The organism is Pseudomonas mucoides, assembly GCF_015461845.1.
GTDB classification, from domain to species: Bacteria; Pseudomonadota; Gammaproteobacteria; order Pseudomonadales; family Pseudomonadaceae; genus Aquipseudomonas; species Aquipseudomonas mucoides.
The window spans coordinates 57672-115342 of the sequence record NZ_JACOPW010000002.1 but is presented as its reverse complement, the minus strand read 5'-3'; the positions used below and the strand labels follow the sequence as shown (position 1 = coordinate 115342).

General features: G+C 60.3%; 42 protein-coding genes (2 of these 42 cut by a window edge). 29 read left to right on the top strand and 13 right to left on the bottom strand.

Translation table 11 applies throughout. The features are described from left to right. Positions 1-1618, bottom strand: the 5' portion of a protein-coding gene (gene pvdQ / locus H8F22_RS09185; protein ID WP_194939996.1) for a bifunctional acylase PvdQ. It extends 728 nt beyond the left edge of the window; only the first 1618 of its 2346 coding nucleotides appear in the window; it begins with the start codon at positions 1616-1618; its stop codon lies beyond the left edge, outside the window. 226 nt (positions 1619-1844) lie between these two features. On the opposite strand from pvdQ, the gene H8F22_RS09180 reads away from it, so the two are divergent. Then, a complete protein-coding gene (locus tag H8F22_RS09180; protein ID WP_027923491.1) occupies positions 1845-2246 on the top strand; it encodes a fe2+ zn2+ uptake regulation protein in 402 nt (133 codons plus the stop codon). On the opposite strand, the gene H8F22_RS09175 is transcribed toward H8F22_RS09180, so the two are convergent. After that, the gene (locus H8F22_RS09175) at positions 2236-2424 is read right to left on the bottom strand and encodes a hypothetical protein (RefSeq protein ID WP_027923490.1); all 189 of its coding nucleotides are present in this window, start codon (positions 2422-2424) and stop codon (positions 2236-2238) included. The genes H8F22_RS09180 and H8F22_RS09175 overlap by 11 nt on opposite strands. 558 nt (positions 2425-2982) lie before the next feature. Between H8F22_RS09175 and H8F22_RS09170 the strand changes: the two genes are divergently transcribed. Genes H8F22_RS09170 through H8F22_RS09150 form a run of 5 tightly spaced genes read left to right on the top strand, consistent with a single transcriptional unit; the run spans position 2983 to position 10070 of the window. Then, positions 2983-4224 (top strand): MdfA family multidrug efflux MFS transporter, encoded by a 1242-nt coding sequence (locus H8F22_RS09170; RefSeq protein ID WP_027923488.1) that lies wholly within the window; start codon positions 2983-2985, stop codon positions 4222-4224. A 21-nt stretch (positions 4225-4245) separates the two neighbouring features. Beyond that, positions 4246-5376 carry a LuxE/PaaK family acyltransferase gene (locus H8F22_RS09165; protein ID WP_194939995.1) on the top strand — a complete coding sequence of 377 codons (1131 nt, stop codon included), beginning with the start codon at positions 4246-4248 and terminating at the stop codon, positions 5374-5376. Between the two features lies 1 nt (position 5377). Then, positions 5378-7792: an aldehyde dehydrogenase family protein gene (locus tag H8F22_RS09160; protein ID WP_194939994.1), complete on the top strand. Its 2415-nt coding sequence runs from the start codon at positions 5378-5380 to the stop codon at positions 7790-7792. A 53-nt stretch (positions 7793-7845) separates the two neighbouring features. After that, positions 7846-9135, top strand: a complete 1290-nt coding sequence (locus H8F22_RS09155; protein WP_194939993.1) for a phenylacetate--CoA ligase family protein — start codon at positions 7846-7848, stop codon at positions 9133-9135. Then, positions 9135-10070, top strand: coding sequence for a GNAT family N-acetyltransferase (locus tag H8F22_RS09150; RefSeq protein WP_027923484.1), 936 nt, complete (start codon positions 9135-9137; stop codon positions 10068-10070). The genes H8F22_RS09155 and H8F22_RS09150 overlap by 1 nt, the downstream gene beginning before the upstream one ends. Here the strand turns inward: H8F22_RS09150 and H8F22_RS09145 are convergent. Then, positions 10059-10985: a LysR family transcriptional regulator gene (locus H8F22_RS09145; RefSeq protein WP_194939992.1), complete on the bottom strand. Its 927-nt coding sequence runs from the start codon at positions 10983-10985 to the stop codon at positions 10059-10061. The two genes, H8F22_RS09150 and H8F22_RS09145, sit on opposite strands and share 12 nt — an antisense overlap. A 118-nt stretch (positions 10986-11103) precedes the next feature. On the opposite strand from H8F22_RS09145, the gene H8F22_RS09140 reads away from it, so the two are divergent. Beyond that, positions 11104-12099: an aldo/keto reductase gene (locus H8F22_RS09140; protein WP_027923482.1), complete on the top strand. Its 996-nt coding sequence runs from the start codon at positions 11104-11106 to the stop codon at positions 12097-12099. A gap of 44 nt (positions 12100-12143) precedes the next feature. Here H8F22_RS09140 and H8F22_RS09135 read toward each other — a convergent pair whose 3' ends face one another. Continuing rightward, on the bottom strand, positions 12144-12674 hold the full coding sequence (locus H8F22_RS09135; RefSeq protein ID WP_027923481.1) for a hypothetical protein: 531 nt from the start codon (positions 12672-12674) through the stop codon (positions 12144-12146). A 383-nt stretch (positions 12675-13057) separates the two neighbouring features. Here H8F22_RS09135 and H8F22_RS09130 point away from each other — a divergent pair, with 383 nt between their 5' ends. The 18 genes from H8F22_RS09130 (at position 13058) to H8F22_RS09045 (ending at position 35825) form a co-directional block, all read left to right on the top strand. After that, entirely contained in the window at positions 13058-15049 is a 1992-nt protein-coding gene (locus H8F22_RS09130) for a methyl-accepting chemotaxis protein (RefSeq protein ID WP_027923480.1), read from the top strand. Positions 15050-15281: 232 nt separating this feature from the next. Further along, positions 15282-15728, top strand: coding sequence for a DUF411 domain-containing protein (locus H8F22_RS09125; protein ID WP_027923479.1), 447 nt, complete (start codon positions 15282-15284; stop codon positions 15726-15728). After that, complete coding sequence (locus H8F22_RS09120) at positions 15728-16162, top strand: YqaA family protein (RefSeq protein ID WP_194939991.1); 435 nt, start codon at positions 15728-15730, stop codon at positions 16160-16162. Before H8F22_RS09125 ends, H8F22_RS09120 begins: the two co-directional genes overlap by 1 nt. An 85-nt stretch (positions 16163-16247) precedes the next feature. Next, positions 16248-17273, top strand: coding sequence for an alpha/beta fold hydrolase (locus tag H8F22_RS09115; protein WP_027923477.1), 1026 nt, complete (start codon positions 16248-16250; stop codon positions 17271-17273). 13 nt (positions 17274-17286) lie between these two features. Beyond that, positions 17287-18240 (top strand): D-2-hydroxyacid dehydrogenase family protein, encoded by a 954-nt coding sequence (locus H8F22_RS09110; protein WP_194939990.1) that lies wholly within the window; start codon positions 17287-17289, stop codon positions 18238-18240. A gap of 568 nt (positions 18241-18808) precedes the next feature. Further along, the gene (gene glgA, locus H8F22_RS09105; protein WP_027923475.1) at positions 18809-20395 is read left to right on the top strand and encodes a glycogen synthase GlgA; all 1587 of its coding nucleotides are present in this window, start codon (positions 18809-18811) and stop codon (positions 20393-20395) included. A gap of 13 nt (positions 20396-20408) precedes the next feature. Next, positions 20409-22205: a malto-oligosyltrehalose trehalohydrolase gene (gene treZ, locus H8F22_RS09100; protein ID WP_194939989.1), complete on the top strand. Its 1797-nt coding sequence runs from the start codon at positions 20409-20411 to the stop codon at positions 22203-22205. Continuing rightward, positions 22202-24280 (top strand): 4-alpha-glucanotransferase, encoded by a 2079-nt coding sequence (malQ, locus tag H8F22_RS09095; protein WP_027923473.1) that lies wholly within the window; start codon positions 22202-22204, stop codon positions 24278-24280. The genes treZ and malQ overlap by 4 nt, the downstream gene beginning before the upstream one ends. Further along, positions 24277-27054, top strand: coding sequence for a malto-oligosyltrehalose synthase (locus H8F22_RS09090; protein ID WP_194939988.1), 2778 nt, complete (start codon positions 24277-24279; stop codon positions 27052-27054). Before malQ ends, H8F22_RS09090 begins: the two co-directional genes overlap by 4 nt. Before the next feature lie 21 nt (positions 27055-27075). Then, the gene (locus tag H8F22_RS09085; protein WP_194939987.1) at positions 27076-27408 is read left to right on the top strand and encodes a DUF2934 domain-containing protein; all 333 of its coding nucleotides are present in this window, start codon (positions 27076-27078) and stop codon (positions 27406-27408) included. A gap of 103 nt (positions 27409-27511) precedes the next feature. Further along, positions 27512-29671 carry a glycogen debranching protein GlgX gene (glgX, locus tag H8F22_RS09080; RefSeq protein ID WP_027923470.1) on the top strand — a complete coding sequence of 720 codons (2160 nt, stop codon included), beginning with the start codon at positions 27512-27514 and terminating at the stop codon, positions 29669-29671. Between the two features lies 1 nt (position 29672). Then, positions 29673-30653: an acyl-CoA dehydrogenase family protein gene (locus tag H8F22_RS09075; protein ID WP_059180924.1), complete on the top strand. Its 981-nt coding sequence runs from the start codon at positions 29673-29675 to the stop codon at positions 30651-30653. After that, positions 30650-31408 carry a PIG-L deacetylase family protein gene (locus H8F22_RS09070; RefSeq protein ID WP_027923468.1) on the top strand — a complete coding sequence of 253 codons (759 nt, stop codon included), beginning with the start codon at positions 30650-30652 and terminating at the stop codon, positions 31406-31408. Before H8F22_RS09075 ends, H8F22_RS09070 begins: the two co-directional genes overlap by 4 nt. Further along, positions 31405-32004 carry an SAM-dependent methyltransferase gene (locus H8F22_RS09065; protein ID WP_027923467.1) on the top strand — a complete coding sequence of 200 codons (600 nt, stop codon included), beginning with the start codon at positions 31405-31407 and terminating at the stop codon, positions 32002-32004. Before H8F22_RS09070 ends, H8F22_RS09065 begins: the two co-directional genes overlap by 4 nt. Next, positions 32001-32660: a glycosyltransferase gene (locus H8F22_RS09060; RefSeq protein ID WP_027923466.1), complete on the top strand. Its 660-nt coding sequence runs from the start codon at positions 32001-32003 to the stop codon at positions 32658-32660. Before H8F22_RS09065 ends, H8F22_RS09060 begins: the two co-directional genes overlap by 4 nt. Positions 32661-32785: 125 nt before the next feature. After that, entirely contained in the window at positions 32786-33544 is a 759-nt protein-coding gene (locus H8F22_RS09055) for a PIG-L deacetylase family protein (protein ID WP_059180926.1), read from the top strand. A gap of 102 nt (positions 33545-33646) precedes the next feature. Further along, the gene (locus tag H8F22_RS09050) at positions 33647-34435 is read left to right on the top strand and encodes an endonuclease/exonuclease/phosphatase family protein (RefSeq protein WP_027923464.1); all 789 of its coding nucleotides are present in this window, start codon (positions 33647-33649) and stop codon (positions 34433-34435) included. 316 nt (positions 34436-34751) lie between these two features. After that, positions 34752-35825 carry an autotransporter domain-containing protein gene (locus tag H8F22_RS09045; protein ID WP_027923463.1) on the top strand — a complete coding sequence of 358 codons (1074 nt, stop codon included), beginning with the start codon at positions 34752-34754 and terminating at the stop codon, positions 35823-35825. 126 nt (positions 35826-35951) lie between these two features. Here the strand turns inward: H8F22_RS09045 and glgB are convergent, their stop codons facing one another. The 3 genes from glgB to H8F22_RS09030 form a co-directional block, all read right to left on the bottom strand. Next, positions 35952-38183, bottom strand: coding sequence for a 1,4-alpha-glucan branching protein GlgB (gene glgB, locus H8F22_RS09040; protein WP_027923462.1), 2232 nt, complete (start codon positions 38181-38183; stop codon positions 35952-35954). 2 nt (positions 38184-38185) lie between these two features. Then, the gene (treS, locus tag H8F22_RS09035) at positions 38186-41527 is read right to left on the bottom strand and encodes a maltose alpha-D-glucosyltransferase (protein ID WP_027923461.1); all 3342 of its coding nucleotides are present in this window, start codon (positions 41525-41527) and stop codon (positions 38186-38188) included. 157 nt (positions 41528-41684) lie between these two features. After that, entirely contained in the window at positions 41685-43679 is a 1995-nt protein-coding gene (locus H8F22_RS09030; RefSeq protein ID WP_027923460.1) for an alpha-1,4-glucan--maltose-1-phosphate maltosyltransferase, read from the bottom strand. Positions 43680-43876: 197 nt separating this feature from the next. Here H8F22_RS09030 and H8F22_RS09025 point away from each other — a divergent pair, with 197 nt between their 5' ends. Further along, positions 43877-44041: a hypothetical protein gene (locus H8F22_RS09025; protein WP_172825905.1), complete on the top strand. Its 165-nt coding sequence runs from the start codon at positions 43877-43879 to the stop codon at positions 44039-44041. A 10-nt stretch (positions 44042-44051) separates the two neighbouring features. Here H8F22_RS09025 and H8F22_RS09020 read toward each other — a convergent pair whose 3' ends face one another. After that, positions 44052-44552: an MgtC/SapB family protein gene (locus tag H8F22_RS09020; protein ID WP_027923459.1), complete on the bottom strand. Its 501-nt coding sequence runs from the start codon at positions 44550-44552 to the stop codon at positions 44052-44054. 121 nt (positions 44553-44673) lie between these two features. On the opposite strand from H8F22_RS09020, the gene H8F22_RS09015 reads away from it, so the two are divergent. The 3 genes from H8F22_RS09015 (at position 44674) to mapR (ending at position 48031) form a co-directional block, all read left to right on the top strand. Continuing rightward, positions 44674-44907, top strand: a complete 234-nt coding sequence (locus H8F22_RS09015; protein WP_027923458.1) for a DUF3203 family protein — start codon at positions 44674-44676, stop codon at positions 44905-44907. 195 nt (positions 44908-45102) lie between these two features. Then, a complete protein-coding gene (gene ccoG / locus H8F22_RS09010) occupies positions 45103-46533 on the top strand; it encodes a cytochrome c oxidase accessory protein CcoG (RefSeq protein ID WP_059180929.1) in 1431 nt (476 codons plus the stop codon). A gap of 88 nt (positions 46534-46621) precedes the next feature. Continuing rightward, positions 46622-48031 (top strand): GntR family transcriptional regulator MpaR, encoded by a 1410-nt coding sequence (mapR, locus tag H8F22_RS09005; protein ID WP_027923456.1) that lies wholly within the window; start codon positions 46622-46624, stop codon positions 48029-48031. A gap of 130 nt (positions 48032-48161) precedes the next feature. Here the strand turns inward: mapR and H8F22_RS09000 are convergent, their stop codons facing one another. From H8F22_RS09000 to H8F22_RS08980, 5 genes are all read right to left on the bottom strand, one after another. Next, the gene (locus H8F22_RS09000; protein ID WP_027923455.1) at positions 48162-48908 is read right to left on the bottom strand and encodes an SDR family oxidoreductase; all 747 of its coding nucleotides are present in this window, start codon (positions 48906-48908) and stop codon (positions 48162-48164) included. 298 nt (positions 48909-49206) lie between these two features. Then, positions 49207-51288, bottom strand: a complete 2082-nt coding sequence (locus H8F22_RS08995) for a putative bifunctional diguanylate cyclase/phosphodiesterase (RefSeq protein WP_027923454.1) — start codon at positions 51286-51288, stop codon at positions 49207-49209. Positions 51289-51441: 153 nt separating this feature from the next. Next, complete coding sequence (locus H8F22_RS08990) at positions 51442-52923, bottom strand: efflux transporter outer membrane subunit (RefSeq protein ID WP_027923453.1); 1482 nt, start codon at positions 52921-52923, stop codon at positions 51442-51444. Further along, positions 52920-56027: an efflux RND transporter permease subunit gene (locus H8F22_RS08985; protein WP_027923452.1), complete on the bottom strand. Its 3108-nt coding sequence runs from the start codon at positions 56025-56027 to the stop codon at positions 52920-52922. Before H8F22_RS08985 ends, H8F22_RS08990 begins: the two co-directional genes overlap by 4 nt. Next, positions 56024-57671: the 3' portion of an MdtB/MuxB family multidrug efflux RND transporter permease subunit gene (locus H8F22_RS08980; RefSeq protein ID WP_194939986.1), read on the bottom strand. Its footprint extends 1457 nt past the window's final position; 1648 of the gene's 3105 nt are visible here — the last part of the coding sequence; its start codon lies off the right edge, out of view — the gene reads right to left on this strand; it ends in the stop codon at positions 56024-56026. Before H8F22_RS08980 ends, H8F22_RS08985 begins: the two co-directional genes overlap by 4 nt.

The following is a 57671-nucleotide window of genomic DNA, read 5'->3' as shown; positions in this document are numbered from 1 at the left end:
TCCGTTGCAAATCCCCTGTCGTCAAACGCCCGGACTGCTCCAGCGTGGCCAAGCGATCCAGTGCAAAACGCGAGCGCAAACCCAACGGCTGGCCTTCCTGGCTGATCAATGGCGAGAACCCGGTGAGCGGTTGCGCCGGGTTGGCCATCCAGGCGGAATCATTGGAGTGCTGCACAAAATCCTTTCGCGACAACTGCGGTAATTTGTCTGGGGCAAAAATGCCTTTTTGCGCTGCTCGCGGGTCAATGTCCCAGGCACAGGCACTGTTGGAGCCGTCGAGCACGATCATTTGCAACCCGGCCCTTGGATCGCTGCACTTGACCAGTTTTTCCGCGTTGACGTTTGGCACCACCGACAGGTTCATGTACAGCGTTTGCCCCTGATCATCCACGGCCAGGGTGTTGACCCACGGGATGCCCTGAAGGGCGTGCACCGAGGCCTGCAACTCCTTGAGGCTGTTCGCCTGGTTCATCGCATACCACTGCTGCAGGACCCGGTCGTTATCCAGGTTGGCATCGCGCAGGCTGTACGCGTATTGATGATTCCAATCCAGTTTTCCAGGCCATTGCACGATCGGGCCGAAGGACGTGCTGTACACCACATGAGAAACCGGCGTGGTCTGACCATCAGGTTGCTGCACATTCACCGTGAGGGTTTGTTTTTTCATCGGCAAGGACTTGCCGTCGAGCAGATAGCGGGTCGAATCCTTGGGATCAAGTTGCAGTCGATACAGCGTGAAGTGTTTGGATGAGTCCACGGTGTGGGTCCAGGCCAAGTGCTGGTTGAACCCGATGTTTATCATCGGCAACCCTGGCAGCGCAGCGCCCATCACATCCAGTTTGCCGGGAATTGTCAGGTGCATCTGGTAGAAGCGCATTGCGCCGACCCAGGGAAAATGCGGATTGGCCAGCAGCATCCCGCGGCCATTGAACGAACGTTCGCTGCCGATGGCCACGGCGTTACTCCCGCGATCCAGCGCAAACCGCTGCATGCGCGAGGCCGCCACCTGGAAGGACGATGGCTCAGCGATCACTTGCGTGACGGCTTGGGGTGGAGTGGCACCCGCCAACGCTTCGGCGAACTGCCCTACTCCACCTTCGACCAGTAGACGACGGGTCAGCTTGACCAGGTCCTGGGCAGTAATCTCGCGCACCCAGCCCCCCTGACACTGCGCGGGCAAACCCTGGGCCCGGCGTTCTGCCAGCGAACGGTTGTAGCCGGCGACATAACCGTCAATGAGTTGCTGCACTTCGGGCGTTTGCGCCTGCCAGAAACCGGCGACGGCATCGGGTGTGTTCAGCCAGATGAAAAACAGGTCGCTGACCAGATTCTCACGCTCTTCGACAGTCAGTTGTTCCGGGCCGAAATAGCGTGAGCGTTCACCATTGACAGTGACAATTTCGTTGGCCAACAAACACAGGTTGTCCTGCGCGTAGGCGTACCCGATGCCATAACCGAGCCCCCGTTCGTTGTCGGCACGAATGTGAGGCACGCCGAAACTGGTGCGGCGAATGTCAGCGCTCGCCTGTTCTGTCTGACTGCGGGCGTTTGCCGCAAGACTCAGCGCCACTAACAAACCCGCAAGGCTTAGCCTGGTTAACTGCCTGAAAATAATCACACTCGCTCCTGATCGAATAGACAAACACCCTGCCTTCTCTCAGGAACGAAACAAAAGACAAAAATTTAGGCTCGCAAAGCCATTCCAAATGGCCTTCTCACGGGCTGCTCACATGGCACCGACAAATTTTCTACATTTGGGCCTTCATTATTTGTCGTGCTCGTTCGTCTAAATGACTGAGAGCCCCCTTCACATTTTCTGGCCGGCTCGGAAAAGGAGTTTTTGCATGTACAACTCGCAACTGCCAATGGACGGTAGCAATGCACCCTCGGGCCCTGCCATGGGCTCCGGTATTTTCGAGCCGCGCGGCGAGCGCAACGGCAATGAGCGCATCCGGTTGCTGCTCAAAAGCTTTGGCCTGCGCACCAGCCTGATTCGCCTCAAAGTCATTGACGCCTTACTGGTTGCCGCTGAAAGCGATCGTAGTCTCGGCGTGCGCGGCGTGCACAGCCAGTTGCTGGACCTGGACATTCCCTTGTCCTTTCTCAGCGTGCGTGAAGTGTTGAAACGTTTGTGCAGCGAAGGCGTGATCACGCTCAATCCGGACAAAAGCTACAGTCTGCATCCGCACGCTGTAGCCATGCTCCATCGCGATTCACCCGTTGAAGATACGTCGCTCAAGCCTTGACCTTGCGACGCATCACGCCGTTGATCACCACCACGACCACCGCCACACCAATGGCGATGTACTGAAACAGCTTCTCGCTGATGACACCTTCGTTTTGCAGATACGAAAGGCCGAACATGATCCCCAGCACGACCAGGGAGATCAGAATCGAGTATTTCAAACGTTGCGATTGAGTCATTGCGAGTTCCTGAACCTGAAAATGTATCCGCTTTGTATCCGAACGCATGCCAACCCCCTACCTTTCTTCGGGGATGGCGAGCTGTAAACGGGGTCTCATGTTACAGCCGATGAAGAGATTTGGCTTCATAGCGGCGCTAACCATGAGGATTTCGAAATGTTTCGTCGAATCACACAGCTGATTCCCCTGATCGCAATTTTGGCCTTGAGTGGCTGCATCATTTTCCCCCACGGCGGTTGGCACGTGGATCACCACTATAATCGTGGCGGGCCCGGTTATTACGAGCATCGATAACTTACGACCGGGACAAGAGCTATTCATTATTTACTTTAGTACGTAGGACAAATCCGACAAGCTCTTAACTAATGCCCGCGCTGTCGCGGGCATTTTCGTTAAACCCATTAATGTTTTTCACCCTGCGACTCACATTGCATCATCTCGCAAACAGTTGAAACGCCCTGTTTCAATCCTTTATTAGAGCCCTCCCTGATCGTTGGATACTCTTACTGCGCAACAAGAGCACACATCAATTAACTCGCAGCAAAAAACTGGGAATATATGGACAGGCCTTTGATCAATATAAGCGCGTGTCATTTGCTTGGCTTTTGCTTCGCAATAACGCTTTTCGAACTACTGACTTATATGGCCAGCGATATGATCATGCCGGCCATGTTGACTGTCACTCACGACTTGAATGCAAGTGCACAACATGTCCCATTCGCTTTCAATCTGTATCTGGCAGGAGGCATCCTGTTGCAGTGGCTTATCGGACCACTGTCCGATCACTTTGGTCGCCGTAGAATGTTACTTATCGGTTCTGCGGTATTCGCCCTCGCCTGCAGTGCCGCATTCAGTGTGCAAAGCATTTATGCGTTCAATGGATTACGCCTGATCCAGGGCTTGGGATTGGGGTTTGTCATCGCCGTCAGCTACCCGGCATTGCAGGAAGTGTTCTGCGAAGCGGACGCGGTAAAAATCATGGCACTGCTGGGAAATGTCGCACTGCTTTCTCCCCTTCTCGGCCCGCTGTTGGGCAGCCTGCTGCTGGAATGGTTAACCTGGAGGGAACTGTTTTTGCTGCTGGGCATGAGCGGCATGGCGGTCTGGCTGGCACTTTTTGTGTACATGCCGGAAACCGTGGGAACGTTACGCCATGACGGTCAACGCCTGATGGCCGTGCCGTTTGAATGGGGCGGTACCGTGCGCCGTTATGCCGCACTGCTCGGTAACACGCGATTCCTGAGCGCCAGTGTCGCGCTGGGCATCATGAGTTTGCCGTTGATTGCCTGGATCGGGTTGGCGCCACTGCTGCTGATGCATAACCAAGGGCTTTCGCCACTTGCTTACGGCCTGTGGCAAATCCCGGTGTTTGCCGCGGTCATTCTTGGCAACCTGATACTCAATCGATTGATCGCCAAGACCGACATCCCACAACTGATTAGATACTCGCTCTGGCCGTTGTGCGGTGGGCTCTTCGCATTGGTCGTCCTCAGTTTCTACGGCGTCTCGACGCCCTTGCTGATCGGTTGCCTTGGGCTTTACGCGGTCGGTCTTGGCATGAGCAACGCCGCACTCTATCGCCTTGCATTGTTCTCAAGCGATGACAGCAAAGGCCTGGTCTCGGCGATGATCGGCATGATCTCGATCCTTGTCATGGGGGGCGGTGGTTCGTTGCTTGCGGCAGTCGGCGCTGGTTACAGCCATGAATCCTTCTCCCTGATGGCGGGCATCGCCGGGCTTCTATCCCTGTTGCCCTTGCGGTTTTTTCTTCGCCGCAACGCTGTCGCACTTACCGTCTGATCCCCAAGCACAGGTCCATTGATGATCCATTTACCCCATACCGATGCGCTTTGCGCGTTAACGAAACCCTATTGCCTGGATTCGGTACCAGACGGCCTGTTTGATCGGGCGATGAGTGAAATCAGTCTGTTCCATTGTCAGCACACGCCGGGCTATGAACGCTGGCTGCACGCCAATGGCCTTGATGCCAACGCGCTGGCATCGATGGATGACTGGTCAAGACTGCCGCCGATTTTTGCCAACTATTTCAAGCGCCATTTATTACTGGGTTCCTCGGGAAAGGACGCGCTTGAGCTGACATCGTCTGGCACCAGCGGCCAAAAAAGTCGCATGCGCTATGACACTCGCAGCATGGCCGCCGCCCAAGGCATGGTGAACCACATTTTCCGGCACTACGGCTGGGACACTCCAGACAGCCCCTGCAACTACTTGCTGCTGAGCTATGAACCCGACGCAGTCATCAGCCTTGGAACCGCTTTCACCGATCAGTTTTTATGCCGCTATGCCCCCGTCAATCGAGTCGCCTATGGATTGCGCCGCACTGGAAATGGGCACGCGTTCGACCCGTTCGGGGTTGTCCACGCCTTGCAGCAATTTGCTGAAGAAGGCTTGCCCGTGCGCATTCTCGGATTTCCAGCGTTCCTGTCCCATGCGTTGCAACATATGGAAGACACCGGCCTGACGGACCTCAAGCTACCGGCCGAGTCATTGGTGATTCTCGGGGGCGGCTGGAAAACCCAGGCGGCGCAGGAAATGCCTCTGTCGCGGTTGTACCAACGGATCAACCGCCAACTGGGTATCGAGCTGGCGCGCTGCCGGGATGGTTACGGCGCCGTCGAGCATGCCGTGCCTTACGTTCAGTGTGCTCACCAGCATTTTCATGTGCCGGTTTATTCGAAGGTTTTCGTGCGCAATCCCGCCGACTTCAGCGTCCAGCCCTACGGCAAACGCGGCTTGTTGGAGTTCGTATCGCCCTACATTTCTTCAAGCCCGGCGCATGCCGTGGTGATGAGTGATCTGGCGACATTACACCCCGGCGCAAGCTGCGGGTGCGGCTTGACGACCGACTGGTTTGAACTGCATGGACGCGCCGGAACAACCGCTAGCCGAAGCTGCGCAATGGCCGCGTCCGAACTGATGGGAGAGGCATGACATGTACTTGATCAATGGCCAACTGCGTGACGATGTCACCCTTGAGGCAACCCTTGAGCGCCTGCACCAACAACTGCCACGGCTACTGAGTGCACCGATCGACAGCGGTACCGTGATCGAAACCGTCACTCGTTTTGCCCTGCAATTGCAGACTCGAACAGTTGAATTGCCCCTCAACGATGAACAACGCCAAGGGCTTGTCGACTTCTGTCAGCGCAGCAACCTCAGCACCAAGCTTGAACGAGAACTGGGCGACCAACCCCGTTCGCTGCGACGTATCGACTACCGCCAAACAAGTTTTGAAAGCTGGCACCCGCTGGGGCTGGTGGTGCATGTGACGCCAGGCAATGCACCGCTATTGGCGTTCTGCGCGATCGTCGAAAGCCTGCTGGCCGGTAACATCAATTGGCTGCGCCCCAGTTCCAGCGACGAAGGCGTGACCGCTCGGTTACTCGCGGCACTGGTTAAGTGTGACACCAGCGACAGGTTGGCAGATTTCGTTGCGGTGCTGCCTGTCAGTACGGCACAGATCCCTGAACTCTGCACTCGCGCCGATGGCGTGTCAGCCTGGGGCGGCGAAGCGTCCCTTAAAGCCATTCGTCAGCACATCCCGGCCGGATGTCGCTGGATCGACTGGGGGCACAGAATCAGTTTCGCTTACCTGTCGCCAGACGCGGCCACTGCATCTACGCTGGACGCCTTGGTGGATGAAGTCTGCAGTCTGGATCAACAGGCCTGCTCCAGCCCGCAATGGCTGTTGGTCGACAGTGACGATCCCGTGGTGTTGCAGGGGCTGGGTGAACAACTGGTCGAAGCGTTTGAACGCCGTGCCCTGCAGTGGCCGGCGCTGACCCCGACCGATCAGGAAGCCTCGGAAATCACCACCCGCTGCGCCATGGCTCGACTGGATCTCTGCTTTGCAAACCAGACCGGCCAGGTCTGGAACGGCTCAGGATGGCGGATCATCTGGGAGCATGATCAAACACTGGCCCCATCGCCACTGTTCCGCACGCTGATGCTCAAACCCGTGCCGCAACACTTGATCGCCGAGACGCTGCTGCCGTGGCGTACCGTGCTGCAGAGTTGCGCGCTGATCTGTTCACCCGCACAAGCGCCACAGCTGGTACGCACGTTGGTCAACGCGGGGGTCACGCGCATTGCGCCTTGCGGCTCTATTCATGATGGTTACGCCGGTGAACCGCACGACGGTGTCTACGCGCTGTCGCGTCTGAGTCGTCGCCTCTCGGTGAGCCTGCCGGCAGAAACAGCGACTGGCCGGGCAACACTCGACATGCCGCCACCGGCTCCCCCTTCAAGCCAAACGCCAATCATGGATAAAAACGCGTTCATGGCCCAGCCCATCAGTGGCGCAGCCCAACTGTATTTTCGTTCGGGGGGCAGCAGTGGCAGGCCGGCGGTGGCCGGGTACAGCTATCGCGACTTCGAGCGGCAAATGCGCGCGGCAGCCGATGGTATGTTCGCCGCCGGCCTCGACCCTTCTACGGACCGGGTGATGAACCTGTTTTACGGCGGCGGCTTGTACGGCGGGTTTTCCAGTTTTACCAAGGTGCTTGAGCTGATGGAGGTGACCCATTTCCCGATGGGGGCACCGCCGAATGACGACTTCAGCGAAATTGCGCAAATGATCGCGGACCAGCGTGTCACCGTGCTGATCGGCATGCCAAGCACCTTGCACCGCCTGTTCTTCAACGAGCAGGAACGCCTGCGCGTTTACGGCGGCATCCATAAAGTGTTCCTCGGCGGTGAACACCCGGCAGAGGCCAGCCTGCGCCTGATGGAAAGTTGTGGCGTGTTGCAGATTCGCTCGGCGATTTATGGCTCGGTCGATGCCGGTCCCCTGGGGCATGCCTGCGCATCGACGGCCAATGGGGTATTTCATTTGATGGGCGATACCCAGCATCTGGAAATTGTCGAGATCGAACAGGATGTGCCCGTCCAGGCTGATGAAATCGGACGATTGCTGTTTACCTCCCGGGCGCGGCAAGGTCAGGACGTACGCCGGTATGACGTGGGCGATACCGGTCGCTGGGTACCCGGCCCCTGTCCTTGCGGACTTGAATCGCCGCGGTTCGAATTGCTTCAGCGCCACGGCAAGCTGCTGCGGATAGGCACAGAGTTCATCTCGCCATCGGCGCTGCAAGAGCGTGTCGGCAGACCGATTCAAATTCAGCTGGATCATGCACCGAACGGCATGGAACGGCTGCGGGTTTTCATCGATTCAGACAGGGGTAGCGTTCGCCAGTCCCTATTGACCGATGAAGCCTTGTCGAGCGCGGTAAACAACTGCTTTTTAATGGTAGAAATTCACGAATGTGCGGAATCGGCCTTCACAAGAAACAAACACAGCGGCAAAACACCCTTGGTTATTGATAACCGAATACAAATACACCGCTGATCAGCAACATCCTGTCTCTTAACCGTAGACATGCCTGATATAAAGAGAGCCCCGTGAATTCCATGTATTCGCTTGAACAACTCGTGCCTTTCATAAGGCAACACTCGAACTTTTACCGCAATCATCTGCAAGACTTGCCCATGTGCGAAGTTACCTTGAACGCGCTGCCATTAATAAACGTGGATGAGTATTGGGCAGACAGTCACGACTTGAATAACTGGGCCGTGCTGACAGGACGTATCGACGATGGCCTGGTATTTAAAACCGGGGGCTCGACCAGTCAAGGCAAACTTAGCGTTTATACCCCCAATGAATGGCGGACATTGGTAACCACATTTGCACACAGCATTTCCTCTCAACTGAAGAACGGCGACCGGGTCGCCAATCTGTTTTTTTCCGGTGATCTTTACGCCAGCTTCGTGTTCTTCCACGACTCACTGGCGCACGTCACACACTCCATTTGCGAGTTTCCCTTCACGGGCAATGTCGACCTGGACGTGCTGGCTGATGCTGTAGATCAGCATCGGATCAACGTGCTTGCCGGCGTTCCAGCCCAGTTGTTGCGATTTGCCGCCTACCTGAGTCGGCATCAACGGGTGTTGTGCGGCGTCGATACATTGCTGTACGGCGGCGAAAGCCTGTTCCCCGCGCAAATCGCCATGCTCAAGACAGCGCTTCCCAATGCGCGCATCGCCTCCGCCGGCTACGCCAGCGTCGATGCCGGCCTGATAGGGGCCAGTAGCCGTGACTGTGCCTTGGGAGAGCATCGGACGTTTGAACCCCACACACTGCTGGAAATTGTCGATGAGCACACCGGCGAAGTCATCGAAGAGTGTGACCGTACCGGTTTGCTGGTGGTCACCAACCTTACGCGCCGGCTCATGCCCCTGCTGCGGTATCCCGTGGGTGACCGCGCTTGCTGGCGCGAGCCAAGCGCCACGCCGATGCGCAAATTCGCGCTCAAGGGACGCAGTGCCCACAGTCAACGGGTTCGGGTCGGGACATTGTCGTTGCTGATCGACGAAATCCTGTTGATCGTGCAGCACATCGCTGGCAGCGATCAATGGCAGTTGGTGATCGAGCAAGAGGGCGTCATAGACCTTGTGACGGTGAAGTGGGTGCCCACCATGCCATCCACCGACACCCTCCCCATCTGCAGCGCGCTGCATGAAGCGCTGATCGCCCATTATCCCGGCATTGAGCAACTGAATCGCCAAGGGTTGATGGAACTGCGCGTGGCGCCCTGTGCAACCACCGATTTGAACCTTCACCCGCGCTCTGGCAAACAGATGCGGGTTCTGGACGTGCGCGCGTATGACTCGCCGTCAACGGAGCGTCAGTAATGTCGACCCTCGTTTATCGTCGCTTCCAGCCAGGTGATGCACGCGCCGTAAGTCAGTTGTTTCGCCAGATCTATGGGGATCATTACCCTCGACCGGACGTTTATCTGCCGAACATGATCAGTCAGCACAACGCCTGCGGCCAATGGTTCTCGATGCTGGCGGTCGACGGCGAATGCGTGTTGGGGCACGCCGCGTTATGCCGTGACTCACTGTCGGACATCCCCGAGCTGGCGCTGAGCGTGGTCCATCCCGCTGCGCGAGGTCAGCGTATCGCGACACACCTGGGTCGGGAATTGTTGTTGCAGTCGCAGGCGCAACAGGTCAAGAACGTCTTGATCAAACAAGTCACGCACCATCCCCACACGCAACGCATGGCCCACAGCATCGGGTTTCACAGCACGGGATTGCTTCCCGACTACGCGCCGTCCCCGCTCACCAGGCCGCTGCCGGAAACCATGGTGCTCGGCTGTTATCTGGCCGAGGGGCACACACGTCCGTTACCCGAAGTTCAGTGGCCTGAAAGTTGTCGCACGCTTATGCAACGCTTGTGTGATGTGTTCGGGACTTATCGGGCCACGCTGTCGCCAGCGTCGATGCCGTTGCAAATCAGGCAAAATCACCAACGCTACGTCGTCGTCATTCAGCGTTTGAGCGACGCATTGCTGGACCAACTCCGGAGGTTGCCCAGCCATTGGCTCATCTCGGCCAAAATCGAGCTGTCACGCCACTTTGCCGAGGACTTGCACCGTTTGACCCTGCTGGGTTTCACCTTCAGCGGATTGATGCCCGCCCTGCGCAGCAACGGGTGGTTTGCGCTGTTTCACCGAGGGGCGCAGCCGCGTCATCTCTCCCTGCATTGCCCTGACATGCAACAGTTGCACGATAACTTGCAGCGCGACGCCAGCGCACAGGCCAACACCTGTTCAGCCGCTTGAACCCTTCCGGTAAACGTTAAGGCCCGGCTGCGCGCAAAGCTCCACCAGCCAATCGACAAACACCCTCACCCGCCGGGACAACTGGCGGTGGGGCGGATACAGCGCCGTCAACGGCATCACCGGTGGCGGCACGCTCCCGAGCACTTCACACAATCGGCCTTCATCGAGTTGGCGAGCAACGTGGTAATACGGGGTCTGAATCAGCCCATACCCCGCCTCACACGCCGCCAGGTAACCGTCGGCGCTGTTGACTGCCACCTGTTTGGGCAAATCCATGAGTTGCACTTCGTCATCAACCTGGAATTCCAGTCCAAAACGCTTACCGGTCGTGCCGGAGAAATACTCCACCATCCGGTGCCCTTCCAGGTCTGCCAGACATTGAGGGATTCCATGGCGTTGCAAGTAGTCAGGGCTGGCACAGGTGACCTGGTCCAGCATGACCAATGGCCGCGCCACCAATGAATCATCCAGCGCGCAGCCACCACGCAACACGCAATCGACCCCTTCGCGGATCAGATCGATGGGGCGATCATTCAAACCGATTTCCAGCTCGATCAAGGGATAACGTCGGGTGAACGCCGGCAATGCCGGAATCACGATCAAGCGCCCAATTCCTGCCGGCATGTCCACCCGCAGCAACCCTTTGGGATTGTGTCGAGCGGCGGAAAACACCGCTTCAGTTTCTTCCAGGTCCGCCAATAGCCGCACACAACGGGGGTAATAGGCCGCGCCGTCGAGGGTCAGGCTGATCTGGCGCGTAGTCCGTTGCAGCAATTGGGTCCCCAGATGCGCTTCAAGCTGCTTGATCAATACAGTGACCGAGGCTCGGGGCAATTGCAGGCTGTCGGCTGCTTTGGCAAACCCGCCCAGCTCGACGATTCGGGTAAACACGCGCATGGCGTTGAAACGGTCCATTACTCTGGCGTTCCTGATGATTATTTAGAAAAGACGAACAGTGATAGCAGTTTTAGCCGGTTTATCTTGTTTCTGTCGAGGTCGACACTGTGCGCTCACACCACAGGGAGTTGATTTCATGCAAACACGTCAATTGGGCAAAAACGGCCCGCAGGTTTCCGCCATCGGCCTGGGCTGCATGGGCATGACCGATTTCTACACCACCGGCGTAGACACCCAAGAGGCCACTGCGACCCTGCATCGCGCACTCGAACTCGGGATCAACCTGCTCGACACCGCCGACATGTACGGCCCTCACACCAACGAAGAATTGATCGGCAAAGCGATTGCCGGCAAACGCGACCAGGTATTTCTGGCGAGCAAGTTCGGCATTGTCCGTGACCCGTCCAATCCCACCGCACGGGGTGTCAATGGCCGACCGGACTACATTCGCGCCTCCATCGACGGCACACTCAAGCGTCTCGGCGTTGAAACCCTGGACTTGTATTACCAGCACCGGATCGATCCGCAGGTGGCCATCGAAGAAACCGTCGGCGCCATGGCCGAACTGGTGAAGGCCGGCAAGGTGCGTTACCTGGGCTTGAGCGAGGCGTCGGTCGCTACCCTGGAACGCGCGCACAAGGTTCACCCCATCAGCGCGCTGCAAAGTGAGTATTCGTTGTGGAGCCGTGACCAGGAAGAGAACGGTTGCCTGGCGGCGTGTCAGCGTCTGGGCGTGGCGTTTGTGCCTTACAGCCCATTGGGGCGAGGCTTTCTGACGGGCGCACTGAAAAGCCCGGATGACTTTGCGGCGGATGATTACCGTCGTTTCAGCCCACGTTTTCAAGGGGAAAACTTTGCGAAGAACTTGCTGCTGGTACAGCAAGTACAGGCATTGGCCGCAGAAAAAGGCGTGACAGCAGGCCAATTGGCGTTGGCCTGGGTGCTGGCGCAGGGTGACTACCTGATCCCGATCCCTGGAACCAAACAGCGCAAATACCTGGAGGAAAACGTTGCGGCACTGGAGGTCAAACTCAGCGCAGATGAATTGAAAGCGCTGGAGTCGATATTCCCCGCCAATGCCACCGCAGGCTTGCGTTACCCCGAGGAAGTCATGAAGTTGCTGGACCGCTAGCAACAGTGCCTGGCCCGCTCCACCCTGAGCGGGCCGGCAACCTTTCACGCCTTGGAGCTGACACCCTTGTCCGTAGGAGCGGTCGTGCCATTGCCCTTGCCATAAGTGGCCAGGTTTTGCAGGACGTAGATGGCGGTCTTGTATTCCGGGATCAGGCCAACCGCGTATTTATCGCCCTTGATGCTGTTGTTCTGGATGGTGTCCAGTTGCGTGGCGAAGTATTCCAGCGCATTGAACTTCGCATCCGGATCATTCTGTACCCCGAACCGGTCAAATTTGTCCCCGGCGTTCATCAAGGTCATCGACGTAATATCGGAGATCAGGCCTCTGCCCCGTAAAAATGCACTGAGATTGCCCAATTGTTTGGACGATACATTTTCCGGGTCGAAGCCTTTTACGTTCCTGAATATTTTCTGCTCATCCATCCTCGCCGCGTTCAGCGCATTTGGATTGGTGCCCACCAGCGCGAGCATTTGCTTGACCCTGGCGCTGTGCGTCACGGGCTTGCCGCCGCCAGTGTTCTGCACCAGTAGACCCGCCTTGGCCGTCCATCCCCCAGTATTGCCGATTGTCATGACTGAGCTTCCGACTGCGTGACCATATTCAGATCCTTCTTGAGTGGGTTTGGAGCGGGCGAGTATCGGGTCTGGCAACTGGCCACTCCAACCCCTATTTGCTCATTTTTACAATTTCCGTACATTTCAGATACAAACTGGCAAGTGCCCGGCTTTATTGCCCTAGACGAACTTTCCTGGAGGGGTCTAGACAACTAACCCAGCGATTTGTACGTCTCGGTTAGTTTGTTTGTATCCGTTTCGATACCTACCGCGCTTTCCGCTGATGCCCGTTCCTGGACGATCGTGCCTAAAGCTATCCCTGCCCAAGCCGATAGCCCGATGAAGCAGCGATGCCCCCTCCAAACCTAATAATAAAAATGCTGCACACAAGGACCGGTCCCATGCCCACATTCCGTTCGATCCAGGCTCGCTACACGCTGTTTCTGGTCCTGTTTATCCTGTTGCTGTTCGCGCTGACGGTGGTCGGAATCAGCCAGTTGGTCGCGCCTAAACTGCGCCATACCGAAGAACAGGTGGCCCTCAACCGCATCGCCGACGTCGCCCGACAAATCCAGGGCGAACTGAACAAGGTTCAGGCACAACAGCGCAGCATCACCCAAACCATTCCCTTACTCGACAGCGCTGGCATTGACACGGTATTGCCAGGCCTGGTGGATCAGTACGGTGAATTGAAAGTCTTTGGCGGCGGGATCTGGCCGTTGCCGGGCCAACGTGAAGCCGGGCGCAATAAATTCAGCACCTTCTGGCACCGTGACGCCTCGGGCAAACTGGCGGTCAATACGTTCTGGAACAGTGACGCCGCACCGAACTACTACGACCAGGCCTGGTACAAGGGCGGCATGCAAACGCCACGTGGCCAATGTGCCTGGGCGGCGGCCTATAAAGATGACGCCAGTGCCGAGCCGCGCACCAACTGCGCCATGGCCATTCAGAAAAATGGCGTGGCGTACGGCGTGTCGACCATCGACGTGACGCTGGGCTTCTTCAATGACTTGATCGCGCAAAAGGAAAAAGACCTTGGCGCCGAGATGCTGATCGTCGAAGCCGACGGCAAGATCATCAGCAACAGTTCGCGCATCAGCGGCCCCATCGTTCTGAAAAACATCAGTGAACTGGCGGGCAACTCACCGTTCGCCAGCCAAGTGAAAGCCGGCCTGCAAAACCGTGACCAATCGCAGCGCGTCGAATTCGACAACAACGGCGAAGACAGCACCTTCTTCATGCGCCCCATCGAAGGCTCACCGTGGTTCCTCGCCACCGCCCTGCCGAGCAAACTGATCACCGCCCAGCGTGATGACGTGCTCAGCACCCTGAGCCTGTTGCAAATCCCGATGGTCATTCTGCTGGCGCTGTTGCAGATCTACGCGATTCGCCAACTGGTCCAGCGCCTGAAAATCCTCAAGACCAATATCGATGCGCTGTCTGCCGGCGACGCCGACCTGACCAAACGCATCACCATCCGCGCCGAAGACGAACTGGGCGCCATCGGCCACTCGGTCAACGCCTTTATCGTCTACTTGCAGAACATGATCGGCGAAGTGACCCAGGCCACCGGCGCCATGGCCTCGAGCCTGGACAACCTGCAACGCACCTCGGCCCACACCAGTCAGATTCTGGTGCGCCATGCCTCGGAAACCGATCAGACCGTCACCGCCATTACCGAGATGAGTTCGACCGCTGAAAGCGTCGCACAAAATGCCGCCGAGACAGCGGCCTTCACCAAGCGCGCCAACGAAAACGCCGACCGTTCGCGGGTGGTGGTGGGCGAAGCGTCGAGCAGCGTGGTTGCGTTGATCGAGGAAGTGGCGAGTGCCACCCACAAAGTCGAAAGCATGCAGCAGGACGCGCAACGCATCACCGAGATTCTCGGGGTGATTGGTGCCATCGCCGGGCAAACCAACTTGCTTGCATTGAACGCAGCCATCGAAGCGGCCCGGGCCGGTGAACAAGGCCGAGGCTTTGCGGTGGTCGCCGATGAAGTCCGTGCCCTCGCCGGCCGCACCCAGGCCAGCACCTCGGAAATCAATGAAATGCTCACGCGCCTGACCCAAGGCGTCAGTTCGTCGGTCGCCGCAATGGAAAACACCCAGGCCAGTTGCCAGTCCGCCGCCGACGCGACAGCGCGGGTCAACTCGGGCCTGGATGAAATGGCCGGTTCCGTCAGCCACATCAACGGCCTGAGCACGCAGATCGCCACCGCGGCCTCGCAGCAAAGTGCGGTGACCGAAGAGATCAACCGCAGCATGGTGCAGATCCGGCACATGGTGGATGAACTGGTGAAAAGCGGTCAGGCCAGCGAGTTGAATACCCGGCAACTGGTGGACGCCAATGCGCGCGTCAGTTCGATCATGGGGCGGTTCAAGGTTCGTTGAGTACCTGAAAAGCCTGGAGCAAACCTGTGGGAGCGAGCTTGCTCGCGATAGCGGCCCTCCAGTCAGCATCATTGTTGACTGACACACCGCCATCGCGAGCAAGCTCGCTCCCTCAGGGTTTTGCATTGGCTGCATTGTCTTTGCATTACTTGGAAACAATCTCGCCCCTCATCCGTGGCTAAACTGGTCAAAATGCCTCTTTTTTTGACCGCCACCGAGTCGAGACCTTCCCATGCGAACCCCTCTGCGTCTGGCCGCCCTGAGCGTCCTTTTTATATCCTCCCTGGCTCAGGCCGCCGACCTGATCCCCATCGAAGTGCACCGCGACGCCAATTGCGGCTGCTGCAAAAAATGGATCAGCCACCTCGAAGCTAACGGTTTCAAGGTTGAAGACCACGTCGAAACCAACATGAGCGAATTCAAGCAGCAGCACGGTGTGCCACCGCGTCTGGCGTCGTGCCATACCGCGCTGATCAATGGCAAGTTCGTCGAAGGCCATGTCCCGGCGGACCAGGTGGTGGCGCTGAGCAAGCGTGACGACCTGCTGGGCGTTGCCGCACCCGGTATGCCCATGGGTTCGCCCGGGATGGAAATGGATGGCATGAGCGATGCCTATCAAGTGATCGGCCTGAAAAAGGACGGCAGTGATGTGGTGGTGGCGGACTACCCCGCCCATTGATGTCCGGTGCGTACCTCGGGCTGTTTCTCGCAGCGTTCGGTGCCGCGACGCTGCTGCCGCTACAGTCCGAAGCGGTGCTGGTGGGGTTGTTGCTCAGCGACCGGTATTGGCTTTGGTCGCTATTGGCGATCGCCACGTTGGGCAACGTACTCGGTTCGTTGGTGAACTGGTGGTTGGGACGCAGTATCGAACGGTTTCGCGACCGACGCTGGTTTCCGGTCAGCCCTCGTCACCTGGAACAGGCTCGACAGCACTATCAGCGCTACGGCCATTGGTCTTTGCTGCTGAGCTGGGTGCCGATTATCGGTGACCCGCTGACGCTGGTGGCCGGCGTCATGCGCGAACCTTTGGGACGATTTCTGCTGATGGTGACCCTGGCCAAGGCCGCCCGTTATGGCGTGCTGGCCCTGGCCACGCTGGGCTGGATGGGTTGAACGATCGAGCGCGGCGATTGCCTGTGTTTAATGTCGCCCTAATCAGGCCGTTCCAGCATCGGCAGGTTTTCTTTGGAGTTCACCCATGCCCCTCGCCCTCTCCCGCTGGCTGCCCAGCCTGCTGCTGACCGCCGCACTGCCCCTCGTCGCCCACGCCGACGGGCCGGAATACGGCCCTCAATTGCAGGGCTTCGACTACCCCTACACCGTCAAGCATTTCGCCTTTGAGTCCCAAGGCAAATCCTTGCAAATGGGTTACATGGACGTCGCCGCCCATGGCAAGGCCAATGGCCGCAGCGTGGTGCTGATGCATGGCAAGAACTTTTGCGGTGCGACCTGGGACAGTTCGATCAAAGCCCTCAGCGAGGCGGGCTATCGGGTCATCGCCCCGGACCAGATCGGTTTCTGCACCTCGAGCAAACCCGAGCACTACCAGTACAGTTTCCAGCAACTGGCAACCAACACCCAGCAACTGCTCAAAGCCCTTGGCATCCAGAAAGCCAGCCTTCTCGGCCACTCCACCGGAGGCATGCTCGCTACCCGCTATGCGCTGCAATACCCCGAGCAGGTCGAGCAATTGGCGTTGGTCAATCCCATCGGCCTGGAAGACTGGAAAGCCCTCGGTGTGCCCTACCGCACCGTCGATCAATGGTACTCGCGTGAGCTCAAACTCAACGCCGACGGCATCCGCACCTATGAGCGCAACACCTATTACGGTGGCCGCTGGAAGCCGGAATTCGATCGTTGGGTCGACATGCTCGCCGGCCTGAACAAAGGCCCGGGGCATACGCAGGTCGCGTGGAACTCGGCGCTGATCTACGACATGATCTTCACTCAACCGGTGTATTACGAATTCAAAGACCTGAAGATGCCGACGCTGTTGCTGATCGGGACTTCCGACACCACGGCCATCGGCAGTGACATCGCCACGCCTGAGGTCAAGGCGAAGCTCGGTCACTACGACGTGCTGGGCAAACAAGTGGCAAAACTGATTCCACAGTCGACCCTGATTGAATTCCCCGGCATGGGCCACGCGCCGCAAATGGAAGAACCGGCGCAATTCCACAAGGCCTTGCTCGACTGGCTGAACAAAACCAACCCCGTTCATTGATGAGGTAAGGCTGATGGCGGTGCAGATTGCGGTGATCGATGACTGGCAGGACGTCGCACGCGACGTGGTGGACTGGTCGGTGCTGGACAGCGTTGGCGAGGTGAGTTTCGTCCATGACTACCCCACCGACAACGAAACCCTGGCCGAGCATCTGGGTGCCTTCGAGGTGATTTGCGTGATGCGCGAACGCACCCGGTTCGATGAGGACCTGCTGCGTCGGTTGCCAAAACTCAAGCTGCTGGTGACTGGCGGTATGCGCAATGCGGCGCTGGACTTCAAAGCAGCCGCTGCATTGGGGATTCAGGTCTGCGGCACCGACAGCTACAAACATGCTGCACCGGAACTGACCTGGGCGCTGATCATGGCAGCGACCCGCAACCTCGTGGCCGAAGCCAACGCCTTGCGCGCGGGTTTTTGGCAGCAGGGCCTGGGCGGTGACTTGCACGGCAAAACCCTGGCCATCCTCGGGCTCGGCAGCATCGGCAAGCGCGTCGCCCAGTTCGGGCAAGTGTTCGGCATGCGGGTGATAGCCTGGAGCGAGAACCTGACCAGCGAGGCGGCTGCCGAAGTCGGCGTGACCTATGTCAGCAAGCAGGAACTGTTCGAGCAGGCCGACGTGCTGTCGGTGCATCTGGTGCTCAGCGACCGCAGCCGTGGCCTGGTCGACGCCCAGGCGCTGGACTGGATGAAACCCACGGCACTGCTGGTCAATACCGCCCGTGGACCGATTGTGGATGAGGCAGCGCTGATCAAGGCGTTGCAGAAGAATCGCCTGGCCGGTGCGGCGCTGGATGTGTTTGAAGTGGAGCCTCTGCCTGAACATCATCCGTTCAGGACGCTGGAAAATGTGCTGGCGACGCCGCATGTGGGGTATGTGAGCCGGCAGAACTACCAGCTGTTCTTTTCCCAGATGATCGAAGACATTCAGGCGTGGTCGGCGGGTAAACCCATTCGGTTGTTCACCTGATACCGAGTTTTCGTTCTTCGCGAGCAGGCTCACGCCTACAAGGGACCGCATACCCCTGTAGGCGTGAGCCTGCTCGCGATGAGGCCATCAAATACCCCCATCAACCCGAACCAAACGCACCGCAACAGTGCACCCCCTCCCTCCCAATTCGCCCATTTTCGTGACTCACCAGTCCCATTTTGACCCACCCCCAAAAATAAACCTGCCCTTCGTCGGTGCGTTTCCCCCTGCGCGCGCGGTTCTTTTACCCTCTTGAAACTGATTGTCGAACAATTTCACCAGATGACCCGCCCCGCTCTAGGATCTGGCCTAGACTCAATTTCGCGAGGTAAAACCGGTCGGTCATCTGGTTGTAAAAAACTCGAAACTTTCAGTCCTGGCCAGGGGTCAGGTTAAAGGTAGGGCTAACGCGACTGGTGCATTCCTTGCAACGGCCCCTCCAACCCATCTGCTTCACCGCATTGGGCAGCATTTGCCACGATGCGTGCGCGTTTGCGCCCGGCCACAGGAATTGGCCACACCGTTTGTGCCAGACCTAAGCTTTAGATCAACACCACGGGAGATTCATATGATTAGTGCGGCTTTAGATATTCAGGGAGAGCGTGCTCATCAGCAGGTCGGCGAATCGAGCGCCGTCAATGCACCGAGCGCGCACCCCATCAGCGTCCCGGGAACCAAGACGCTGGCACCGGCTGCCAGTCAGAATCCAAATAGAAAGAAAGTGTTGTTCGTCACCTCCGAAATTGCCGACCTGGTCAAGACCGGCGGCCTGGGCGACGTCTCCGCCGCCCTGCCACGGGCCATGGCGCAGTTGCACGATGTGCGGGTGCTGATTCCCGGTTACCCGCAAGTGCTGCACAGCGAAAACCCGATCCACATCATTGGGGAACTGGGTGGGCACGCCGCACTGCCGCCCTGCAAGATCGGGCGCATGGACATGCCGGACGGTCTGGTCATCTACGTGTTGATCTGCCCCGAACTCTACGAGCGTGAAGGTTCGCCCTACGGCGCCAACAATGGCCGCGACTGGCCAGACAACCACATTCGCTTCGCCCGCCTGGGCCTCGCCGCCGCCGATATCGCCGCCAATCTCGCACAAATTCATTGGTGCCCGGATCTGGTGCACGCCCATGACTGGCCTGCGGGCCTGGCGCCGGCCTACATGCACTGGCGTGGGCAGCGCACCCCAACGTTGTTCACCATTCATAACCTGGCCTATCAAGGCGTCACCAGCCTCGGCTCCTGCCCTGAACTGGGAATTCCCGCGCACGCCCTGCAACAGGAGGGTATGGAGTTCTACGGCAAGATGTCGTTCCTCAAGGCCGGCATGGCCTACTCGAGCCACATCACCACCGTCAGCGCCACCTACGCCCAGGAAATCACCACACCGGCCTTCGGCTGTGGTCTGGACGGTTTTCTCGCTGCCAAGACCCAGCAAGGCCTGCTCAGCGGTATTCCCAACGGTATTGATGAAAGCTGGGACGCGGCCACGGATTCGCACCTGTTCCGCCCGTTCAGCATTGGTGATTGGGACGGCAAAGCGGTGAACGCCGCGCACGTACGCGAATTGTTCGGCCTGGCCGATTCCGAAGGTCCGCTGTTTGCCGTGGTTTCGCGCCTGGTCTATCAAAAAGGCCTGGACCTGACCGAAGCGGTCTCCGAGTACATCGTTAAATCCGGCGGGCAGATTGCAATCATCGGCCGTGGCGAACCGGAAGAAGAACAAGCGATGCGTGAACTGGCCCTGCGTTTTCCAGGACAGATCGGCGTGCGCATTGGCTTCAACGAGACCGATGCCCGACGCATGTTCGCTGGCAGCGATTTCCTGCTGATGCCTTCGCGCTACGAACCCTGCGGCCTGAGCCAGATGTACGCCCAGCGCTTCGGCTCGTTGCCGGTCGCGCGCAACACCGGCGGCCTGGCTGACACCATTGAAAATGGCGTGACCGGCTTCCTCTTCGATGAATCCACCGTCGAGAGTTATCAGGAAGCCCTGAGCCGTGCGTTCAAGGTGTTCGCCTTCCCCGACCTGCTGCATGCCATGCGGTGCCGGGCCATGGCTGCGCCGTTCAACTGGTGCAAGGCAGTGGAACCCTACGCCGAACTCTACGAACAACTTGTGGCCAAGGCCTTGGGTAAATCAGGCCGACAGTAAGAGGTTTTCAACGATGCCGTTACGGACCCTTGAGACCTGGCCCCACGGCGCAATCATGCTGGACGCAGAGCACACGCGTTTTGCCTTGTGGGCGCCGGATGCGTTTTACGTCAGTGTCGAACTGGAAAATGGACAATCCTTGCCGCTGTTGCCTCAGGTTGACGGCTGGTTCGTGATCAAGACCCGCTGCCCCGCGGGCACCCGCTACCGTTACAACATCGATGGCGAGCTGGAGGTGCCGGACCCGGCCTCTCGCGCGCAGGCCGGCGATATTGGCAGCCACAGCGTGGTGGTCGATCCGCTGGCTTATCGCTGGCAACACAATACCTGGCAGGGCCGGCCATGGAACGAGGCGATCATCTACGAGCTGCACGTCGGTGTGCTCGGTGGTTTCAGTGCGGTCGAGCAACACTTGTCGCGCCTCGTCGAACTGGGCATCACCGCCATCGAGCTGATGCCGCTGGCGCAATTCCCCGGTGATCGCAATTGGGGCTACGACGGCGTCTTGCCCTACGCGCCGCAGGCGTCCTATGGCTCGCCGGAACAACTCAAGCACCTGATCGACACCGCCCATGGCCTTGGCCTGGCGGTGATTCTCGACGTGGTCTACAACCACTTCGGCCCGGATGGCAATTACCTGCACCGCTACGCCAAGGCCTTTTTCCGCGAAGACAAACACACGCCGTGGGGTGCGGCCATCGACTTCCGGCAGCGCGAGGTGCGGGATTTCTTCATCGACAATGCGTTGATGTGGTTGCTGGAGTACCGCTTCGACGGCTTGCGCCTGGATGCGGTGCACGCCATTGAAAGCCCGGATTTCCTTGAAGAGTTGGCGCAGCGCGTTCGCCAGCAAACCGAACCCTCGCGCCATGTGTGGCTGATGGTGGAAAACGAGCACAATGAGGCGAGCCTGCTGGAAAAAGGCTTCGACGCGCAGTGGAACGATGACGGCCACAACGCCCTGCATGTGTTGCTGACCGGTGAAACCGACGCCTACTACGCCGATTATGCCGAGCAGCCGACCGAACAACTGGCCCGCTGCCTGAGCCAGGGCTTTGTGTTTCAGGGCCACCTCAATCGCCACGGCACGCCGCGAGGTGAGCCCAGTGGTCACTTGCCGCCGACCGCCTTCGTGCTGTTTCTGCAAAACCATGACCAGATCGGCAACCGTGCGTTAGGTGAACGGTTGCATCAACTGACTCATCCCGATGCGCTCTACGCGGCCACCGTACTGCTGCTGTTGTCGCCGATGATCCCGCTGATGTTCATGGGGGACGAATTCGCCGCGCAGGCGCCGTTTCTGTTTTTCACCAGCCACCACGGTGAACTCGCAGAACTGGTGCGCGAAGGTCGACGCAATGAGTTTGCGGCATTCAGCGCCTTTGCCGATCCGCACAAACGTGAACAGATTCCGGACCCGAATGCGCCCCGGACCTTCGACGTGTCGCAACCGAAGCTGGGGGCCAGCGCACTGCCGTCCATTCACGACCTGTACCGCCGCCTGTTACAGCTGCGCCATCAGCACCTCATCCCTCGCCTGCCCGGTGCCCAGGCATTGGGCGCCGACGTGCTCGGCCACGGGGCGGTGAGCGCTCGCTGGCGACTGGGCGATGGCAGTGAGCTGCGCATTGACCTGAACCTCAGCGACACGCCAGTGGTCCACACCCCACAGGCCGACACGATCTTGCTGTTCGAACACCCGCCCCACTCGGCCGGCCTGTTGCACGAGGGCAAACTTGCCCCGTATTGCGCGCTAGTCAGTCTCACGGCCGCAGCCCCTTTGCTACCCCCGGATGGAGAGCGCCTATGAGCGATGCGCAACTTGAAATACTGGCCAGCCGCGCTGGCCTGGCCGTCGACTGGATCGACGCCAATGGCCGCCCGCAAAAAGTCGGCCCGTCGGTGCTGCGCGCCGTGCTCACCGGCCTCGGCCACCCGGCCGGCAGTGCCCAGGAAATCGACGCGAGCCTGCTGGAACTGCAAGCCGTCCAGCAGACCCACCGCCTGCCGCCGCTGTTGACGGTCGATGTCGGTGCCGGTCTCGATCTGGCGCGTTACTTCGAGCCCGAAACCCCGTGCGACATTCACCTCGAAGACGGTTCGAAGATCTACCTGAAACTCGATGCAAAAGCAGTGTTGCCGGGGCTGATTCCGGTCGGCTACCAGCACGTCAGCATCGACGGACAATCCTTCACCCTGGCGGTGGCGCCCGAGCGCTGCTACAGCGTCGGCGACGCAGTCGACAATCCGATTCCGCGCACCTGGGGCCTGAGCGTGCAGCTGTACTCCCTACGACGGGCCGGCGATGGCGGTTTCGGCGACACCCAGGCGCTGGAAGACCTTGCACGGGTAGCCGGTGAACGCGGCGCCGAGGCGTTGGCGATCAGTCCGTTGCACGCCATGTTCGGCAGCGACACCCAGCGGTACAGCCCCTATTCCCCTTCCAGCCGTTTGTTTCTCAACAGCCTGTATGCCGCGCCCGGTGCGATCCTCGGCGAGCGCGCCATGCGCGCGGCGATTGACGCCACAGGGCTTGCCGCCGAACTGCAAGCGCTTGAAGAACGGCCGCTGATTGACTGGCCCGTAGCCGCACGAGCCAAACACCGCATTCTGCAGGCGTTGTACGAAGGCTTCGTCCACGGTGAACATCCCTTGCACGAAGACTTCAGCAGCTTCCGCCATGCCTCGGGCGAAGCACTGGAAAATCATTGCCGCTTCGAAGCCCTGCAAGAGGCCCGCGCCGCCAAAGGCGAGAGCCTCGACTGGCGCGAATGGCCCGAGCAATGGCGCGACCCGCGCAGCGCTGCCTTGGCCGAATTCGCTGAAGAGAACGCCGCACGCATCGGTTTCTTCGCCTTCTGCCAGTGGCTGATCACCCGTTGCCTGGAGCGCGCGCAAACCGCGGCCCGCGGTGCCGGGATGAGCATTGGCCTGATCGCCGACCTCGCGGTGGGCGCTGACGGCGGTGGCAGTCAGGCCTGGAGCCGCCAGGACGAATTGCTCGCCTCGCTGACAGTGGGTGCGCCGCCAGACATCCTCAACCGGACCGGCCAGGGCTGGGGCATCTCTGCGTTTTCGCCAGAAGGTCTGGTGCGCAATGGATTCCGTGCGTTTATCGAAATGCTCCGCGCCAATTTCGCCCACGCCGGCGGTTTGCGGATCGACCACATCATGGGCCTGCAACGCTTGTGGGTGATCCCGAACGGCGCACTGCCCCGCGATGGCGCCTACCTGTACTACCCGGTTGACGACTTGCTGCGTTTGCTCACGCTCGAGTCCCACCGTCATCAAGCGATTGTGCTGGGCGAAGACCTTGGCACCGTGCCGGATGGCCTGCGGGAAAAGCTCATTGCACGTTCGATCCTCGGCATGCGCGTGCTGTTGTTTGAACAGGACAACGCCCACTTCAAACCGATCCTCGACTGGCCGGACAACGCACTGGCGACCACCAGCACCCATGACTTGCCGACGCTCAATGGCTGGTGGCACGGCCGCGACATCGACTGGAACGCACGGCTCGGCCTGACCGACGCCAGCAGTGAAATCGAGTGGCGCCAACACCGCGAACGCGAACGCGAAGGCCTGCGCCGCGTGTTGAGCCAGGACCCACAGAACTTTCGCGAAGAGTCCCACGAAACCGATCAGGTGCTCGACGCCAGTGTCCGTTTCCTCGGGCATACCCGCGCGCCGTTGGTGTTGCTGCCGCTTGAAGATGCCTTGGGCATTGAACAGCAGGCCAACTTGCCCGGCACCATCGACGCCCATCCCAACTGGTCACGACGCCTGCCCGGCGACAGCGAAGCCCTGCTCGATGACCCGGACGCGGCCCGACGCCTCGAATTGCTCGCCTGCGCGCGGCTTCAGGCGGGCGAGCGTGACCAATGACCGCGTCGAATATCCAACCGCTGCGGGCGACCTTGCGGCTGCAGTTTCATAAAGGCTTCACCCTCGATCAAGCAGTGCCGCTGGTGCCGTACTTCGCCCGACTGGGCATCAGCCACGTCTACGCTTCGCCGCTGCTGGCCGCGCGCGCCGGATCGATGCATGGCTACGACGTGGTAGACCCGACCACCGTCAACCCCGAACTGGGTGGCGAACCCGCACTGCGACGTCTGGTCAGTGCCCTGCGCGAACAGCGGATGGGGCTGATCCTCGACATCGTCTCCAACCACATGGCCGTCGGTGGCGCGGATAATCCGTGGTGGCTCGACTTGCTGGAATGGGGGCGCCTGAGTCCGTTCGGCGAGTTTTTCGACATCCAATGGCACTCGCCGGACCCGTTGATGGAAGGTCAGCTGTTGCTGCCGTTCCTCGGCAGCGACTACGGCATCGCCTTGCAGGACGGCACCCTGCCCTTGCGCTTCGATGCGCAGGACGGCAGCTTTTATGTGCAGCACTACGACCACCGTTTCCCGATCTGCCCGATGAACTACGGCGAGTTGCTGCCCACCGAGGTCGAACCGCTGAAGTCACTGGCGGAACGCTTCACCACCCTGAGTTACCAGACCGACGCGCACAGCCTGGCGGTGCCACTGAAAGCCGAATTGCGCGAACTGGCCAACGATCCTTCGCTGCTCAAGTCCATCGAACAGCACCTCGGCGCTTACGACTCGCTCACACCCGACGGTTTCCAACGCCTGCACAACGTGCTCGAACGCCAGAGCTATCGTCTGGCCAGTTGGCGCACCGCAGCAGATGACATCAACTGGCGTCGTTTTTTCGATGTCAACGAACTGGGCGGCCTGCGCGTCGAACGCCCCGCCGTGTTCGAAGCCACCCACGCAAAAATCTTCGAACTGGTGGCTGAGGGGCTGGTGGACGGTCTGCGCATCGACCATATCGACGGCCTCGCCGATCCCCGTGGCTACTGCCGCAAATTGCGCCGCCGGGTCGATCGCCTGTCACCGGGGCGGCACTTGCCAATCTACGTCGAGAAGATCCTCGGCGAAGGCGAAACCTTGCACCGCGACTGGTCGGTGGACGGCACCACCGGTTACGAGTTCATGAACCAGTTGTCGCTGCTGCAACACGATCCGCAAGGCGCACACACCCTCGGCGAACTCTGGCAGCGCTACAGCGAACGGCCGGCCGACTTCCAGCAGGAAGCGCAACTGGCGCGGCAGCAGATCCTCAATGGCTCGCTGGCCGGTGATTTCGAAAGTGTCGCCCAGGCCTTGCTGCAGGTGGCCCGGGACGACCTGATGACCCGCGACCTGACCCTCGGTGCGATCCGCCGGGCGTTACAGGAATTGATCGTGCACTTCCCGGTGTACCGCACCTACATCAGCCCCCGTGGCCGCTCCGCTGAAGACGATGTGTTTTTCCAGCAGGCCATGGACGGTGCACGCCACACCCTCAGCGAAGCCGATTGGCCAGTGCTCGATTGCCTGGCCGGTTGGCTCGGCGGCGAACCGTGGCGCAAACGTCCGGTGGGTCGCCAGCGCAAGATGCTCAAGCATGCCTGCGTACGCTTTCAGCAACTGACATCGCCGGCTGCCGCCAAGGCGGTAGAAGACACCGCGTTCTATCGCTCGGCGGTATTGCTGTCACGCAATGACGTGGGGTTCAGCACCGAACAGTTCAGCGCCCCGGTGTCGGACTTTCATGGGGCCTGCGCCAATCGCCTGGCCGAATTCCCGGACAACCTGCTGGCCACCGCCACCCACGACCACAAACGCGGCGAAGACACCCGCGCACGCCTGGCGGTGTTGAGCGAACGCAGCGCCTGGTACGCCGAGCAAGTCCCGCTCTGGCGCACGCTCGCCCGACCGCTGCGCGACGACGACCACATGCCGTCTACGGGCGATGAGTTGATCCTGTATCAGGCGATCCTCGGCAGTTGGCCGCTGACCCTGCACATTGACGATCAACCAGCGCTGGCGGATTACGCCAAACGCCTCTGGCAGTGGCAACAAAAAGCCCTGCGCGAAGCCAAACTGCAAAGCAGCTGGAGCGCGCCGAACGAACCGTATGAACAGTCGATGCAGGGGTTTATCGAGCGACTGTTTCTGGCGCCTGAAGGTGAGCTGTTACGTGCCGCCCTCGGCAAAGCCGTTCAGGCCATTGCGCCTTCCGGCGCCATCAACGGCTTGGCGCAAACCTTGCTGCGAATGACCGTGCCGGGGGTGCCGGACCTCTATCAGGGCAACGACTTCTGGGACTTCAGCCTGGTCGATCCGGACAACCGCCGGCCGGTGGATTACGCCAGTCGTGAACGAGCCCTTCAAGCGACACCGGAGGGGCCCGAACTGTTGTCGAGCTGGCGTGACGGGCGCATCAAGCAGACGCTGATCGCCGAGGTGCTGCACCTGCGCGCCGAGCATGCCGAACTGTTTTCCCGAGGGCGCTATCAGGCCCTTGAAGTGATCGGCAGTCAGGCCCATCGGGTGCTGGCATTTGCCCGCGTGCTGGAGGGAAAACGCGCCATCGTGATCGTCCCGATACGCTGCGCCGAACTGCTGAAAAACAGTGCCCAACCACAGATTGATGCGCCGCTGTGGGGCGATACACGGGTCAAATTGCCGTTCGCCTCCTCCGATGAAAATCTGAAGGGACTTTTTTCCAGCGTCGCAGTCACAAAAAACAGGGAGCTGAACATCAGCGCCGCGCTGGGGGTTGTCCCGGTCAATCTCTTTATCCAACTCTTTACCCAAGCTTGAGTTCAGTTCAGGAGCATTGCGATGAGTACCGACGATAAACGCGTTCGCGAATTTGCCTATCAGATCTGGGAATCGGAAGGAAAACCCGAGGGTCAGGAAGCCCGCCACTGGGAGATGGCGCGCAAGCTGGCCGAAGCGGAAGCCCTGGCACCGAAAAAAACACCGAAGGCCAGTGGCAGTAAAACCGCTGCCAAGCCTGCGGCAGCCAAAGGCAATGGCGCACTGGACGGTAAAGCCAGCGTCGCCAAACCGAAGGCCAAGGCCAAACCCGCAGCGGCGTCGAAAGTGATCCCGCCGGGTGAAAAAGCCGTCGAGAAGAAGCCTCGCGTGGCGAAAAAACCACCGATAACCTGACGCGCCAACCGAATTGTCCTGATCGCAAACGTGGCGAGTTCGCTCGCCACTGAGGGCGCGCTCGCCCTCGAAAAACACCCGATTCTTTCTTGCAGGAGCACGTATGACCACGCCAAAAAAATCCGCGCCAGAACCTCACGCCGAGGCTTCGCGAATCCGTGAAGGCTTGCCCTTCCCGCTGGGCGCAACCTGGGATGGTCTGGGGGTCAACTTTGCCTTGTTTTCCGCCAACGCCACCCGCGTCGAATTGTGCATCTTCGACGACGCCGGCGAAGTGGAGCTTGAACGGATCGAACTGCCCGAATACACCGACGAGATCTACCACGGCTACTTGCCGGACGCCCATCCGGGGCTGATTTACGGTTATCGCGTCTACGGCCCTTACGACCCGGCCAATGGTCATCGTTTCAACCCCAACAAATTGCTGATCGACCCTTACGCCAAGCAACTGGTCGGTCAGTTGAAATGGTCCGAAGCGCTGTTCGGCTACACCATCGGCCACCCCGACGCCGACCTCAGTTTCGATGAACGCGACAGCGCGCCCTTCGTGCCCAAATGCAAAGTCATCGACCCGGCGCACACCTGGGGCCACGACCATCGCGTCAGCGTGCCGTGGGACAAAACCATCATTTACGAAACCCACGTGCGCGGCATCAGCATGCGTCACCCTTCCGTCCCCGAGAACGTGCGTGGCACCTTTGCCGGGTTGATGGTCGATGACGTGCTGGAACATATCCGCAAACTCGGGGTGTCGTCGGTTGAGTTGCTGCCGATCCATGCGTTCGTCAATGACCAGCACTTGCTGCACAAAGGCATGACCAATTATTGGGGTTACAACAGCATCGCCTTCTTTGCCCCGGACCCGCGCTATCTGGCCAGCGGCAAGATAGCCGAGTTCAAGGAGATGGTTGCGCACCTGCACGAAGCCAACCTGGAAGTGATTCTCGACGTGGTCTACAACCACACCGCCGAGGGCAATGAACAAGGGCCGACCCTGTCCATGCGCGGCATCGACAACGCCTCATACTACCGCTTGATGCCCGACGACAAACGCTTCTACATCAACGATTCCGGGACCGGCAACACCCTGGACCTGAGCCATCCGTGCGTCTTGCAAATGGTCACTGACTCCTTGCGCTACTGGGCGACGGAAATGCACGTCGACGGTTTCCGCTTCGACCTGGCGACCATTCTCGGGCGCTACCACGACGGTTTCGATGAACGTCACAGCTTCCTCGTGGCCTGTCGTCAGGACCCGGTGCTGCGCCAGGTGAAGATGATTGCCGAACCGTGGGATTGCGGCCCCGGCGGCTATCAGGTCGGCAACTTCCCGCCGGGCTGGGTGGAATGGAACGACAAGTTCCGCGACACCGTGCGCGCGTTCTGGAAAGGTGATGACGGCCAACTCGCCGATTTCGCCAGCCGCATGACCGCCTCGGGCGAGATGTTCAACCAGCGCGGCCGCCGGCCTTATGCCTCGTTGAATTTCATCACCGCCCACGACGGCTTCACCCTCAACGACCTGGTGTCGTACAACGACAAGCACAACGAAGCCAACGACGAGAACAATCAGGACGGCAGCAACAACAACCTGTCCTGGAACCATGGTGTCGAAGGCCCGACCGACGATCCCGAGATCAACGAGTTGCGCCAACGGCAAATGCGCAACTTCTTTGCCACGCTGTTGCTGTCCCAGGGTACGCCGATGCTGGTGGCCGGCGACGAATTCGCCCGTACTCAGGAAGGCAACAACAACGCCTACTGCCAAGACAGCGAGATCGGCTGGGTCAACTGGGACTTCAGCGAGGACGGCAAGGCCCTGCTCAAGTTCGTCAAACGTCTGATCAAGTTGCGCCTGGCCTACCCGATCCTGCGTCGCGGGCGCTTCCTGGTGGGCAATTACAACGAGGACATCGGGGTCAAGGACATCACCTGGCTCGCGCCGGACGGCAGTGAAATGTCCCAGGAACAATGGGGCGAGGCCCACGGCCGTTGTCTGGGGATCTTGCTTGATGGCCGCGCTCAGGAAACCGGCATCCGCCGCAAAGGTGCTGACGCGACCCTGTTGCTGGTGGTCAATGCGCACCACGATATCGTCAACTTCACCTTGCCGGAAGTGCCGGACGGCGGGTTCTGGACCTGCATGATCGACACCAATCAACCGTCGATTCGCGGGCAGGAACGCTTTGAAATCGGCCACGAATATTCAGTGACCGGGCGTTCGCTGCTGCTGTTCGAATTGCAGCATGAGGAAGAAGAGTGAAATGGACCTTCAGGCGTTTCTCGCTCGCCAACCCGCGGATTACGCTGACACTCAGGCGTTAGGTCGTTGCCTGCGGGCGCTGGTGGAAGCTGGACTGGATCAGCTTCCGCTGCCGGGCAGTGGTCGGACGCTGGAGCGTTTTCAGCGTTTGGCCGAGGTCGGCGGGCATGATCTGGGGTTGTGCAAACTGTACGAAGGTCACACCGATGCGCTCGCAATCATCGCGCAACGGGGTGGCGAGCCCACACCCGGTAGCACGTGGGGCATGTGGGCCGCTGAACCGCCGAATGCGCGGGTGCGGGTCAGCCCCCAAGGTTTGCTGAACGGGCGCAAAGCCTGGTGCTCGGGCGCGGCGGTGTTGAGCCATGCCTTGCTCACCGCGTGGGATGAAAACGACTGTCAGCAATTGGTCGCGGTGGCACTGGATCAACCCGGCGTCAGCGTGACGGATCAAGGCTGGCAAGCCGTCGGCATGGCCGCCACCGGCAGCGTCGACGTGCTGTTCGACCATGCTGACACGCACCTCATTGGCCAACCCGGTGATTACTTGCAACGGCCCGGTTTCTGGCAGGGCGGGATCGGCATTGCCGCCTGCTGGTACGGCGCCGCACGCAGCCTCGCCGAACGCCTGCGCACGCACTGTGCGCAACGTGAAGAACCCCACGCCCTCGCCCACCTCGGCGCGGTCGACCGTGCTCTTTTCGCCGCCGCGCAGGTGTTGCGCGCCAGCGCCATGAGCATCGACGCTTCGCCGCTGGATAACGCCGAGTTGCTGGCTCGCCGCGCCCGGGCGGTGGTCGAACAGGCCGCCGAACAGGTGATCCTGCACGTCGGCCACGCCCTCGGCGCCGGGCCTTACTGCAAGGACCGGCAATTCGCCCGGCTGATTGCCGACCTGCCGGTGTTCCTGCGACAAAGCCATGCCGAGCGGGACCTTGCCGCACTGGGCAAACACACCATCAACGGAACATGGACGTTATGAAAACCAACCCCATCGTCGGCCAGGGCACGCCCCTGCACCTGTGGCAAACCTCCCTTCAGCTGGCGCAATTACCGGTGATTGACATCCTCAGCCTGGTGCCAGAAGGCGCCCGCGCGGTGATCATCGCTCCGCACCCGGACGATGAAGTGCTGGGCTGCGGTGGTTTCCTGCAAGTGCTTGCAGCGGCGGGTCGGGCGTTGCAACTGATTTCGGTCACCGATGGCAGCGCCAGTCATCCCGGTTCGACACGCTGGCCCGTGGAACGTCTGAGCGCCGTGCGTCCGCAAGAATCGGCTGAAGCGCTGCGCCGTCTCGGTTTGCCGCTGCACCAGCTGAAATGGCTGCGCGGCGGTTTCAGCGATAGCCAGGTCGCCGCGCGCGAAATCGAGTTGAGCGCGTTCATCGAACAGCATCTGCGCCCCAACGACGTGGTGTTCACGACCTGGCGCGAAGACGGCCATTGCGATCATGAAGCCGTGGGGCGAGCCAGTGCCACCGCCGCCAGACGCGTCGGTGCAACCCTGCATGAACTGCCGGTGTGGACCTGGCACTGGGCAACGCCGGAAGACGCGTTTGTACCGTGGCACCGCGCACGAAAAATCCTCCTGACACCGCCGCTGATCGCGCGCAAACGCCATGCGATTCACGCCTTCGCCAGCCAATTGGAAGGTGACCCGCACATCGGCCTGCCGCCCGTACTGGCGCCCTACGTGCTGGACCGCCTGTTGCAGCCGTTCGAGGTGGTGTTCCTATGAGTGTCGACGATCGTTATTTCGACGGCTTGTTTGCCGGTAACGATGATCCGTGGGCGTTTCGTCAGCGCTGGTACGAGCAGCGCAAACGCGCCATCACCCTCGCCGCCCTGCCCCGTGCGCATTACCGCGCGATCTTTGAACCCGGCTGCGCCAATGGCGAACTGAGTTTTGAACTGGCCAGCCGTTGCGATCGCCTGCTGTGCTGCGACACCGCCGCCGCAGCCGTTGCGTTGGCGCGCACCCGCCTCGGCCCGTTCGATCACGCCGAAGTGCGCCACGCGCGCTTGCCAGTCGATTGGCCGGAGGAAAAATTCGACCTGATCGTGCTCAGTGAAATCGGTTACTACCTTGATGCCGAGGACTTGAAACGCCTGATCCAACAAGCCGAACAGTCACTCACCGCCGACGGCCAACTGCTGGCCTGCCACTGGCGCCCGCCCATCGACGGCTGCCCGTTGAACGCACGACAAGTGCACGACTTGCTCCACGAACACTTGCCGTTGCCGCGTCTGGTCTTGCATCAGGAAGCGGATTTCCTGCTGGAGCTCTGGAGCCGCGAACCGCGCTCCGTGGCGACACTTGAGGGCCTGCGATGATTGGCATTCTGATCCCCGCGCATAACGAAGAAGACTTGCTCGCCGACTGCCTGCAAGCCGCCCTGTGTGCGTCGCAACATGAGTTGCTGCGCGGTGAAAGCGTCGCGGTGCTGGTGGTGCTCGACAGTTGCACCGATCGATCGGGCGAGATTGTCCAGCGCTACCCGGTCCACAGTCTGAGCATCGAGGCTCGCAACGTCGGCCAGGCACGCGCGGTCGGGGCAAGCTTTCTGCTGGCATTGGGGGTGCGCTGGATTTCCTGCTCAGACGCCGACAGTCGAGTCGCGCAGGATTGGCTGGTGGCGCAGTTGTCCCTGGATGCGGACGCGGTGTGCGGCACGGTCACGGTCGATGCGTGGCACGAGTCATTCGACGAATCGGCACAGATTCGCTACCACCAGCATTACCACGCCCGCGACGGCCATCGGCACATTCACGGCGCCAACCTGGGCATCAGTGCCGACGCCTATCGGCGCGCCGGCGGGTTCGAACCGCTGGCCTGCCATGAAGATGTGCAACTGGTGCGACAACTGGAGCGCTGCGGCGCGAAAATTGCCTGGAGTCATCGCCCGCAAGTGCTCACCAGCGCCCGCCTGGACAGTCGCGCTCGGGGTGGTTTCGGCGACTATTTACACGATCTGGCAAAGATCGACTAAAAAAAACCGGCTTAGGTGGAACCGTTACGCGACGAATAGGATTACTTGAGCAATACTCAGCACGCGACGATCCAGGGTACGGAGAAGTCGCACATTGCTATCAAACAGAACAAGGACGTAGCCCGATGAAATCCGTCTCCATCATCGACAGCAGCCAGCCAGCACAAATCTGGAACAGCGCGCTGCAACTGGACAACATCCCCGTCATCAACACCCAGACCCTGGTCCCCGCCGGCGCTCGCGCCGTGGTGATCGCGCCGCATCCCGGCGATGAAGTGGTCACCTGCGGCGGCCTGTTGCAGTTGCTCTCGACCCTCGGTCATCCCCTTCAATTGATCTCGGTCACCGATGGCAGTGCCACTCAACCGGGCTCACAACAATGGTCGGAAAAGCGCCTAAGCGTGTTTCGCGGTCAGGAAAGCGTCGAGGCCTTGCGCCGGCTCGGCTTGCCGATGCACAGCCTGAAATGGATTCGGGGGGGCTTCACTGATTTCGTCCTGGCGGAATACGAGACGCAACTGACCCGTTTCATCGCCCGCTACCTGCGTCCCGGCGACGTGGTGTTCAGCACCTGGCGCGAAGACGGCACGCCCGACCACGACGCCGTCGGCCGTGCCAGCGCCGCTGCGGCGAGCATGGTCGGTGCGACATTCCATGAAATACCGGTGTGGGCCTGGCACTGGCCGGCTCGTGACCAGGGGCTGATGCCCTGGCATCGGGCCCGCAAAGTCCGCCTCGACACCTGGACGGTCGCGCGCAAAAGCCACGCCACCCATGCCTACGCCAGCCAGCTCGACGGCGAACCGGCCTTGGGCATCGCACCGCTGCTGCCCCGGGTGATCCTGGACCGCATGCGCTTGCCCTATGAAATCGTCTTCGTCTGACACACCGCAAAACCCAAAATCGCGGTAATGCGAGGATCCCGCTGAACTGCACGGCACTGCATCAGTCGCATGCATAAGCAGCCAAATTTCAGAGGAGCCATCGTGACCAGCGATTCCGAGCAGCGGGCCACCCTCAAGCCGTCCCCGGCGATTCATCGCCTGAGGGTGCTGACGGTCAATACGCACAAGGGCTTCACCGCCTTCAACCGGCGTTTCATCCTCCCGGAGCTGCGCGAGGCGGTGCGCAGTACGTCGGCAGATCTTGTGTTCCTGCAAGAAGTGGTCGGCGAACACGATCGGCACTCTTCGCGTTATTACAACTGGCCGCAGACCTCGCAATACGAATTCCTCGCCGACAGCATGTGGAGCGATTTCGCCTATGGGCGCAATGCCGTCTACCCGGATGGCCACCACGGCAATGCCTTGCTGTCGAAATACCCGATCCGCGAGTTCCGTAACCTTGACGTGTCAATCACCGGTCCCGAACGACGCGGGTTGTTGCATTGTGTGCTGGAGGTGCCTGGGCACGCTGAAGTGCATGCGATTTGCGTACACCTGAGCCTGCTCGAAAGTCATCGTCAGTTGCAGTTGCAGCTCCTCTGCCAACTGCTGGACTCCCTGCCCGACGATGCCCCGGTGATTATTGCCGGCGATTTCAACGACTGGCAGTTGCACGGCAATGCCGCCCTCGCCCGTCGCGACTACCTGCACGAAGCGTTCGAACGCCATAACGGGCGACCGGCCAAAACCTACCCCGCGCGTTTTCCGTTGCTGCGCCTGGACCGGATTTACCTGCGCAATGCCAGTAGCCATGAACCACGAATCCTCGGCAATAAACCCTGGACGCACCTGTCGGATCACCTGCCGCTGGCGGTGGAGGTACACCTCTAGCAATTGAGTAAAAGCTCTGATTAGCGGCTTTCTTGACGTTTTGTCGAACAAACAAGCGCTTAGATCTGCGTCGAAAATCAGTCACTTGCAGCGCCTAAAATACCCATACCATTTATCGGGCATTTTCTTGACGCACCGTCAACGGTCTTCTTAGCTACACCTTACTACCCCCGAAGTACCATCAGGGGGCATCCCCCCCAGACACCCGCCAATCCGGGCGCCCAGCGGCTTGCCCTCACTCCATTCGGCCGCCCCTCATTCGGGGTAGGAGAGACGCCACAGCGAGATACCGCATGCGATTGCAAGGTAGACCCCCATGAAGACTTCATTCACCCAACAAGAGATAAAAGTCACTTTTTGCACTGTCTCGAGCTCTATCCTGCTGTGCTCGACCCTCGAGGCCCAGGCGGCACCCGCGGAGGAAGAAACCCTTCCATGGTATCGCCAGGATGTTCCCGTCCTCACCTTGCCAACCACGCATTTCACCTCGCTGTACCCCGGTCACTTCGGCGCCGCGTCCGATAGTCGAAGTTCACACCTGACCATCGAAGACGAAGCGCCTTCGACCTGGGACCAGGTCTACGGCAAGCCGTCGCGGCAGGCGCAAACCGATTTTCTGTCACAGGGCTCTTCGATCACGGGCAGCACTGAATTCAAAGGGCCGGCGATCCTCACCTTGCAGAGTGGTAGCGGTCATACCCAGCAGGTCGGACTGGTCGGCGGCACCACCCGATTACAAGGCAATAGCAACGGCTTGCTGACCAGTCCAGCCCTGGCCGACCCCAACAACGATACCCTCAACCTTCAAGGCCAGAGCCTCGGTGCTTACTGGAGCCTGACCGGCCCTCAAGGCTGGCACGTGGATTTGACCGCCAGCGGTGGCCGGGTCAACGGCTTCAGCCGAAATGACCAGGGCGCGCGGCAAGCCACCGAAGGCAGTGCGATGACGTTGTCGGTGGAAGGCGGTTTCCCGATTGGCCTGAGTGAGAACTGGGTCGTCGAACCCCAGGCTCAGTTGATCAATCAACGCATCACACTGGATACGCCGTATGCCGGCTCAGGGAACGCGTCATCCAGCGACCTGACGTCCTGGAGCGGCCGGGTCGGTGCGCGATTGAAAGGGAGTTACGACATCAATGGCCTGGGCGTCGAACCCTACGTGCGGACCAACTTGTGGCACACCGTGTACACCGGCAATACCGTGACCCTCGATCAGGTCGACAAGATCAGCAGCAGCCGCAATTCATCCACGGTTGAGGTGGGGCTGGGATTGGTGGCCAAGGTCACGCCGGCGGTGAGTTTCTACGTCAGTGCGGATTACAGCAGTGATGTGGATGACAATGATTTGAATGGGTTGATCGGGAGTCTGGGGGTGCGGATGCGGTGGTGAGCGCCAGACATCAAAAGAGGCTTTGTCAGGGCTGACGCCTTCGCGAGCAAGCCACGCCCCCACAGTTGGAATGCGTACCCCTGTGGGAGCGTGGCTTGCCCGCGATGGGAGCGACTCGGTCTCAGATCAGCCCTCAGGCCGCAAGATCAATACCGCCAGCGGCGGCAGATTCAATACCAGCGACAGTGCCTGCCCATGGCTCGGTTCCTCCTCCGTAAACGCCCCGCCACTGTTGCCATAATTGGAACCGGCATACATCGCCGCATCGCTGTTGATCAATTCGGTCCAGCGCCCGGCAAACGGTACGCCGACGCGATAGCCCTCACGCGGCACCGGCGTAAAGTTGGCCACGACCAGCACCGGCCGCCCCTCCTTGCTCCAGCGCAACCACGCGTAGACGCTGTTGATCGCATCGTCTCCGATCAGCCACTGGAAGCCTTGCGGGGCATCGTCCTGCTCATGCAGCGCCGGCTCTTCGCGGTACAGCCGATTGAGGTCGCCGACCAGCTTCTGCACCCCTTTGTGCTCGGGGTATTGCAGCAGGTACCAGTCGAGTTGCTGATCGTGGTTCCACTCGCGCCATTGGCCAAATTCGCAGCCCATGAACAACAGCTTCTTGCCCGGGTGCGTCCACATGAAGCTCAAGTAGGCGCGCAAATTGGCAAACTTCTGCCAGCGGTCGCCGGGCATCTTGTCGATCAGCGAGTGCTTGCCGTGGACCACTTCATCGTGGGAAATCGGCAGGATGAAACGCTCGGACCAGGCGTACACCAGGCCAAAACTCAATTCGTTGTGATGATGGGCGCGGTACACCGGGTCCTGCTGGATGTAATGCAGCGAATCGTGCATCCAGCCCATGTTCCATTTGTAGGCAAAGCCCAGACCGCCCTGTTGCGTGCTTTGGCTGACACCCGGCCATGCGGTGGACTCTTCGGCGATGACCAGCGCACCCGGCGCCTCGAGCGCCACCACGTCGTTGAGGTGACGCAAGAAGTCGATGGCTTCGAGGTTTTCACGACCGCCGTGGCGGTTCGGCACCCATTCTCCAGCCTTGCGCGAGTAATCGCGATAGAGCATCGACGCCACCGCATCGACACGCAGCCCATCGACGTGGAAATGCTTGAGCCAGTGCAACCCTGAAGCCAGCATGTAACCGTGCACTTCGGTGCGGCCGAGGTTGTAGATCAGCGTGTCCCAGTCCTGATGAAAACCTTCCTGCGGGTTGCCGTATTCATACAACGCCGTGCCGTCGAATTGCGCCAGGCCGTGGGTGTCGGTCGGAAAATGCGCCGGCACCCAATCGAGAATCACGCCGATTTCCGCCTGGTGGCAGGCGTTGACGAACGCGGCAAAGTCATCCGGCGAACCGTAACGGGCGCTGGGGGCGAATTGCGACAGCAGTTGATAACCCCACGAGCCGCCAAACGGGTGCTCCATGATCGGCATCAGTTCGATGTGAGTGAAGCCCAAGTCCTTCACATACGGAATCAGCCGCTCACCCAACTCGTGCCAGGTGTACTGGCGGGCGACCTCGCCCAGATCGTCCAGCTCACATTGCCAGGAACCGGCATGCAGTTCGTAGATCGACAGCGGCGCCGTAGGTCGCTGACGTTCGCCACGCGACGCCATCCACGCCTGATCCTGCCAGTCGATGTTCAGCGGCGAAGCGACTTTCGAGGCCGTGTCTGGCGGCAAGGTAGTGGCCAACGCCATCGGGTCAGCCTTGAGCGGCAATATGCCGTGGCTGCCGAGGATTTCGTATTTGTACGCCTCACCGGCTCGCAGACGCGGGATGAACAGCTCCCAGACCCCGGTCGGATGGCGCAGACGCATGGGATGGCGACGACCGTCCCAGTTGTTGAAATCACCGACCACCGACACGCGCTTGGCGTTGGGCGCCCACACGGCGAAACGCACGCCGTCGACGCCGTCGACCGTCTTCAACTGCGCGCCGAGGCAACTGCTCAGGTCGCGGTGATTGCCTTCGGCAAACAGGTACAAATCCATCTCGCCGAGCAGCGGGCCAAAGCTGTAAGGGTCTTCGCTGACTTGTTCGCCACCGGCCCAACGGGTGCGCAACAGGTACGCCTGGGCGCGGTCGAAATGCCCGACAAACAGCCCCGGTGTCTGGGTGGCTTCAAGGTGGCCGAGCTCTTCCCCGGAGTCCCTGGCCAACACTTGCACGCTCAAGGCGTCCGGCAGATAGGCACGAATGAATTGCCCACCGGCGCCATCGCCATGGGGGCCGAGAATTGCAAAGGGGTCGTGATGCTCGGCGCGCACCAGCGCGTCGATGTCCCGCGATCTGGGCAGTAACGCCTCTTTAGCGTGACCCTGTTCCTTGTTCGAGAAACTCATGACTACTCTCCACCAAGATCGGAAAAGGGTTTAAGCCCACTTAATAATCCATACAAACCGTGCAACGGCACCGGCAGCCAAGTGGGTCGATTTTCGGCCTCATACGCCACTTCATAGGCCGCCTTCTCCAGACCGAACAACGCCAGCGCGGCGTCCTCGCCTTCCGGATCTTGCCACGCATGAGCAAGACTAGCTGCCGCCAGCCGATAAGCGTCGACAAATGCCTGTTTTGCTTCAATCAGGTAACGCTCGGCGACCCGATGGCGCGCCCCCTGAGCCTCAGCCGTGTTGTCGACGTTGTGCACATTGATCGTCATCGCGGCGGCGTAATCGAATGAACGCAACACGCCGCTGACGTCTTTGTACGGGCTGTGCTTGCCCCGTCGTTCACGCAGCGGCCGCGCCGGCTCACCCTCGAAATCGATCAGGTAGGCATCGCCCTTGATCACCAACACCTGGCCCAGGTGCAAGTCGCCGTGGACGCGGATGCGCAAGCCACCGACGGCTTTCCTGCCCAGTTCCTGAACGTGGCTGAGGATGGCTTTTTTCTCGTCCAGTAAACGACTGACCAAGGCTTGGTCCGCCGGGTTCAGTTGATTTTGATGCTGCTTGAGCAACTTGAGCGCGTGCTCCAGCTGCGCCGCCACGTCCTTGGCCGAGGCCAGTGCCTCTTTCGCCGTCGTCACCTGCGGCGCGAAGTCCTTGTCTTGGGTCGGCGCTGCCAGCACCTGGTGCATTTCCCCCAGGCGCTGGCCGAGCATGCCGGCAAAATCCCTCAGCTCACCGAGGGCGTTGTAGTGCTGTTCCTGCTCGGAGATCGCATCAGCCAACTCGTCACGCAGCGCGCGTTCAAGGTTGTTCTGGGTCCATTCCCAGGCATCACCCTGATTGCTCAAATAACCCTGGGCGATCATCAACAAGGTGTCTTCGCCGTGTTCGTCACGGCGCACCACCGAGCCCAGCAGTGGCGAGATGTTCTGGAACCCGGCGTTGGTCAGGTAGGCGCTCATTTCCAGTTCCGGGTGCACGCCCGAGGCGAGTTTGCGGATCAGTTTGAGCACCAGGCTGTTGCCGATCACCACCGAACTGTTGGATTGCTCGGCCGACAGATAGCGAACAGGCGACTCTTGCGTCAGTCCGAGTTTCGCCAGCTCCACGGTCGGCTCGAAGCGGATGTCACCCGCGCTCGACGGCAACACCGTCTCGTTCTGCATACCAGCCAGCACGGCATGGATAAAGGGTTCGAGGCTGAAGGCATCAGTAATCAAACCCACCTGACGGCCCCGACGCACCCGCGACAACGCCAGCTGCTGAGGCAGTGCGGCGCCGACCTGATCTTCGGGAATAAAGCCGAATGGCAACTGGTAGCGGTGGGTCTGGCCGGCGCTGGTGACTTCGATTTCGCTCAACAGCACCGGGTGCAGCGGATCGCCGAAGCGTACGCCATAGGCCAGGTTGACCTGTTCGATGGCCGCGTCCTTGCCGGCAAACCAGCGGCGGTTCTGTAGCCAATTCGGCAGAATGCCTTGTTCCAGCGTGCCGCGAGACGGCGTTTCGAGCAGTTCTTCCATGCGTTTCTTCAACACCAGCGTGGTGAAGTCCGGCAGGCTTTGTGCCGGTTCCACGTGCCAGCTCGGCATCTGGTTTTCCGCCGCGAGCCCGAACCAATAGAAGCCGTATGGCGCCAGGGTCAGGAGGAAATTCAACTGTCCAATCGGAGGGAACGCATTACCACCGAGCATCTCCACCGGCACCATGCCGACGTACGCCGACAGGTCGAGTTCCGCCGCCTGGGCACTGCGCGAGACGTTGGCTACACAGAGGATGATTTCGTGCTTGCCATCCTCGCCAGTGAATTCACGGGTGTAGGCCAGAATCCGGCGGTTGCTCGGCGAAAGCATTTTCAGCGTACCGCGCCCGAACGCCTTGGACTGTTTGCGCACCGCGAGCATGCGTCGGGTCCAGTTGAGCAGCGAATGCGGATCGCCAGCCTGGGTTTCGACGTTGACCGACAGGTAGCCGTATTGCGGGTCCATGATCGGTGGCAACACCAGGCTCGCCGGGTCGGCGCGGGAGAACCCGCCGTTGCGGTCAATCGACCACTGCATCGGCGTGCGCACGCCATCGCGGTCGCCGAGGTAGATGTTGTCGCCCATGCCGATTTCATCGCCGTAATACAGGGTTGGCGTGCCGGGCATCGACAGTAGCAGGCTATTGAGCAGCTCAACGCGACGGCGATCTCGCTCCACCAGCGGCGCCAGTCGACGGCGAATCCCCAGGTTGATTCGCGCCCGACGGTCGGCCGCGTAGTAATTCCACAGGTAATCGCGCTCCTTGTCGGTGACCATTTCCAGGGTCAGCTCATCGTGGTTGCGCAGGAAAATCGCCCACTGACAATTGGCCGGGATCTCCGGGGTCTGGCGCAGGATGTCGGTGATCGGGAAGCGATCTTCCTGGGCCAGCGCCATGTACATGCGCGGCATCAACGGGAAGTGAAAGGCCATGTGGCATTCGTCGCCATTCAAGCCCTGGGCGTCGGTTTCACCGAAATACAGTTGCGTGTCTTCCGGCCATTGATTGGCTTCGGCCAGCAGCATGCGGTCCGGGTAATTGGCGTCGATCTCGGCGCGGATCTGCTTCAGGACGTCGTGGGTCTCGGGGAGGTTTTCGTTGTTAGTGCCGTCCCGTTCGATCAGGTACGGAATGGCGTCCAGCCGCAGGCCGTCGATGCCCATGTCGAGCCAGTAGCGCATCACCGAGAGCACGGCTTTCATGACCTGCGGGTTATCGAAATTCAGGTCCGGCTGGTGGGAGTAGAAACGGTGCCAGAAGTATTGGCCGGCCACCGGGTCCCAGGTCCAGTTGGATTTCTCGGTGTCGAGAAAGATGATCCGGGTGCCGTCGTACTTGTGATCATCATCGGACCAGACGTAAAAGTCCCGCGCCGCCGAGCCGGGTTTGGCCTTGCGCGCACGCTGGAACCAGGCGTGCTGGTCCGAGGTGTGGTTGATGACCAGTTCGGTAATCACACGCAGGCCGCGTTCATGGGCTTCAGAGATGAAGCGCTTGGCATCGGCCATCGTGCCGTAGTCGGCGTGGACACCTCGGTACTCGGCGATGTCGTAGCCATCATCGCGGCGTGGCGAGGGGTAGAACGGCAATAGCCAGATGGTGTTGACGCCGAGGTCGGCAATGTAGTCGAGTTTGGCGATCAGGCCGGGAAAGTCGCCGATCCCGTCATTGTTGGAGTCGAAAAATGATTTGACGTGAACCTGGTAGATCACCGCGTCCTTGTACCAGAGCGGGTCCTTAATGAAGGTGGCTGCCTTGGGTTTCTTCGCCATTTGAAACTCCTGTTGAAATCGAAAAAGCCGCTGAGCCCAAACACAATGATTACCTGCGGGAGCGAGCCTGCTCGCGAAGAGGCCGGTACATCCGATCCATCTTTGGCGATTGGATCACCGCTTTCGCGAGCAGGCTCGCTCCCACAGGTTCTGCGTTCTAGACGGTTATTCGCCATATGCCGAACGGCTGATACGCCGGGTCGATACGCATGAACTGGTACTTGCCATACCAGGTCCAGCGATGCCCGTTCATCAAGTCTTCGCCCTGGGTGATGGCGTCGTCAGGCAAACCCATTTCCCACAGCGGCAATTCGAAATTCGCTTCCTGGACGTTATGCGGATCGAGACTGACCGCCACCAGAATGAAGTTGCTGCCGTCCGCGCTGCGCTTGCCGAAATACAGAATGTTGTCGTTCCACGCGTTGTAGACCTTCAGGCCCAGGTGCGTATGCAATGCCGGGTTCTGCCGGCGGATGCGGTTGAGCTGCGCGATCTCGGCAATGATGTTGCCCGGCGCATTGAAGTCCCTTGGGCGAATTTCGTACTTCTCGGAGTCCAGGTATTCCTCTTTGCCCGGGATCGGCGCCGATTCACACAGTTCAAAACCCGAGTACATGCCCCACAGGCCAGAGCCCATGGTCGCCAGCGCCGCACGGATCAGAAAACCGGCACGCCCGGACTCGTGCAAAAAGAACGGGTTGATGTCCGGCGTGTTGACGAAGAAATTCGGCCGGTAGCATTCGCGCCACGGCGATTCATTGAGCTCGGTGAAATACGTCGCCAGCTCATGCTTGGTGTTGCGCCAGGTGAAATAGGTGTAGCTCTGCGAGTAACCGACCTTGCCCAGCCGCGCCATCATCGCCGGGGTGGTAAAGGCTTCCGCGAGAAAAATCACTTCGGGGTACAACGCGCGTACATCGGCGATCAGCCATTGCCAGAACGGCAGCGGCTTGGTGTGCGGGTTGTCGACGCGAAAGATCTTAACGCCCTCCTCGACCCAGCCGACCACGATGTCGCGCAATTCGACCCACAGACTGGGAATCGCCTCGGCCGCATAGAAATCGACGTTGACGATGTCCTGGTATTTCTTCGGCGGGTTCTCGGCGTATTTGATCGTGCCGTCCGGCCGCCAGTTGAACCAGCCCGGGTGCTGCTGCAGCCAGGGGTGGTCCTGTGAGCACTGAATGGCAAAATCGAGGGCGATTTCCAGTCCGTAGTCCGCCGCCGTGGCTACCAGTCGACGGAAGTCTTCGCGGGTCCCCAGTTCTGAATGAATCGCCTCGTGCCCGCCCTCTTCGCCACCAATCGCATAGGGGCTGCCGGGGTCGTCGGGGCCGGCGGTCAGGGAATTGTTCGGGCCTTTGCGATAACTGCGGCCGATCGGGTGGATCGGCGGAAAGTACAGGACGTCGAAGCCCATGTCCTGAATCATCGGCAACCGCGAATGCACATCATTGAAGGTGCCATGACGGGCCGGATCGTCGGTGATCGAGCGCGGAAACAACTCATACCAACTGGCAAACTGCGCCAGTTCCCGTTCGACATCCAGCGGGAACTCGGGGCTGAGGCTGAGATAAGCACGATGGTCGGCCTGGGCCATCAGGTCGGCGCTACGCTGGTGCAGAAACAGCGCCACCTGCTCGTTTTCGAGCAGGCCGGACAATTCGTGGTGCAGCGCCGCCAGTTGTTCGCTCAACTCGCCGTCGCTACGTTCGGCCGCCAGGTGGACCTGCGTGCGCCCTTCCTGTAACTCGAGACTGACCGGGACTCGCGCCGCGTGCTTCTTCCCAAGCTCATAACAGAAGCTGGCGAACTGATCGATCCAGGCTTCGATGCAAAACAGGTAGCGCCCCTCACGCACGACACGGAACTGGCCTTGCCAGCCGTTATTGCCCAGCTCCGCCATGACTGCGCTTTGCCAGACCTCGTCGCCTTCGGCACGCCAGCGCACCCGCACGGCCAGTTTGTCGTGACCGTCGGCAAACACTTTGCTGGTCACCACCACGTCCTGACCGATCACGGCCTTGACGGCGAACTGTCCGCCATCGAGGGTCGGGTGGGTGTTTTCAATCGCGATTCGCGGTAGCAGCAACGCTTGCGACAGCGGCATGTGAGGGTTGTAGTTCAGCTCTGTCGGTTTTTCAGCAGTCATCGAGCATCTCTCCTTTACGCCCCATGGACGCTCTTGTACCGGATGGTCCCTGAATAGATTCACTTAGGTTGGGAGCCACCGGCTTCACTAAAAGTTCAGAGGGATTTGCCTCGGCATTTAAGGGGAATCAAATCCCGCGTCGGGAGGTCAATCCACTTAAGCACGACTTACGCCATGTGCCACTGGAGGCTTGAACAATGAGTATTCCAATCCCTGCCGAAACACCTGATCCGAACATCGACAGCCCGGTGATTCCGCCGACCGAGCCGCAACCCGTGCCCGAGCAAGACCCGCCCGGCACTCAACCGCCACCTCGGGAAGAACCACCGAGCACCCTGCCGCCGGTGATTGTGAAGCCCTGATCATGACAATTTACGGGGTGCGGTCCTTGTCGATCAGGCGCACGATCCTTGGCATCACGCTAAAAATGGCCAATGCCAAAAACGTACTGAACACCGCCGTCGCCTCGCGCCCCAGCCCGGCCGACACTCCGATGGCGGCGGTCATCCACAACCCGGCGGCGGTGGTCAGGCCTTTGACATGACCTTCATCACCCTCGTTGTTTTTCAGGATAGTCCCGGCACCGAGAAAGCCGATCCCGGCGATGACGCCCTGCACCACACGGCTCATGGCGTCGGCCTGAGCGCCGGACATCTGCGGCACCAGCACAAACAGCGCCGCCCCCAGCGCTACCAGCATGTGGGTGCGCACCCCGGCGGCCTTGCCTTTGTGCTCGCGCTCGAAACCGAGAATTCCACCCAGCACCGCCGCTATCAGCAGGCGCACAGTAATACGCGTCAATTGGGACGCGTCACCGATGTCGGCGAACTCCCCTTGCAGCGTCACCCAAACTTCATGCCACCAGGCGTTCATGCTGTGGTCCTTGTGCCGGTTGTTTGAGGATGGACCGCGCCGACCATTAATCAGTTGCACCGAACGATGGCCGGCGAATGCGCCCTAACGTTTAAGTACCCGCAGAAAAAAGGACAACACCATGACCGTACGCATCGAAAACAAGACCTGCTTCTTTACCACCGAAAACGGCGAGGAAATTCGTTTGGGTCCCGACGTCACCATCATCACTGACTCGGAAAAATCCATGTCAGCGGTGGACCTCAACGACCAGCGTATTTACATCACCGAAGCAGAAGCCGATGCATTGACCGTAGCAGGCGCGGTGGACGGTCGCCGGCATTTGAAGGCCACGGACAGTGATTCGGTGATTTGACTGACACCGATCAACAACCCCGGCGCAGGCTTGGGATAGAGGTCTGCGTCCTGTCAGGGCAGGTGCTTCAAGTTGTCGCACAGGGCGGATCAGCGCTCATCTGATCCGCTTTTTATTGCAATACCTGAGTCTGTTATGCAAACAGATCGACGCTCATAGTGCACTGGCCTGATGGAGGCTGATGAGCGACAGACCATGAGCGATAGAATCCCCGTCCGATTAGTTGAAAGCCCCCCTGCGGTCCAGACGTTTGAGCCTTCGAGACCGAAGATAAAGGCCAAGTCCAGCGACAACCTGATCCACACCCGTAGCTTCACCGGCCTGTTCCGCACCTTGCGATTGAGCGGTGCAGGCTGTCTGTTTCTGCTATTTTTCGGCACGGTGTGGTTGAACTGGGGTGACCGCCAAGCGGTGCTCTGGGACCTTTCCGAGAGCAAATTTCACATCTTCGGCGCGACCTTCTGGCCGCAGGATTTCATTCTGCTGTCGGCGCTGTTGATCATCGCCGCGTTCGGCCTGTTTGCGATCACCGTGTTCGCCGGTCGGGTCTGGTGCGGCTACACCTGCCCGCAGAGTTCCTGGACCTGGATCTTCATGTGGTGCGAGAAAATCACCGAAGGCGAGCGCAACCAGCGCATCAAGCTGCAAGCCGCGCCATGGGGCCTGAACAAACTGCTGCGGCGTTCCGCCAAGCACACACTGTGGCTGGCGATCAGCCTGCTCACCGGCCTGACCTTCGTCGGCTATTTCACCCCGATCCGGCCGTTGGCCGAAGAGCTGCTGACCTGGCAAATGGGCGGCGTCAGTCTGTTCTGGGTGCTGTTCTTTACCGGCGCCACGTACATCAACGCCGGCTGGCTGCGCGAAGCGGTGTGCATGCACATGTGCCCGTATGCGCGGTTCCAGAGTGTGATGTTCGACAAGGACACCCTGACCATTTCCTATGACGCGGCCCGTGGCGAAAACCGTGGTGCGCGCAAACGTGAAGTGAAACCGGCCGAGGTCGGGCTGGGCGATTGCATCGACTGTCAGTTGTGCGTGCAGGTCTGCCCGACCGGCATCGACATCCGTGATGGCTTGCAGATGGAGTGCATCGGTTGTGCCGCGTGTATCGACGCCTGTGATTCGATCATGGACAAAATGGGCTATGCCCGTGGGCTGATCAGCTACACCTCCGAGCATGAATTGCAGGGAGGCAAGACCCACCTGCTGCGGCCACGGCTGATCGGTTACACGGCGGTGCTGTTGGTGATGATCGGCGCCCTCGCTTTTGCCTTGGTGGAACGGCCGATGGTGTCGCTGGACGTAAGCAAAGACCGTGGGTTGTTCCGTGAAAACAGTCAGGGGCAGATCGAAAACATCTACAGCCTCAAGGTCATCAATAAAACCCAGCTGCGTCAGGACTATCATTTGAGTCTGGTCGATGGCGACGGCTTCCAGCTGCAAGGCAAGACGCAACTGAGCCTGGCGCCGGGCGAGATTGTCGATGTGCCTGTGTCGGTGGCGATGACCACAGAACGGCCGAGCAGCAGTTCGCAGACGATCATATTCAAGATTGAAGACAGCGATGAGCCGGATGTTTATAGCGAAGCCAAGAGCCGGTTTGTTGCGCCGATGAACCGTTGATCCCTTAGACTGCGGTGCCCTGTGGCGAGGGGGCAATCCCCCTCGCCACAACGGTGCACCGCATGAATCACTCCAACTCGGGCACTCGATGAAACGCTACGAAAAATTCGCCGACGACATCGCTGAACTGATCCGCTCCGGCGTCCTTGGGCCCGGCCAGCGCGTGCCATCGGTGCGCTACGCCAGCCAGACCTACGGCGTGAGCCCGTCCACGGTATTCCAGGCCTACTACCTGCTCGAACGCCGAGGCCTGATCCGCGCCCGCCCGCGCTCCGGCTACTTCGTCAACGTCCACGCACCGAGCCCGTTCTCGGAGCCGGTGATCAGCAGCCAGGTCAGCGAGTCCACCGAAGTCGACGTCAGCGAACTGGTGTTTTCGGTGCTCGATTCGATCAAGGACCCGAACACCGTCCCGTTCGGTTCAGCCTTTCCCAGCCCGACCCTGTTCCCTTTGCAGCGCCTGTCGCGCTCGCTGGCCAGTGCTTCCCGGGAGATGGACCCGCGCATGGTGGTCACCGACATGTCGCCCGGCAACCCGCAATTGCGTCGGCAAATCGCCCTGCGCTACATGGTCGGCGGGCTGATGCTGCCGATGGAAGAGTTGCTGATCACCAACGGCGCCCTCGAAGCCTTGAACCTGTGCCTGCAAGCGGTCACGGAACCCGGCGACCTGGTGGCCATTGAAGCGCCCGCGTTCTACGCCTGCCTGCAAATACTCGAACGACTGAAACTCAAGGCCGTGGAAATCCCGGTGCATCCTCGGGACGGCATCGACCTCGGGGTACTGGCGCAGACACTGGAGCGTCATCCAATCAAGGTCTGCTGGTGCATGACCAGTTTCCAGAACCCGATGGGCGCGACCATGCCCGAGGCGAAAAAGCAGGAGTTGGTGGAATTGCTGCGCCGCCATCAAGTGCCGCTGATCGAAGACGACGTCTACGCCGAGCTGTATTACGGGCAACAGGCGCCGAAACCGGCCAAGGCGTTTGATACCGAAGGGTGGGTGATGCACTGCGGTTCGTTCGCCAAAAGTCTGGCCCCCGGCTACCGCATCGGTTGGGTCGCGGCCGGGCGTTTTGCGCAGAAGATTGAACGTCTGAAACTCATGACCTCACTCTGCGCTTCGATGCCGGCGCAGGCCGCCATCGCCGATTACCTGCAACACGGCGGTTACGACCGGCATTTGCGTAAATTGCGTTATGCACTGGAAGAACAGCAAAGCGCCATGCTCGCCGCCATCGCCCGCTACTTCCCGGCCCAGACCCGCGTCAGTCAGCCGGCCGGCGGCTACTTCTTGTGGCTGGAATTGCCGCCGCAGATGGATTCGCTGAAATTGTTCCAGATGGCCTTGGCGCAAGGCATCAGCATCGCGCCGGGGCCGATCTTTTCGCCGACGCAGCGGTTTCGCAATTGTATCCGGCTGAACTATGGCAGTCCCTGGACCGAGGATTCGGAGAAGGCGATGGAAACACTGGGAAGGATTGTGCGGTCGTTCTGACGTTTTGACGTTGTCTTGACTGTCGCGAGCAGGCTCGCTCGCTCCCACAGTGGATCTTCAGTGTCCACAAAACCTGTGGGAGCGAGCTTGCTCGCGATGAGGCCAGTAAAGGCAATACAAAAGCTATGGATTAACGCCCACCGCCAAGATCAACAAAAGTCCCGGTCGCATAAGAAGCTTTATCGGACAGCAACCACACAATCGCCTCCGCCACTTCATCCGGCCTACCACCGCGAGCCATCGGAATCGCCGACTCGAGCTTGCTGACCCGGTCCGGATCCCCGCTCAGCGCATGGAAGTCGGTGAAGATTAACCCCGGCCGCACGGCGTTGACGCGAATGCCCTCACCCGCCACTTCCTTGGACAGACCAATGGTGAAGCTGTCCAGCGCACCTTTTGACGCGGCGTAATCCACGTACTCGTTGGGCGAGCCCAAACGCGAGGCCACCGACGACACGTTGACGATGCTGCCACCCTGCCCGCCGTGTTTTGGCGACATGCGCAGGATCGCGTGCTTGGCGCAGAGGATCGGCGCCAGGACGTTGGTCTTGAGAATTTTGAGAATGCGGAACTCGGACATTTCGTCGACCCGGGACTTGTGCCCGACGGTGCCGGCGTTGTTCACCAGTGCCGTGACCCGGCCCAGTTCGGCGTCCACGCGGCGGAACATGGCGATCACTTCATCTTCGATGCTGACATCGGCGCGCACCGCAATGGCCTGGGCGCCCAGTGCGCGGACTTGCTCCAGCACACTTTGCGCGGCGGACTCGTCAGACTGGTAGTTGATACAGATCCGATAGCCCTGTTCGGCGGCCAGCAAGGCGGTGGCGGCACCAATGCCGCGGCCGCCACCGGTGATGACGATGACTTTGTCCATGTAAGCGTTCCCCCAATCCAACATAAGCAGTCGGGATCAAGAATAACCGCCATTGCCGGCTTTTGCATGGGCTCACATCAACAGATACGACCAACACCTCCACACCGCCGACTGCCCGCCCCGACCGACCACCCGACCGTAGCAGCTGACGAGCAACGCGAGGCTGCGTCCGGCTGCGCAGCAGTCGTGAACCCTACGCACGCGATCTGTCTGAAACACCGCGCCGCCTGAATTCACGACAGCTTCGCTGCCGGACGCAGCCGGACGCTGCTCGTCAGCTGCTACAGGTCGCACGGGTTCATGCGGTGGTCAGTTGTTCTGCGCGCAGGATGTCGACCATGAAGCGGTCCGCCGGCAGCGGGTGCCCCAGCAGATAGCCCTGCAACGAATCACATCCCAGCTTGGTCAGGAAGTCTTGCTGCACGCCGGTTTCGACGCCTTCGGCAACGATCCGCAAGCCCAGCGCCTGCCCGAGTGCGACGATCGCGGAGACAATCGCCGCGTCGTCGCTGTCGTGTTCGAGGTCGCGGACGAAACCGCGGTCGATTTTCAACTCATTGGCCGGCAGGCGCTTGAGGTACATCAGGCTCGAATAGCCCGTCCCGAAGTCATCGATGGACAGGTCGACGCCCATGGCCGAGAGTTCCTGCAACACCGTCATGCTCGCATCGGCGTCGCTCATGGCGGTGGTTTCGGTGATTTCCAGGGTCAGGCTATTGGCCGGCAGTTGATGGGCGCTCAGGGCCCTGGCGACGCTTTGAACCAGCCCGGCATGGCAGAACTGCAACGCCGAGAGGTTCACCGCGATCCGCCAGTCGGTGTAGCCCAGCACATACCATTCGCGCATCTGACGGCAGGCTTCGTTGAGCACCCACTCGCCGATCGGAATGATCAATCCGGTTTTTTCCGCCAGGTCGATAAACGTGTCCGGCAGGATCATGCCACGCGTCGGATGCGCCCAACGCAGCAGTGCTTCGGCGCCCACTGGCCGACCATCCATCGCGTCGAACTTGGGCTGGTAATAGAGGCTGAACTGTTTCTGTTCGAGCGCATTGCGCAAATCCTGCAGCAATTGCAGCTGCTTGCGCGCATTGCTGTTCATTGAGGCGTCGAAAAAGCTGTAGCCGTTTTTCCCGGCACCCTTGGCGTGATACATCGCAGCGTCAGCGTTCATCAGGAGGTCTTGGGCGGTCTGTCCATTGCCCGGGTACAGCGCGATGCCGACGCTGGCGGAAATCTGCAAGTCATGCTCAGCCACCCGGAACGCGCGAGCAATCAAACCGACCTGACGCGCCGCCAGGCTCAGCGCATCATCCGGCTCGGCAAGCCGCACCAGTAGCACAAACTCATCGCCGCCAATGCGCGCCAACGTGTCCTGACTGCGCAAATCTTCGCGCAAACGCAGGCTGACTTCGCGCAACAACTGATCGCCCATGTGGTGGCCAAAGGCGTCATTGACCGGCTTGAAGCCGTCGAGGTCGATGAACATCAACGCGAAACAACCGCCCTGCTCCTTTACCTTCGACATCGCCTGTTCGATGCGATCGGCCAGCAAGACGCGATTGGGCAAACCGGTCAGAGGGTCGTGCAAAGCCAGTTGCGTCAGTTCGCGGTTGGCTTCGGTGAGCGAACGCGCCAAGTCCGCGGTGCGCGCTTCCAGACGTGCATCCAGCACCGATGTCAGCAAGGCGATGCTCAGCACCGCCAGCGTGGTGATCAGCACCAGATTGTCCAGGCCCTTGCCGTTCAAGCCGCTGACGGCCGCCCCACAGAAACTGCCGTCCGGGAAACGCGCTGCCGCCATGCCGGTGTAGTGCATGCCGACGATGGCGATGCCCATGATCACCGCCGCGCCCGCGCGGATCAGGCCGACGTAAGGCGTGTACTGGCGCAGACGGAAAGCGATCCAGAGTGCCGCGCCGGACGCGCCAACGGCGATCAGCAACGAGGTGCCAAACAATGTCGGATCGTAATCGATGCCCGGTTGCATGCGCATGGCAGCCATGCCGGTGTAGTGCATCGCACTGATCCCGGCGCCCATCGCTAGCGCGCCAAACGCCAGTTGCCAGGCTGGCAACTTCGGCTGACTGACAAGCCAAAGGGCAAATCCGCAAGAGAGAATGGCGGTCAGCAGCGACAGGACGGTGATCGTGAGGTCGTAGCCCAGGTCAATCGGCAAATTGAACGCGAGCATCCCGATGAAGTGCATCGACCACACGCCAATGCCCATGGCAAAGGCACCACCCGCCGTCCACAGATGCACCGCCCGACCTTTGGCCGTGGCGATGCGCCCGGTCAGGTCGAGCGCGGTATAGGACGCAAGAATCGCCACACAGAGCGAAATGATAACCAGGGTGGGTGAATAGCTACCGATCAGCATGAGACTTCTCGCGAGCGCCCGCCGTAGAGCGTCCTTACTCGGGGGGCAAATGCGGGCGATTGTACTGATTGCGCAAAAGAACGCACTGACAAAATAAGCAATTGGCCATCAACCCGATGAAACGCTTGTTTGATGCCCAGCAACCCTACGGGGTTATTTGTTTTCGCTGACCTGCAACGCCCCGTCCCAACCGCCGCCCAGCGCAGCGATCAATTGCACACTGGCAATCAACCGGCTCTGCAAAAGATCCAGCACGTTGCGTTCGTTGTTCAACGCCGTGGCTTGAACCACCACCACATCCAGATAAGCAATCAGACCGGCCTTGTACTGATTCTGGGTCAGGCGCAACGAGATACGCGCGGCCTCCAGCGCTTCCTGGCGCACGCCGGCTTCCTGCTCCAGCACCTTGAGTTGCACCAGGTAGTTTTCCACTTCGCGGAAGCCGTCGAGCACGGTCTGGCGGTACTTGGCCACCGTCTCGTCGTAGGCCGCCTCACTGCGATCGACTTCTGCCGAACGCTGGCCGCCATCAAACAAGGTCATGGCCAGTTGCGGCCCGACCGACCAGAAGCGGTTCGGCACGCTGATCCAGTTGGAATAGGTGCTGCTGCTATACCCGCCGTTCAGGCTCAAGGTGAAATCCGGGTAATACGCGGCCTTGGCAACGCCGATGTTGGCGTTGGCGGCCATCACTGAGCGCTCGGCGGAGGCAATGTCCGGACGACGTTCCAGCAATTGCGAAGGCAGGCCCACCGGCACTTCGGGCAGGGTCGGGATGGTGGTGGTTTCTGCCAGGCTGAACTCGGCGGGAGGCAGCCCGATCAACACGGCAATGGCGTTCTCGAACTGGGCACGCTGCCAGATCAGGTCAACCATGTCGGCCTGGGTGCCTTTGAGCTGGGTTTGCGCCTGCGCCACGGAGTCCCGGCCGGAAACGCCAGCGCGGTATTGGTTTTCAGTCATGGTCAGCGAACGTTGATAGGCCTCGACCGTGGCTTCCAGCAAACGTTTCTGTTCGTCGATCACCCGCAATTGCAGGTAGTTCTGCACCAGCTCGGACTGCTGGCTCAGGCGCATCGCGGCCAGGTCGGCAAAGCTTGCCTGGGCATTGGCGGTGTCGGCTTCAAGGCCTCGGCGCAGTTTGCCCCACACGTCTGCTTCCCAACTGACTCCAGCCTGGGCGGTGTAGGTGTCACGAATACCGCTGGAGGAGCTGGTCAGGCTCGAACTGCTGCTGCCGGTGCCCTGGCTGGAGCGGTTTTTGCCGACGGTCAAATCCACTGTCGGAAAAAACGCCCCGCGCGCACTGCGCACCAACGCCTGGGCCTGACGGTATTGGGCCTCGGACTGGGCCACTGTCTGGTTGGAGCGGTTGAGTTGCTCGATCAGGCCGTTGAGCTGCTGATCGCCATACAACTCCCACCAGGCACCGCGCGCCAGGGAGTCGCTCGGACTGGCCTGACGCCAGCCTGCCGCTTCCTTGTATTGCACCGGCGCAGCCGCTGGCGGGCGCTGATAGTCCGGGCCGACAGCACAAGCGCTGAGCATCGCCACGCACAGCGCCAGGCTCAGCAGACGCGAGCCTCGGGCGGCAGCCAGCGGGACAGCCAGATTGATAAGCGAACGGTCAGTCATAGCGGAGTTTCCAGAGCAGCATCGGTACGCACCCCACGCCATTTATTGAAGCGATGGCGCAGTTTGTCGAGATAGAGGTAAACCACCGGGGTGGTGTAAAGGGTCAACACCTGGCTGAAGATCAGCCCGCCAATAATCGTCAAGCCCAGTGGCTGGCGCATTTCCGCCCCTTCGGCCCGGCTCAGCAGCAACGGCACGGCGCCGAGGATCGCCGCCAGGGTGGTCATCAGGATCGGACGCAAACGTTGCAGGCACGCACTGCGAATCGACTCCAACGGTGCCAGGCCTTGATGGCGTTCAAGTTGCAGTGCGAGGTCGATCATCAGAATGGCGTTTTTCTTCACCACGCCGATCAGCAGAAACAGCCCCAGCAACGAGATCAGGCTGAACTCGCCGCCCAGCGCGTAGATCGACAGCAACGCGCCGACCCCGGCTGACGGCAAGGTGGACAGAATGGTCAGCGGATGGATGTAGCTTTCATACAGCACACCCAACACCAGATAAACCGCCAGCAGTGCGCCGAGAATCATCCAGGGCTGGCTCTTCTGGGTGGCGGCGAACGCATCGGCGGTGCCGGCCATTTTCGCGATCACGTCTTCAGGCAAACCGACTTTGGCAATCGCCCGTTCGATGGCAGCGGTGCCCTGCTCGACCGTCACGCCTTCTGCCATGTCGAACGACAGGCTTTCGGAGGCAAACTGACCTTCGTGGCTGACCCGATCGTCTTCCAGGCTGTTTTCGTAGTGAGCGATGGTCGACAACGGAATCCGCGCGCCATCGGCGGTGATCACCTGCACTTGCTTGAGCGTCACCGGGTCCTGGGCGTATTTCGGGTCGACCTCCATCACCACCTGATACTGGTTGAGGCTGTCGTAAATCGTCGAAATCTGCCGCTGGCTGTAGGCGTTGTTCAGTACAGCCGTGACCATGCTCATGTCGACACCCAGGCGCTTGGCCTGATCGCGATCGACGATCAGCGTGACCTGCCGCGCACCGCGACCTTCCCGAGCGTCGATCGCCGTCAATTCCGGCAACGCCTTGAGCGCGGTGACGACTTTCGGGTACCACTCGCGCAATGCCCCCAGATCACCGCTTTGCAGGATGTAGGAGTACTGCGACGAGGTTTGTTCGCGGCCACCGCCAAACTGCAGGTCCTGGTCCGCCATCAACATCAGCTGTGCGCCGGGAACCTTGGGCATTTCCTTGCGCAGGCGCTCGATGACTTTCTGCGCGGAAATGCTGCGTTCCTTGATCGGTTTGAGTCGCACGATCATGACGGCATTGTTGGTGCCGTTCGTGCCGCCGATGAACCCGGCGACGCTTTCCACCGCGTCGTCCTTGAGTACGGCACGGCGGAAGGTTTCCATCTTCGGCTGCATTACGTTGAACGACAGGCCGTCGTCACCGCGCACAAAACCAATCAGTTGACCGGTGTCTTGTTGCGGAAGAAATGTTTTAGGAACAACCACATACAGCGCAATGTTCACGCCAATCGTCACCAACAGGCTGAGCAAGGTCAGTCGACGGTGACGCAATACCCAATCGAGGCTGGTGGCGTATTTGCCGACCATCCATTCGTTGGCGCGCTGGCTCCAGCGCTGCAATCGGTTTTCCTGGCCTGGCGTGTGTGGCTTCAGCCAACGGGCACAGAGCATTGGCGTCAGGGTCAGCGAGACCACCAGCGACACCACGATGGACGCGGCCAGAGTGATGGAAAACTCGCGGAACAGGCTCTCGATGATCCCGCCCATGAACAGGATCGACAGGAACACCGCCACCAGCGAGACGTTCATCGACAGCAAGGTAAACCCGACTTCCTGAGCACCGAGGTACGCGGCCTTCATCGGCGGCACGCCTTCGTCGATGTGCCGGGAGATGTTCTCCAGCACCACGATGGCATCGTCGACCACCAGCCCGGTGGCGAGGATCAGCGCCATCAGCGACAGGTTGTTGAGCGAGAATCCGTAGAGGTACATCACCGCAAAGGTGCCGACCAGCGACACTGGCACCGCCAGCGTCGGGATCAGCGAGGCACGGAAATTACCGAGGAACAGGAACACCACCAGAATCACCAGCGTCACGGCGATCAGCAGGGTCATTTCCGCTTCATGCAGGGTCGCCTTGATCACCGGCGAGCGGTCCATCGCCAGGTTCAGCTTGACGCTGGCCGGCAGTACCGCCTGCAACGCTGGCAGCTGTGCCTTGATTTCATTGACCGTCTCGATGATGTTGGCGCCGGCCTGGCGGTTGATCACCAGCAGCACCGCCGCGTCGTCGTTGAAGAACCCGCTGTTGTAGCGGTCCTCGACGCCGTCGCTGACCTTCGCCACATCCTTGAGGCGCAAGGCTGCACCGCCGTTGTAATGGATGATCAGCGACTCGTAATCCTTGGCTTTTTCCAGTTGATCGTTGGCCTGGACCTGCCATAACCGCTCGCCATCTTCGACCGAGCCCTTCGGCCGGCGCACGTTGGCGTTGGCAATGGTGTTGCGCACATCGTCGAGGGCCACGCCGTACTGGTTGAGGGCTTGCGGTTCGAGCTCGATACGCACCGCGGGCAACGAACTGCCGCCGATCTGTACTTCGCCCACGCCCTGCACCTGCGACAGGCTCTGAGACAGGATGGTCGAGGCCAAATCGTAGAGCTGGCCCTTTTCCAGCACATCCGACGTCAGCGACAGCACCATGATCGGCGCCTGGGAGGGGTTGACCTTCTTGTAGGTCGGCATGCTGCGCATCCCGCTCGGCAGCAGGTTGCGCGAGGCGTTGATCGCCGCTTGCACTTCCCGCGCCGCGCCGTTGATGTCGCGGTCGAGGTCAAATTGCAGGATCACCCGGGTCGAGCCCTGGCTGGAACGGCTGCTCATGGTGTTGACCCCGGCGATGGCGCCGAAGGATCGTTCCAGCGGCGTGGCCACGGTCGAGGCCATGACCTCGGGGCTCGCGCCGGGAAGGCTGGCCTGCACCACGATCACCGGGAAATCCATTTGCGGCAACGGCGATACCGGCAACAGGCCGAAACTCACCCCGCCCAGCAGCATGATCGCCAGGCTCAGCAACATCGTTGCGACCGGGCGCTTGATGAACGGTCCGGACAGGTTCATGGCTGTTCTACCGCTTCCACGGTGTCAGCCTTGTGGCCCCAGCGCCGGCCGAGTCGGTCGAAGTACAAATAGATGACAGGCGTGGTGAACAAGGTCAGCACCTGGCTCACCAGCAACCCACCGACCATCACCAGACCCAGCGGCTGACGCAATTCTGCGCCGGAGCCGGTGGCCAGCATCAGCGGCACCGCGCCAAACAACGCTGCCAGCGTCGTCATCAGAATCGGCCGGAAGCGCAGCAACGCGGCTTGATAGATCGCGGTTTCCGGGTCCATGCCCTGATTGCGCTCTGCATCGAGGGCGAAGTCGATCATCATGATCGCGTTCTTTTTCACGATACCGATCAGCAAAATAATGCCGATGATCGCGATCATGCCCAGGTCATTGCCGCTCAGGATCAATGCCAGCAAGGCGCCGACCGCCGCAGACGGCAAGGTCGAGAGAATGGTGATCGGGTGGATATAGCTCTCGTACAGCACGCCGAGCACGATGTACATGGTCACCACCGCGGCCAGAATCAGCAGCAAGGTGCTGGACAGCGACGCCTGGAACGCCTCGGCCGCCCCTTGGAACTGGGTCTGCACGCCAATCGGCATGCCGATGTCTTTCTGCACCTGGTCGATGATCTCGACCGCATGCCCCAGCGCCACACCCGGCGCCAGGTTGAACGACATCATCACCGCCGGGAACTGGCCGATGTGGGTGATTGCCAGTTGCGCCTGACGCTCTTCGATGTGCGCCAGGCTGGACAGGCGAACCTGCCCGCCGTCCGTGGTTTTCACGTGAATCTGATTCAGCGCATCCGGACCGATCCTCTCCCCGGACTGCGATTGCAGAACCACGCGGTACTGGCTGGCCTGGGTGTAGATGGTCGAAATCTGCCGCTGACCGAAAGCATCGTAGAGCGCATCGGTAATGTTCGACACCGAGACCCCGACCCGTGAAGCGGCATCGCGGTCAATCACCAGATAGACCTGCAAGCCCTTGTCCTGCAAATCGCTGGCAACGTCGGTCAGTTCTGGCCGGTGGGACAATGCATCGACCAGACGACCGCTCCACAGGGCGAGCAATTCCGAATCCGGGGACGACATGCTGAACTGATATTGCGTGCGGCTGACACGGTCTTCGATGGTCAGGTCCTGCACCGGCTGCATGAACAGGCGGATGCCGACCAGCTTGTCCAGTTGCGGTTGCAGGCGGGCAATCACCTGGGTCGCACTCAGATCACGGTCGCTGTGGGACTTGAGATTGATCAGCAGGCGCCCGCTGTTCAGCGTCGAGTTGTCACCGTCGACACCGATGTAGGACGACAGGCTTTCCACCGCTGGATCGGCGAGGACTACCTTGGCCAGCGCCTGTTGACGATCGCTCATCGCCGCGAAGGAAATCGACTGCGGCGCCTCGGAAATGCCCTGGATCACCCCCGTGTCCTGCACCGGGAAGAAGCCCTTGGGCACCACCATGTAGAGGAATACGGTCAACGCCAGCGTGCCGATGGCCACCAGCAATGTCAGCGGCTGGTGCTTGAGCACCCACTGCAATTTGCGCCCGTAGGCCGCGATCATCCAGTCAATCGCCGCGCCGCTGGCCCGGTAGAAACGCCCCTGCTCTTCTTCCTTCGGTTCACGCTTGAGCAATCGCGCG

What these genes read in the sequence shown, in the direction of transcription:
- H8F22_RS09180 (WP_027923491.1), top strand. Translation starts at nt 1,845, where the DNA reads ATGTACAACTCGCAACTGCCAATGGACGGTAGCAATGCACCCTCGGGC.
- H8F22_RS09175 (WP_027923490.1), bottom strand. Translation starts at nt 2,424, where the DNA reads ATGACTCAATCGCAACGTTTGAAATACTCGATTCTGATCTCCCTGGTC.
- H8F22_RS09170 (WP_027923488.1), top strand. Translation starts at nt 2,983, where the DNA reads ATGGACAGGCCTTTGATCAATATAAGCGCGTGTCATTTGCTTGGCTTT.
- H8F22_RS09165 (WP_194939995.1), top strand. Translation starts at nt 4,246, where the DNA reads ATGATCCATTTACCCCATACCGATGCGCTTTGCGCGTTAACGAAACCC.
- H8F22_RS09160 (WP_194939994.1), top strand. Translation starts at nt 5,378, where the DNA reads ATGTACTTGATCAATGGCCAACTGCGTGACGATGTCACCCTTGAGGCA.
- H8F22_RS09150 (WP_027923484.1), top strand. Translation starts at nt 9,135, where the DNA reads ATGTCGACCCTCGTTTATCGTCGCTTCCAGCCAGGTGATGCACGCGCC.
- H8F22_RS09145 (WP_194939992.1), bottom strand. Translation starts at nt 10,985, where the DNA reads ATGGACCGTTTCAACGCCATGCGCGTGTTTACCCGAATCGTCGAGCTG.
- H8F22_RS09140 (WP_027923482.1), top strand. Translation starts at nt 11,104, where the DNA reads ATGCAAACACGTCAATTGGGCAAAAACGGCCCGCAGGTTTCCGCCATC.
- H8F22_RS09135 (WP_027923481.1), bottom strand. Translation starts at nt 12,674, where the DNA reads ATGACAATCGGCAATACTGGGGGATGGACGGCCAAGGCGGGTCTACTG.
- H8F22_RS09130 (WP_027923480.1), top strand. Translation starts at nt 13,058, where the DNA reads ATGCCCACATTCCGTTCGATCCAGGCTCGCTACACGCTGTTTCTGGTC.
- H8F22_RS09125 (WP_027923479.1), top strand. Translation starts at nt 15,282, where the DNA reads ATGCGAACCCCTCTGCGTCTGGCCGCCCTGAGCGTCCTTTTTATATCC.
- H8F22_RS09120 (WP_194939991.1), top strand. Translation starts at nt 15,728, where the DNA reads ATGTCCGGTGCGTACCTCGGGCTGTTTCTCGCAGCGTTCGGTGCCGCG.
- H8F22_RS09115 (WP_027923477.1), top strand. Translation starts at nt 16,248, where the DNA reads ATGCCCCTCGCCCTCTCCCGCTGGCTGCCCAGCCTGCTGCTGACCGCC.
- H8F22_RS09110 (WP_194939990.1), top strand. Translation starts at nt 17,287, where the DNA reads ATGGCGGTGCAGATTGCGGTGATCGATGACTGGCAGGACGTCGCACGC.
- glgA (WP_027923475.1), top strand. Translation starts at nt 18,809, where the DNA reads ATGATTAGTGCGGCTTTAGATATTCAGGGAGAGCGTGCTCATCAGCAG.
- treZ (WP_194939989.1), top strand. Translation starts at nt 20,409, where the DNA reads ATGCCGTTACGGACCCTTGAGACCTGGCCCCACGGCGCAATCATGCTG.
- malQ (WP_027923473.1), top strand. Translation starts at nt 22,202, where the DNA reads ATGAGCGATGCGCAACTTGAAATACTGGCCAGCCGCGCTGGCCTGGCC.
- H8F22_RS09090 (WP_194939988.1), top strand. Translation starts at nt 24,277, where the DNA reads ATGACCGCGTCGAATATCCAACCGCTGCGGGCGACCTTGCGGCTGCAG.
- H8F22_RS09085 (WP_194939987.1), top strand. Translation starts at nt 27,076, where the DNA reads ATGAGTACCGACGATAAACGCGTTCGCGAATTTGCCTATCAGATCTGG.
- glgX (WP_027923470.1), top strand. Translation starts at nt 27,512, where the DNA reads ATGACCACGCCAAAAAAATCCGCGCCAGAACCTCACGCCGAGGCTTCG.
- H8F22_RS09075 (WP_059180924.1), top strand. Translation starts at nt 29,673, where the DNA reads ATGGACCTTCAGGCGTTTCTCGCTCGCCAACCCGCGGATTACGCTGAC.
- H8F22_RS09070 (WP_027923468.1), top strand. Translation starts at nt 30,650, where the DNA reads ATGAAAACCAACCCCATCGTCGGCCAGGGCACGCCCCTGCACCTGTGG.
- H8F22_RS09065 (WP_027923467.1), top strand. Translation starts at nt 31,405, where the DNA reads ATGAGTGTCGACGATCGTTATTTCGACGGCTTGTTTGCCGGTAACGAT.
- H8F22_RS09060 (WP_027923466.1), top strand. Translation starts at nt 32,001, where the DNA reads ATGATTGGCATTCTGATCCCCGCGCATAACGAAGAAGACTTGCTCGCC.
- H8F22_RS09055 (WP_059180926.1), top strand. Translation starts at nt 32,786, where the DNA reads ATGAAATCCGTCTCCATCATCGACAGCAGCCAGCCAGCACAAATCTGG.
- H8F22_RS09045 (WP_027923463.1), top strand. Translation starts at nt 34,752, where the DNA reads ATGAAGACTTCATTCACCCAACAAGAGATAAAAGTCACTTTTTGCACT.
- glgB (WP_027923462.1), bottom strand. Translation starts at nt 38,183, where the DNA reads ATGAGTTTCTCGAACAAGGAACAGGGTCACGCTAAAGAGGCGTTACTG.
- treS (WP_027923461.1), bottom strand. Translation starts at nt 41,527, where the DNA reads ATGGCGAAGAAACCCAAGGCAGCCACCTTCATTAAGGACCCGCTCTGG.
- H8F22_RS09030 (WP_027923460.1), bottom strand. Translation starts at nt 43,679, where the DNA reads ATGACTGCTGAAAAACCGACAGAGCTGAACTACAACCCTCACATGCCG.
- H8F22_RS09025 (WP_172825905.1), top strand. Translation starts at nt 43,877, where the DNA reads ATGAGTATTCCAATCCCTGCCGAAACACCTGATCCGAACATCGACAGC.
- H8F22_RS09020 (WP_027923459.1), bottom strand. Translation starts at nt 44,552, where the DNA reads ATGAACGCCTGGTGGCATGAAGTTTGGGTGACGCTGCAAGGGGAGTTC.
- H8F22_RS09015 (WP_027923458.1), top strand. Translation starts at nt 44,674, where the DNA reads ATGACCGTACGCATCGAAAACAAGACCTGCTTCTTTACCACCGAAAAC.
- ccoG (WP_059180929.1), top strand. Translation starts at nt 45,103, where the DNA reads ATGAGCGATAGAATCCCCGTCCGATTAGTTGAAAGCCCCCCTGCGGTC.
- mapR (WP_027923456.1), top strand. Translation starts at nt 46,622, where the DNA reads ATGAAACGCTACGAAAAATTCGCCGACGACATCGCTGAACTGATCCGC.
- H8F22_RS09000 (WP_027923455.1), bottom strand. Translation starts at nt 48,908, where the DNA reads ATGGACAAAGTCATCGTCATCACCGGTGGCGGCCGCGGCATTGGTGCC.
- H8F22_RS08995 (WP_027923454.1), bottom strand. Translation starts at nt 51,288, where the DNA reads ATGCTGATCGGTAGCTATTCACCCACCCTGGTTATCATTTCGCTCTGT.
- H8F22_RS08990 (WP_027923453.1), bottom strand. Translation starts at nt 52,923, where the DNA reads ATGACTGACCGTTCGCTTATCAATCTGGCTGTCCCGCTGGCTGCCGCC.
- H8F22_RS08985 (WP_027923452.1), bottom strand. Translation starts at nt 56,027, where the DNA reads ATGAACCTGTCCGGACCGTTCATCAAGCGCCCGGTCGCAACGATGTTG.